At 67.0% G+C, this 56,457-nt stretch carries 54 protein-coding genes and 1 tRNA gene (1 of these 55 only partly in view); 33 read left to right on the top strand and 22 right to left on the bottom strand.

Features of this window, described 5'->3' with window-relative positions:
• Together M3B11_RS05670 and M3B11_RS05665 are read right to left on the bottom strand one after the other, a co-directional pair.
• On the bottom strand, window positions 1–924 hold the beginning of the coding sequence (locus tag M3B11_RS05670) for an acyl-CoA dehydrogenase family protein (protein WP_259875766.1). 1,146 nt of this gene lie to the left of the window's left edge; 924 of the gene's 2,070 nt are visible here — the first part of the coding sequence; it begins with the start codon at window positions 922–924; its stop codon lies beyond the left edge, outside the window.
• A 2-nt stretch (window positions 925–926) separates the two neighbouring features.
• Window positions 927–1,607: a TetR/AcrR family transcriptional regulator gene (locus M3B11_RS05665; RefSeq protein WP_259875765.1), complete on the bottom strand. Its 681-nt coding sequence runs from the start codon at window positions 1,605–1,607 to the stop codon at window positions 927–929.
• Window positions 1,608–1,694: 87 nt separating this feature from the next.
• Between M3B11_RS05665 and M3B11_RS05660 the strand changes: the two genes are divergently transcribed.
• The 5 genes from M3B11_RS05660 (at window position 1,695) to M3B11_RS05640 (ending at window position 6,228) form a co-directional block, all read left to right on the top strand.
• Window positions 1,695–2,975 (top strand): acetyl-CoA C-acetyltransferase, encoded by a 1,281-nt coding sequence (locus tag M3B11_RS05660; RefSeq protein ID WP_259875764.1) that lies wholly within the window; start codon window positions 1,695–1,697, stop codon window positions 2,973–2,975.
• 2 nt (window positions 2,976–2,977) lie between these two features.
• Window positions 2,978–4,348 (top strand): 3-oxoacyl-ACP reductase, encoded by a 1,371-nt coding sequence (locus tag M3B11_RS05655; protein ID WP_259875776.1) that lies wholly within the window; start codon window positions 2,978–2,980, stop codon window positions 4,346–4,348.
• The gene (locus tag M3B11_RS05650; protein WP_259875763.1) at window positions 4,348–5,226 is read left to right on the top strand and encodes a MaoC/PaaZ C-terminal domain-containing protein; all 879 of its coding nucleotides are present in this window, start codon (window positions 4,348–4,350) and stop codon (window positions 5,224–5,226) included. Before M3B11_RS05655 ends, M3B11_RS05650 begins: the two co-directional genes overlap by 1 nt.
• Before the next feature lie 130 nt (window positions 5,227–5,356).
• Window positions 5,357–5,444, top strand: a tRNA-Leu gene (locus M3B11_RS05645).
• Between the two features lie 157 nt (window positions 5,445–5,601).
• The gene (locus M3B11_RS05640) at window positions 5,602–6,228 is read left to right on the top strand and encodes a hypothetical protein (protein ID WP_259875762.1); all 627 of its coding nucleotides are present in this window, start codon (window positions 5,602–5,604) and stop codon (window positions 6,226–6,228) included.
• A gap of 11 nt (window positions 6,229–6,239) precedes the next feature.
• On the opposite strand, the gene M3B11_RS05635 is transcribed toward M3B11_RS05640, so the two are convergent.
• Window positions 6,240–7,427 (bottom strand): glycosyltransferase family 1 protein, encoded by a 1,188-nt coding sequence (locus M3B11_RS05635; RefSeq protein WP_175294738.1) that lies wholly within the window; start codon window positions 7,425–7,427, stop codon window positions 6,240–6,242.
• The gene (locus tag M3B11_RS05630; protein WP_259875761.1) at window positions 7,427–8,716 is read right to left on the bottom strand and encodes an NAD-dependent epimerase/dehydratase family protein; all 1,290 of its coding nucleotides are present in this window, start codon (window positions 8,714–8,716) and stop codon (window positions 7,427–7,429) included. Before M3B11_RS05630 ends, M3B11_RS05635 begins: the two co-directional genes overlap by 1 nt.
• Before the next feature lie 249 nt (window positions 8,717–8,965).
• On the opposite strand from M3B11_RS05630, the gene M3B11_RS05625 reads away from it, so the two are divergent.
• Window positions 8,966–10,276 (top strand): M20/M25/M40 family metallo-hydrolase, encoded by a 1,311-nt coding sequence (locus M3B11_RS05625; RefSeq protein WP_259875760.1) that lies wholly within the window; start codon window positions 8,966–8,968, stop codon window positions 10,274–10,276.
• Window positions 10,277–10,316: 40 nt separating this feature from the next.
• Here M3B11_RS05625 and M3B11_RS05620 read toward each other — a convergent pair whose 3' ends face one another.
• On the bottom strand, window positions 10,317–11,285 hold the full coding sequence (locus M3B11_RS05620; protein ID WP_259875759.1) for a DMT family transporter: 969 nt from the start codon (window positions 11,283–11,285) through the stop codon (window positions 10,317–10,319).
• Window positions 11,282–11,464, bottom strand: a complete 183-nt coding sequence (locus tag M3B11_RS05615) for a DUF5703 family protein (protein WP_311197719.1) — start codon at window positions 11,462–11,464, stop codon at window positions 11,282–11,284. The genes M3B11_RS05620 and M3B11_RS05615 overlap by 4 nt, the downstream gene beginning before the upstream one ends.
• Before the next feature lie 123 nt (window positions 11,465–11,587).
• Between M3B11_RS05615 and M3B11_RS05610 the strand changes: the two genes are divergently transcribed.
• Window positions 11,588–12,268, top strand: coding sequence for a histidine phosphatase family protein (locus M3B11_RS05610; RefSeq protein ID WP_191726244.1), 681 nt, complete (start codon window positions 11,588–11,590; stop codon window positions 12,266–12,268).
• 83 nt (window positions 12,269–12,351) lie between these two features.
• Here M3B11_RS05610 and M3B11_RS05605 read toward each other — a convergent pair whose 3' ends face one another.
• Entirely contained in the window at window positions 12,352–13,179 is an 828-nt protein-coding gene (locus M3B11_RS05605) for an undecaprenyl-diphosphate phosphatase (protein WP_259875758.1), read from the bottom strand.
• Between the two features lie 176 nt (window positions 13,180–13,355).
• Between M3B11_RS05605 and M3B11_RS05600 the strand changes: the two genes are divergently transcribed.
• The gene (locus tag M3B11_RS05600; protein WP_259875757.1) at window positions 13,356–14,261 is read left to right on the top strand and encodes an aldo/keto reductase; all 906 of its coding nucleotides are present in this window, start codon (window positions 13,356–13,358) and stop codon (window positions 14,259–14,261) included.
• A 58-nt stretch (window positions 14,262–14,319) separates the two neighbouring features.
• Here M3B11_RS05600 and M3B11_RS05595 read toward each other — a convergent pair whose 3' ends face one another.
• On the bottom strand, window positions 14,320–14,679 hold the full coding sequence (locus M3B11_RS05595; RefSeq protein ID WP_259875756.1) for a hypothetical protein: 360 nt from the start codon (window positions 14,677–14,679) through the stop codon (window positions 14,320–14,322).
• Between the two features lie 84 nt (window positions 14,680–14,763).
• Here M3B11_RS05595 and M3B11_RS05590 point away from each other — a divergent pair, with 84 nt between their 5' ends.
• The 3 genes from M3B11_RS05590 (at window position 14,764) to mshC (ending at window position 17,576) form a co-directional block, all read left to right on the top strand.
• Window positions 14,764–15,330: a DUF3090 domain-containing protein gene (locus M3B11_RS05590; protein WP_175294730.1), complete on the top strand. Its 567-nt coding sequence runs from the start codon at window positions 14,764–14,766 to the stop codon at window positions 15,328–15,330.
• Between the two features lie 8 nt (window positions 15,331–15,338).
• Entirely contained in the window at window positions 15,339–16,235 is an 897-nt protein-coding gene (locus tag M3B11_RS05585) for an SCO1664 family protein (RefSeq protein ID WP_259875755.1), read from the top strand.
• Window positions 16,236–16,343: 108 nt separating this feature from the next.
• Window positions 16,344–17,576, top strand: coding sequence for a cysteine--1-D-myo-inosityl 2-amino-2-deoxy-alpha-D-glucopyranoside ligase (mshC, locus tag M3B11_RS05580; RefSeq protein WP_259875754.1), 1,233 nt, complete (start codon window positions 16,344–16,346; stop codon window positions 17,574–17,576).
• 60 nt (window positions 17,577–17,636) lie between these two features.
• On the opposite strand, the gene M3B11_RS05575 is transcribed toward mshC, so the two are convergent.
• The gene (locus M3B11_RS05575) at window positions 17,637–18,473 is read right to left on the bottom strand and encodes a PAC2 family protein (protein WP_259875753.1); all 837 of its coding nucleotides are present in this window, start codon (window positions 18,471–18,473) and stop codon (window positions 17,637–17,639) included.
• Window positions 18,474–18,496: 23 nt separating this feature from the next.
• Between M3B11_RS05575 and M3B11_RS05570 the strand changes: the two genes are divergently transcribed.
• On the top strand, window positions 18,497–19,201 hold the full coding sequence (locus M3B11_RS05570) for an HAD family phosphatase (RefSeq protein WP_259875752.1): 705 nt from the start codon (window positions 18,497–18,499) through the stop codon (window positions 19,199–19,201).
• A gap of 24 nt (window positions 19,202–19,225) precedes the next feature.
• Here the strand turns inward: M3B11_RS05570 and M3B11_RS05565 are convergent, their stop codons facing one another.
• The gene (locus tag M3B11_RS05565; protein WP_259875751.1) at window positions 19,226–20,059 is read right to left on the bottom strand and encodes a PD-(D/E)XK nuclease family protein; all 834 of its coding nucleotides are present in this window, start codon (window positions 20,057–20,059) and stop codon (window positions 19,226–19,228) included.
• 113 nt (window positions 20,060–20,172) lie between these two features.
• Here M3B11_RS05565 and M3B11_RS05560 point away from each other — a divergent pair, with 113 nt between their 5' ends.
• The 3 genes from M3B11_RS05560 (at window position 20,173) to arc (ending at window position 24,218) form a co-directional block, all read left to right on the top strand.
• Entirely contained in the window at window positions 20,173–21,351 is a 1,179-nt protein-coding gene (locus M3B11_RS05560) for a site-2 protease family protein (RefSeq protein ID WP_259875750.1), read from the top strand.
• A gap of 84 nt (window positions 21,352–21,435) precedes the next feature.
• Window positions 21,436–22,497 (top strand): tRNA (adenine-N1)-methyltransferase, encoded by a 1,062-nt coding sequence (locus tag M3B11_RS05555; RefSeq protein ID WP_259875749.1) that lies wholly within the window; start codon window positions 21,436–21,438, stop codon window positions 22,495–22,497.
• Window positions 22,494–24,218 (top strand): proteasome ATPase, encoded by a 1,725-nt coding sequence (gene arc, locus M3B11_RS05550; protein WP_259875748.1) that lies wholly within the window; start codon window positions 22,494–22,496, stop codon window positions 24,216–24,218. The genes M3B11_RS05555 and arc overlap by 4 nt, the downstream gene beginning before the upstream one ends.
• 19 nt (window positions 24,219–24,237) lie before the next feature.
• Here the strand turns inward: arc and M3B11_RS05545 are convergent, their stop codons facing one another.
• Window positions 24,238–24,615 (bottom strand): DUF3054 domain-containing protein, encoded by a 378-nt coding sequence (locus M3B11_RS05545; RefSeq protein ID WP_259875747.1) that lies wholly within the window; start codon window positions 24,613–24,615, stop codon window positions 24,238–24,240.
• Window positions 24,616–24,658: 43 nt separating this feature from the next.
• Here M3B11_RS05545 and dop point away from each other — a divergent pair, with 43 nt between their 5' ends.
• From dop to M3B11_RS05510, 7 genes are all read left to right on the top strand, one after another.
• A complete protein-coding gene (dop, locus tag M3B11_RS05540; RefSeq protein WP_259875746.1) occupies window positions 24,659–26,218 on the top strand; it encodes a depupylase/deamidase Dop in 1,560 nt (519 codons plus the stop codon).
• A gap of 1 nt (window position 26,219) precedes the next feature.
• Window positions 26,220–26,414, top strand: a complete 195-nt coding sequence (locus M3B11_RS05535) for a ubiquitin-like protein Pup (protein WP_259875745.1) — start codon at window positions 26,220–26,222, stop codon at window positions 26,412–26,414.
• Window positions 26,411–27,229, top strand: coding sequence for a proteasome subunit beta (gene prcB, locus M3B11_RS05530; RefSeq protein ID WP_259875744.1), 819 nt, complete (start codon window positions 26,411–26,413; stop codon window positions 27,227–27,229). Before M3B11_RS05535 ends, prcB begins: the two co-directional genes overlap by 4 nt.
• Window positions 27,226–28,011, top strand: coding sequence for a proteasome subunit alpha (gene prcA, locus M3B11_RS05525; protein ID WP_259875743.1), 786 nt, complete (start codon window positions 27,226–27,228; stop codon window positions 28,009–28,011). Before prcB ends, prcA begins: the two co-directional genes overlap by 4 nt.
• Window positions 28,008–29,480, top strand: coding sequence for a Pup--protein ligase (gene pafA / locus M3B11_RS05520; RefSeq protein ID WP_259875742.1), 1,473 nt, complete (start codon window positions 28,008–28,010; stop codon window positions 29,478–29,480). The genes prcA and pafA overlap by 4 nt, the downstream gene beginning before the upstream one ends.
• A gap of 113 nt (window positions 29,481–29,593) precedes the next feature.
• The gene (locus M3B11_RS05515; RefSeq protein WP_259875740.1) at window positions 29,594–30,559 is read left to right on the top strand and encodes an FKBP-type peptidyl-prolyl cis-trans isomerase; all 966 of its coding nucleotides are present in this window, start codon (window positions 29,594–29,596) and stop codon (window positions 30,557–30,559) included.
• A 35-nt stretch (window positions 30,560–30,594) separates the two neighbouring features.
• Window positions 30,595–30,969, top strand: coding sequence for an FKBP-type peptidyl-prolyl cis-trans isomerase (locus tag M3B11_RS05510; RefSeq protein WP_259875739.1), 375 nt, complete (start codon window positions 30,595–30,597; stop codon window positions 30,967–30,969).
• 33 nt (window positions 30,970–31,002) lie between these two features.
• Here M3B11_RS05510 and M3B11_RS05505 read toward each other — a convergent pair whose 3' ends face one another.
• Window positions 31,003–32,151 carry a DUF3866 family protein gene (locus tag M3B11_RS05505; protein ID WP_259875738.1) on the bottom strand — a complete coding sequence of 383 codons (1,149 nt, stop codon included), beginning with the start codon at window positions 32,149–32,151 and terminating at the stop codon, window positions 31,003–31,005.
• A 39-nt stretch (window positions 32,152–32,190) separates the two neighbouring features.
• Here M3B11_RS05505 and M3B11_RS05500 point away from each other — a divergent pair, with 39 nt between their 5' ends.
• From M3B11_RS05500 to M3B11_RS05480, 5 genes are all read left to right on the top strand, one after another.
• Window positions 32,191–33,255: a YafY family protein gene (locus M3B11_RS05500; protein WP_259875737.1), complete on the top strand. Its 1,065-nt coding sequence runs from the start codon at window positions 32,191–32,193 to the stop codon at window positions 33,253–33,255.
• Window positions 33,236–34,222, top strand: a complete 987-nt coding sequence (locus M3B11_RS05495; protein WP_259875736.1) for a YafY family protein — start codon at window positions 33,236–33,238, stop codon at window positions 34,220–34,222. The genes M3B11_RS05500 and M3B11_RS05495 overlap by 20 nt, the downstream gene beginning before the upstream one ends.
• A 72-nt stretch (window positions 34,223–34,294) precedes the next feature.
• Window positions 34,295–34,585: a Sec-independent protein translocase subunit TatA gene (gene tatA, locus M3B11_RS05490; protein ID WP_259875735.1), complete on the top strand. Its 291-nt coding sequence runs from the start codon at window positions 34,295–34,297 to the stop codon at window positions 34,583–34,585.
• 8 nt (window positions 34,586–34,593) lie between these two features.
• Entirely contained in the window at window positions 34,594–35,424 is an 831-nt protein-coding gene (gene tatC, locus M3B11_RS05485; RefSeq protein WP_311197718.1) for a twin-arginine translocase subunit TatC, read from the top strand.
• A gap of 79 nt (window positions 35,425–35,503) precedes the next feature.
• Window positions 35,504–38,203 carry an RNA helicase gene (locus M3B11_RS05480; protein WP_259875734.1) on the top strand — a complete coding sequence of 900 codons (2,700 nt, stop codon included), beginning with the start codon at window positions 35,504–35,506 and terminating at the stop codon, window positions 38,201–38,203.
• A 61-nt stretch (window positions 38,204–38,264) separates the two neighbouring features.
• Here the strand turns inward: M3B11_RS05480 and secA2 are convergent, their stop codons facing one another.
• Window positions 38,265–40,529 carry an accessory Sec system translocase SecA2 gene (secA2, locus tag M3B11_RS05475; protein ID WP_259875733.1) on the bottom strand — a complete coding sequence of 755 codons (2,265 nt, stop codon included), beginning with the start codon at window positions 40,527–40,529 and terminating at the stop codon, window positions 38,265–38,267.
• Window positions 40,530–40,626: 97 nt separating this feature from the next.
• Window positions 40,627–42,387, bottom strand: coding sequence for a 5'-3' exonuclease H3TH domain-containing protein (locus M3B11_RS05470; RefSeq protein ID WP_259875732.1), 1,761 nt, complete (start codon window positions 42,385–42,387; stop codon window positions 40,627–40,629).
• 77 nt (window positions 42,388–42,464) lie between these two features.
• Here M3B11_RS05470 and M3B11_RS05465 point away from each other — a divergent pair, with 77 nt between their 5' ends.
• Both M3B11_RS05465 and M3B11_RS05460 read left to right on the top strand, forming a co-directional pair.
• Window positions 42,465–43,445, top strand: a complete 981-nt coding sequence (locus M3B11_RS05465) for a metal-dependent hydrolase (RefSeq protein ID WP_259875731.1) — start codon at window positions 42,465–42,467, stop codon at window positions 43,443–43,445.
• Window positions 43,446–43,522: 77 nt separating this feature from the next.
• Window positions 43,523–44,278: a polyprenol monophosphomannose synthase gene (locus M3B11_RS05460; protein ID WP_259875730.1), complete on the top strand. Its 756-nt coding sequence runs from the start codon at window positions 43,523–43,525 to the stop codon at window positions 44,276–44,278.
• Window positions 44,279–44,385: 107 nt separating this feature from the next.
• Here the strand turns inward: M3B11_RS05460 and M3B11_RS05455 are convergent, their stop codons facing one another.
• On the bottom strand, window positions 44,386–44,727 hold the full coding sequence (locus M3B11_RS05455) for an RNA polymerase-binding protein RbpA (RefSeq protein WP_259875729.1): 342 nt from the start codon (window positions 44,725–44,727) through the stop codon (window positions 44,386–44,388).
• Window positions 44,728–44,802: 75 nt separating this feature from the next.
• On the bottom strand, window positions 44,803–45,531 hold the full coding sequence (locus tag M3B11_RS05450; RefSeq protein ID WP_259875728.1) for a glycerophosphodiester phosphodiesterase family protein: 729 nt from the start codon (window positions 45,529–45,531) through the stop codon (window positions 44,803–44,805).
• 120 nt (window positions 45,532–45,651) lie between these two features.
• On the opposite strand from M3B11_RS05450, the gene M3B11_RS05445 reads away from it, so the two are divergent.
• Both M3B11_RS05445 and M3B11_RS13295 read left to right on the top strand, forming a co-directional pair.
• Complete coding sequence (locus M3B11_RS05445; protein WP_259875727.1) at window positions 45,652–46,206, top strand: hypothetical protein; 555 nt, start codon at window positions 45,652–45,654, stop codon at window positions 46,204–46,206.
• A gap of 351 nt (window positions 46,207–46,557) precedes the next feature.
• On the top strand, window positions 46,558–47,271 hold the full coding sequence (locus tag M3B11_RS13295) for a septal ring lytic transglycosylase RlpA family protein (protein WP_311197717.1): 714 nt from the start codon (window positions 46,558–46,560) through the stop codon (window positions 47,269–47,271).
• A gap of 128 nt (window positions 47,272–47,399) precedes the next feature.
• Here M3B11_RS13295 and M3B11_RS05435 read toward each other — a convergent pair whose 3' ends face one another.
• From M3B11_RS05435 to M3B11_RS05425, 3 genes are all read right to left on the bottom strand, one after another.
• Window positions 47,400–47,915 carry a ferritin gene (locus M3B11_RS05435; RefSeq protein ID WP_259875726.1) on the bottom strand — a complete coding sequence of 172 codons (516 nt, stop codon included), beginning with the start codon at window positions 47,913–47,915 and terminating at the stop codon, window positions 47,400–47,402.
• Between the two features lie 1,183 nt (window positions 47,916–49,098).
• Window positions 49,099–50,574, bottom strand: a complete 1,476-nt coding sequence (locus M3B11_RS05430; RefSeq protein WP_259875725.1) for a polysaccharide deacetylase family protein — start codon at window positions 50,572–50,574, stop codon at window positions 49,099–49,101.
• 111 nt (window positions 50,575–50,685) lie between these two features.
• Window positions 50,686–51,618 carry an AEC family transporter gene (locus tag M3B11_RS05425; protein WP_259875724.1) on the bottom strand — a complete coding sequence of 311 codons (933 nt, stop codon included), beginning with the start codon at window positions 51,616–51,618 and terminating at the stop codon, window positions 50,686–50,688.
• A gap of 119 nt (window positions 51,619–51,737) precedes the next feature.
• Here M3B11_RS05425 and M3B11_RS05420 point away from each other — a divergent pair, with 119 nt between their 5' ends.
• A complete protein-coding gene (locus tag M3B11_RS05420) occupies window positions 51,738–52,175 on the top strand; it encodes an Hsp20/alpha crystallin family protein (RefSeq protein ID WP_259875723.1) in 438 nt (145 codons plus the stop codon).
• Window positions 52,176–52,300: 125 nt separating this feature from the next.
• Here the strand turns inward: M3B11_RS05420 and M3B11_RS05415 are convergent, their stop codons facing one another.
• The 3 genes from M3B11_RS05415 to M3B11_RS05405 form a co-directional block, all read right to left on the bottom strand.
• Window positions 52,301–53,284, bottom strand: a complete 984-nt coding sequence (locus M3B11_RS05415; protein WP_259875722.1) for a zinc-binding dehydrogenase — start codon at window positions 53,282–53,284, stop codon at window positions 52,301–52,303.
• A gap of 85 nt (window positions 53,285–53,369) precedes the next feature.
• Window positions 53,370–54,167: a class I SAM-dependent methyltransferase gene (locus tag M3B11_RS05410; RefSeq protein ID WP_259875721.1), complete on the bottom strand. Its 798-nt coding sequence runs from the start codon at window positions 54,165–54,167 to the stop codon at window positions 53,370–53,372.
• Window positions 54,164–55,162 (bottom strand): endonuclease/exonuclease/phosphatase family protein, encoded by a 999-nt coding sequence (locus M3B11_RS05405; RefSeq protein WP_259875720.1) that lies wholly within the window; start codon window positions 55,160–55,162, stop codon window positions 54,164–54,166. Before M3B11_RS05405 ends, M3B11_RS05410 begins: the two co-directional genes overlap by 4 nt.
• A 52-nt stretch (window positions 55,163–55,214) precedes the next feature.
• Here M3B11_RS05405 and M3B11_RS05400 point away from each other — a divergent pair.
• Window positions 55,215–56,457: aminotransferase class I/II-fold pyridoxal phosphate-dependent enzyme (locus tag M3B11_RS05400; RefSeq protein ID WP_259875719.1), on the top strand; the 1,243-nt coding region annotated here is incomplete at its 3' end.

The following is a 56,457-nucleotide window of genomic DNA, read 5'->3' as shown; positions in this document are numbered from 1 at the left end:
GCGCATGGCGATGTCAAGGGCGAGCTTCGCTGCGGTGACGCCCGAGCCGTCGAGTGACACGCGGCCCTGGACGAGGGTGCCGAGCATCGTGAAGAAGCGCCGGCCAGGCGATTCGATGTCCGAGGAGTAGGTGCCGTCGGCTGCGACGTCGCCGTAGCGGTTGAGCAGGTTGGTGCGCGGCACGCGGACGTTGTCGAAGGACAGGCGGCCGTTGTCGATGCCGAGCAGGCCGCCCTTGCGGCCGTCGTCCTCAGGTGTGATGCCGGGCAGCGGTTCGCCTGCAGCGCCGTCGCGGATCGGGACGAAGAAGCAGTGCACGCCGTGGTTGACGCCGTTGGTGATGAGCTGGGCGAAGACGACGGCGGCCTCACCGTGGACGGCTGCGTTGCCGAGGTACTCCTTCGTCGCCGCCCGGAAGGGGGTGTTGATGACGAAGGTCTCGTCGGACGGATCGTAGGTGGCGGTGGTGCCGATCGAGGCGACGTCGGAACCGTGGCCGATCTCCGTCATCGCGAAGGCGCCGAGGAGCTCGCCGCGGATGGCGGGTTTGAGCCACCTGTCATGCTGTTCGGCATTGCCCAGATGCTGGATCGCCCCGGCGAAGAGGCCGAATTGCACACCTGCTTTGATCTGGATGCTCGGCTCAGCGGTGACAAGCTCCTCGAAAGCGGCGACGTAGCCGGCATGATCGTTCTGGCCGCCTTCGGATTCCGGCAGCGGCAGACCGGAGATCCCGGTGTCGATGAGCGCCTTGACGCCGGCGAGGGTCTCCTCACGCAGCTGGTCGAGGTCGCCGGTCTCACTGAGCACGGCGTGTTCGCTGTCGATGAAGCTGCGGCCGATGTAGCGCTGCTCAGCCCATCGTCCGTCGAGCACGGCACCGATGCGGGCGGGATCGACGGACAGCTGGTGCTTCTTGCTCATGGTCACTCCTTGGTTTCGGAATTCGGTGCGGGTGGAGTCGTGCGGGCGGACGCGCCCGAGGCGTTCTGGGGTTGCTCGGCGATGCCGGTCAGGGCGGTGCTGCGGGAGCTCCACAGCCAGGTCGTGAGCTGGTCGACGAATCCGGCTTGGTCAGTGGGGTGCAGCAACCAGCGTTCGGTGCTCGCACGAACGAACCCGATGGCGCCGTAGGCCCACTGCAGTTCGGCGTCGCCGGAAAGCTGGAGTCTGCGGCACAGCAGCGCGGTGATGCCCTCGAAGAAGGTGTCGTAGTCGTTGTCGGCCTTCGGATCTGCCGCGCTGGTCACTGCTGCGTCGCAGAAGCGGTAGACGTTCGGGGCCCGGGCGGCGAGATCGACGAACGCGGCGATCATCGCCCGCAGAGACTCACGCGGGGTATCCGGGCTGTAGTCAGCCTGGTCGAGGGAGCGGGTGATGGTCTTCATCGCCCACTCGCCCATGGCCCGCTGCAGCCCGCCGCGGTCGCCGAAGTAGCGGTAGAGCACCGTCTTCGTCGTCTGCGCCTTCACGGAGAGCTGCTCCATGGAGATCCCGGGACCGTAGTCGGCGACGGCATGGCGCACGGTGCGCAAGAGCATCTTGCGGCGCTCGCGGCGATGGGCGTCCCAGCGTGCGCGCCGGCCATCTTGAGTGACGGGTTTCATATGACGAACGGTATCAGGTACTGTCGGTCACAGATACTCATGGTGCGCCCGCATCGATCTGACAACCACGACCCCCGGAGGAATCACATGACGCAGCGCCGAGCCGCGGTCCTGGGAGGCAACCGCATCCCGTTCGCACGCAGCAACAAGCAGTACGCCCACGCTTCGAACCAGGACATGCTCACCAGCGCACTCGACGGCCTCGTCGCTCGCTACGGCATGGCCGGCGAACGCCTCGGAGAGATCGCAGGCGGAGCCGTGCTCAAGCACAGCAAGGACATCAACCTCACTCGTGAGGCCGTCCTCGGATCCGCACTCGACCCCCACACCCCCGCTTTCGACATCGGCCAGGCCTGCGCCACCGGCTTGGAGACCGTGGTCTCGATCAGCCACAAGGTCATGCACGGTCAGATCGAATCCGGCATCGCGTGCGGTGTCGACTCGGCATCCGATGCCCCGATCGTCGTGACCGAAGAGCTGCGGTCGATCCTGCTCGATCTCTCGCGCGCGAAGTCCAACGGCCAGCGCATCAAGGCCCTGACGCGGCTGCGTCCGCAGCACCTGGCACCACAGGCGCCGAGCACCGGCGAGGCCCGCACCGGCATGTCGATGGGCGAGCACCAGGCGATCAGCACCGCAGCCTGGGGAATCAGTCGCGAAGACCAGGATGCTCTGGCCGTCGAGTCGCACCGCAACCTCGCCGCTGCGTGGGATCGCGGATTCTTCGACGACCTCGTCACCTCCTACCAGGGCGTGAGTATCGATACGAATCTGCGCCCGGACTCGACGATGGAGAAGCTCGCCGAACTCAAGCCCGTCTTCGGCCGCAACCTGCCGGAGCCTGCGACCATGACGGCAGGCAATTCGACTCCGCTGACCGACGGCGCTTCTGCCGTGCTCATCGGCAGCGACGAGTACGCTGCCGCCCGCGGCCTGGAGCCGCTGGCATACTTCCGTGACGCTGAGGCGGCCGCCGTCGACTTCGTCCACGGGGGAGAGGGCCTGCTCATGGCCCCCACCTATGCCGTTCCGCGGTTGCTGGCGCGCAACGGCCTGACGTTCGCCGACTTCGACTTCTTCGAGATCCACGAGGCCTTTGCCTCGACTGTGCTGTGCCACCTTGCGGCATGGGAATCCGAGGAGTTCTGCCGTGAGCGCCTCGGTCTCGACGGCGCCCTCGGTTCGATCGACCGCACCAAGCTCAATCCCAACGGCTCGTCGCTGGCAGCCGGGCACCCGTTCGCCGCCACCGGCGGGCGCATCATCGCCACCGCAGCCAAGCATCTGAAGGAGACCGGCGGAACGCGCGCGCTCATCTCGATCTGCGCCGCCGGCGGTCAGGGACTCACCGCCATCCTGGAGGCATGACCATGAACGACAAGTACATTTCGCTGGCCAATGGGCCGCTCAGGAAGATCGTCAAGACCCTCGGCTTGCCCGCACCTGTGCCGCTGCGCCGCTTCGACCCGGCCGACAGCGCTCACGGTTACCTCAGCGAGCCGGTCCTCGTGCTCGGTGAGACCGAAGGGGCCGACGCGCTGAGCCAGCTGCTGCTCGACAACGGATTCAGCGTGCACCGCACCCCGAATCCGGGTCTGCGATACCAGGCGATCATCGCCGCCTACGACGGCCTGAACCACCCCGACCAGCTGCAGGACACGACCCTGGCCATCGGTGCGGCACTGCGCCAGCTGACCAGGTGCGGCCGGGTCATCACCGTCGCCGACGCCGGCGTCGTCTTCCCGCACACCACCGATGCCGACCCGGCGCTCAACGCCGTCCGCAACGCCGTCACCGGCATCACCCGTTCGCTCGCACACGAGATGCGCGCCGGCTCGACCGCCAACGGCATCGTCCTCGACGGCGTACCGCCCACAGCACCGTCGGCCGTAGCGGCCCTGTGGTTCCTGCTCTCGGCGAAGTCCGCCTACGTCTCCGGGCAGCTCCTCACCGTTTCCAGCGACCGCGGAACCACCACCTCGGCCGCGGAGTTCGCCGCCACCGGCCAGACCGGACCGCTCAACGGCGCAGTCGCTGTCGTCACCGGTGCCGCCCGCGGCATCGGCGCAGAGATCGCCCGTGTGCTCCACCGGGATGGGGCACAGGTCTACGGCGTCGACGTTCCGCAGGCCGGGCAGGCCCTGGCGCAGACGATGAACAGCATCGGCGGAGTCGCCATCCAGCTCGACATCACCGCTGAGAACGCGGGTCAGCAGATCATGGAGCGCGTCGGCGCCCCGATCGACATCCTCATCCACAATGCCGGCATCACACGTGACAAACTGCTGGCGAACATGGACGAATCCCGCTGGGCCTCCGCGATCGCCGTCAACATCTCCTCCCAGCTGCGCATCAACGAGTCGATCACCGCTGCCAACGGCTGGGGTGAGGCTCCTCGTGTCGTGTCGCTGGCCTCGATCGCCGGCCTGGCAGGCAACCGCGGGCAGACGAACTATTCGGCTTCGAAGGCCGGCGTGGTGGGAATGGTCGCAGCTGGCGCAGAGGACTTCGCTGCGCGCAGCGGCACGATCAACGCCGTGGCTCCGGGCTTCATTGAGACCGATATGACCGCGGCGATGCCGATGGTTCCTCGCGAGCTCGGCCGCCGGCTGTCGAGCCTGCAGCAGGGCGGCACGCCGCGCGACGTCGCCGAGGCCATCGCGTTCTTCGCCCAGCCGGCCGCCGGCGGCATCAACGGCAAGACGCTGCGTGTGTGCGGCCAGAGTCTGCTGGGGGCGTGATGACGAGATTCACTCGAGGCGTACCGCGGCCCATCAACTCCGGCGCAGTGCTCGCCAAAGCCGTCCTGCGCCAGTTCAAGAAGCGCCCGCACAGCTCTGCCCATATGCCGACCCGCTCGGTGGAGTCGACCACCACGCTCGATCCCGTCGAGGTGGCAGCGTTCCACCGCGTCGTCGAGGCACCGGTGACGGACTCCGTGCATCCGGGGTATCTGCACAAACTCGGCTTCCCGCTGGCAATGCAGCTCATGACCGACCCCAGCTTCCCGCTGCCGCTGCTGGGCCTGGTGCACATCGTCAACCGGTTCCGCCTGCACCGGCCGGTCCTCATCGGCGAAACCGTGACGACATCGGTGCGGATCGGGCAGGCCCGCAAGCACCGCAAGGGCACTGAGTTCGACGTACTCGTCACGGGAGTCGTCGACGGTGAGACGGTCTTCGAGGAGACCGCCACCTATCTGGCCGTCGGCAAGCACCTCAGCAGCGCCGAGTCCGAACGCGAGGAGGAGCGCAGCGAGTTCGAGGCCCCGGGAGTCCCGTCAGCCATCTGGAAGCTGCCGCGCTCAACCGGCCCGACGTATGCGAAGGTCTCAGGAGACTACAACCCGATCCACCTCAACCCGCTGGCTGCCAAGGCCTTCGGCTTCCCGGCCTCGATCGCCCACGGCATGTACACCGCCTCTCGTGCGCTGTCCGCGTCCCAGGCCCCGGCCGGCGGCTACGTGTGGGAAGCGCAGTTCGCCAAGCCGGTCATCCTGCCGGCGCGGGTGGGCTTCGGGGTCTTCGACGATCACGAGGGCGCCACTCGCCGCTATGCGGTGTGGAGCGTCAAGAACGGCAAGCCGCACGTGCTCGGAAGCGTCGCTCCGCTGGCGTGAATAGTGTGTCGGAACCCCGCCTGACCTGCGCGGATGCACGCAGCCATGCATGTTTGTGCGGTGTTCGTCACAGAGGGCGAAACCGATTTTGCAATCGGGTTCAGAGCATGTAATGTGTTCTCTGTTGCCCGCGCGGGTGGCGGAATTGGTAGACGCGCTAGCTTGAGGTGCTAGTGCCCACTATATCGGGCGTGGGGGTTCAAGTCCCCCCTCGCGCACAACCGGCTCAGGCCGCTGAAAGCCCCGGAACCATTGAGGTTCCGGGGCTTTCAGCATGTCGGCGACCCCTCCGTCTGCACGGGATTCTGTGACATACTCGCCGGTGAGGATGCAGCCCATCCGAACCGTGTTCCCGGCAAGACAAGGAAGTCATCAGTGCATTCTACGCGAAGTGAGCTCGTCACTGCCGCCGTCCACTATCTGTACGCGCTGTCACAGAACCTGACACCGGCAGCGGAGATCAGCGGTGCAGTCGAATTCGAGACCGCTGCGGAACTCGAGGAAATCCTGCACGAGCAGGGCAGGACACGTGCGGAAGTGATCAACGTCTTCGCATTGATCGCCGCCACCCGAACCGAGCTCACCACCGGATCAGCTGTGCCGTTCTCGAAGGACACCTACGATGCCGCGCGAGCGCGTGCCGTGCGCGGACTGGAGTTCGCCGGCCGGGCCGGTCACCAGATCTGGCCGCCGACGAGCCAGACCGTTCGCAAGCGCCTGGGTACGAACTTCTGGAACGATGCGCTGAGCTCACTGGGCTTCCCCACCTCGGGCGGCGGCCGCAAGAGAGGTGCCTTCCACTACTCTCCTGAGGCATTCCGCAGCGCTGTCATCGATTTCCTCACCGATGCGCGCGCAGATGGGGGAGCTGAGAGCTTCAACCGCTATGAGGCATGGGCCAAGGACGAGCGCGCCGCCGGCCGGACCAGGCCCTCAGGTGCCTCGGTGCGCAATCACTTCGGCAGCTGGAACAACGCCAAGGTCGCAGCCGAGCGGGCCTGATCCCGGCTCGTTCAGGTCGCACGCGGCATCGGCCGCCCGAACGTCTTGATCCGCCAACGCGGTGGCACATAGTCCGACCAGTGCCGTTCGATTGCCAGCTCGTAGCTCTCGACGAGCTTCTCCGTCGCTGCCCGCCAGCTGTGCTGCTCCATCTCGGCCTTGCCTCCGGCGGCCAATGCCGAGCGCAGGCTCTCATCTGCCAGCAGACGATTGACCTGAGCTGACATGTCCTCACTCGAATGGGGTTTGCACAGCAGACCGCCGACACCATCGGGCACGGCGAACGGGATGCCACCAGCCCGGGCAGCGACGACCGGCACTCCCGAGGCCATCGACTCCAGTGCCACCAGCCCCAGCGTCTCAGTCGTCGAGGGGAAGACGAACACATCGGCTGAGGCGTAGGCCTCGGCCAGCTCCTGACCGCTCATGTACCCGGTGAAGACCGTCGGCGTGCCGGCGAACTCGGCCTCCAGCTGGCCCAGGTGCGGGCCGGATCCGACCATTGCCAACCGGGTGCCCTCCGGAGCGCGGTCGATGACGCCGCGCAGCACATCGAGGTCCTTCTCCTTCGACATCCGCCCGACATAGACGAGCAGCCGATCCTCTGGATGCCCGTCGGTGAGTCGCTCACGCATCCGCTGCGAGTAGTTGCCCGGATGGTAGGTCTGCGTGTCGACCGCCCGCGGCCAGAGGTCGAGGTTCTTGATCCCGGCAGCCGCAGCCTGCTCGATCATCGGCTGCGAGGTGCACAGATTGACCTCTGCGAGGTTGTGGATCCACGTGATCCACCGTTCGGTCGTGTCGGTGATCCACTCAAGTCCGAGCCGCTGCGTGTATTCGGGCACGTTGGTATGGAACGACGCGAGCATCGGCAGGTCGCGCCGCTTCGAGGACATCGTGCCGTAGGCGGCCAGCCAGATCGGATTGACGGCATGGACGACATGCGGGTGGAAGCGCTCCATCGTCCTGGCGATGTTCGAAGTCGGCAGGCCGACGCGCAGCTCGGGATACCACGGCTTGAAGGACACCGAGCGCACCGGAACCACCCGGAACCCCGCATAGCGGGCCGGCGGATGGCCCGGCGCGAACACGACGACCTCATGACCCATTTCGGCCAGGTGGTCGAGGGTGCCCATGAGCCGGGTGACGACCCCGTCGATTTTCGGAAGGAAGACTTCCGTGAAGAGGGCGATGCGCATCAGCTGCCGGAGACCGCCGCCGTCTCGTCGTGGTCACCGCTGGCCTGCGCATCTGCCAGGCCCGAGGTGTCGGTCGGGACGGTCGGCACACCCGGCTGCTGGTGCTTGGTCCAGACAGAGGACGCGGGGATCTTCGACAGGTCCGCCCGGTGGGCATAGCGCTTGGCGGTCTCATTGACCTCCATGAGTAGCCCGTCGGACAGCGTCGTCGGCTTGAGTCCGAGTGCCAGGAACGTCGCATTCGAGGCGTGGAGGTCGTTCTCGGCCGACTCGTGCCGCGGATTGGGCACGTTCTCCAGGCGGGCACCGGTGATCGAGCAGATGAGTTCGGCGAGTTCGCGCACCCGGTGGGTCTCGGTCAGCTGGTTGAAGATCTTGACCCGCTCACCGGCCGCAGGCGGATTGTCCACCGCGATCTCGACGCAGCGGACCATGTCCTGGATGTGGATGAACGCGCGCGTCTGACCGCCGGTGCCGTGGACGGTCAGCGGGTAGCCGACCGCCGACTGCATGAGGAACCGGTTGAGCACGGTGCCGTAGTCGCCGTCGTAGTCGAAGCGGTTGACCAGCCGTTCGTCGAGTTTGGTCTCGGCGGTGTTCGTGCCCCAGATGATGCCCTGGTGCAGGTCGGTGATGCGCAGCGCGTCGTTCTTGGCGTAGTAGGCGAACAGGTGCTGGTCGAGCACCTTCGTCATGTGGTAGATCGAACCCGGGTTGGTCGGGTACAGGATCTGCTGTTCGACCTGGTACGGCTCGCATGGCCGTCCCTCGGCGTCCTTGTCGGCAGTGACCTGCACGTCGAGGTAGCCCTCGGGGATCTCCATCCCGGCGGTGCCGTATCCGTAGACGCCCATGGTGCCCAGGTGCACAAGGTGGATGTCCGAACCGTTCTCGACGATTGCGGCGAGCAGGTTGTGGGTGGCGTTGACGTTGTTGTCGACGGTGTAGCGCTTGTGTGCCGGGGACTTCATCGAGTACGGCGCAGCGCGCTGTTCGGCGAAGTGGATGACGGTGTCAGGTGCGTACTCGCCGAGCAGGCGCAGCACCGCCTCGTAGTCCTGAGCCAGGTCGATCTGGGCGAAGCCGATCCGCTTGCCAGTCAGCTCCTCCCAGGCGGCGATGCGGTCTTCGATCGAGGCGATCGGGGTCAGCGACTCTGCACCGAGCTCCTCGTCGATCTCCCGGCGCGAGAGATTGTCGAGGATAACGACGTCGTGGCCTCGCGCTGAGAGATGCAGGGCTGTCGGCCAGCCGCAGAACCCGTCTCCACCGCAGACAACAGTCTTCATCTTGCTCCTCCTCGATCGACGGCGGCGCGTGCGCGCCGGGACACTTAGTCGTAGTCTGTCATATGCGCTCCGCGCCCACGTACGTGCCGGCGCGCCGGAGGGCGCTGGCTGCAAAGGCGTTACGGGGTATTCATCTGCGGTTCGCCGATTTCCGGATGACGAACGGCTGCCGACGTGCATGTGCTTCGGGTGTACGCTCGCCTCAGGCCGGCCCGGCCGCACCGCCGGAAGTGAGAATGGAGAGTGTCGATGAGTCATCAGTTCGCCAGCGCCGAGGCAGAGGTCACCCGCCTGTGCCAGGAGCTCATCCGCATCGATACGCAGAACTGGGGCAACAACAGATGCAATCCCGAGCGCCCGGCCGCCGACCAGATCGCCGCGTGGTTCGCCGAGGTCGGCCTGGAGTCGCAGATCTACGAGTCCGCCCCCGGACGCGCGACGCTCGTGACCCGGGTGCCGGGCACCGATCCCGAGGCGCCGGCGCTCGTGGTGCACGGCCACACCGACGTCGTGCCCGCCGATGCCGCGGAATGGTCTGTCGACCCGTTCGCCGGGGAGATCCGCGATGGTCTCGTCTGGGGCCGTGGGGCCGTCGACATGAAGGACATGGACGCGATGATCGTCGCGGTCGTGCGGACGATGATGCGTGAGAATCTGCGTCCGCGCCGGGATCTCATCATCGTGTTCTTCGCCGATGAGGAGGCTGGCGGACTCTACGGCTCACAGTGGATGGCCAAGAACCATCCTGAGGTGTTCGACGGTGCCACCGAGGCGATCTCCGAGGTCGGCGGCTATTCCGTCGACATCCGCGGCCAGCGCGTGTACCTCGTGCAGACTGCGGAGAAGGGCATCGCGTGGCTCAAGCTCATCGCCCGCGGCACCGCCGGGCACGGTTCCCAGATCAACCGCGACAACCCGGTCACCAAGCTCGCCGAGGCGGTCGCACGGATCGGCGCGTACGAGTGGCCTGAGCAGATGCCGCAGGCCACCCGTGACCTGCTCGTCGGCGTCTCCGAGCTCACCGGGATCCCATTCAGCGCAGAGACCTACGGCGAGCTGCTCGACGAACTCGGATCGGTGGCCAAGTTCGTCGGCGCGACTTTCGCCAACACCTCGAATCCGTCGATGCTCGAAGCCGGGTACAAGCACAACGTCATCCCCTCGACGGCCTCGGCCTACATCGACTGCCGGCACCTGCCCGGTCAGTACGAGGACCTCAGACTCAAACTCAAGGAGCTCGCCGGCGAGGGCGTCGACATCGAAGAGGAGATCGTGGCCACTGCTCTCGAATCACCCTTCGGCGGTCGGCTCGTCGACACGATGGTCGCCTCCCTGCAGGAGGAGGATCCGGACGCCACGGTGCTGCCGTACACGCTTTCGGGCGGCACCGACAACAAGGCGCTCTCGCTGCTGGGGATCACCGGCTACGGCTTCGCACCGCTGCGTCTGACCCCGGATCTGGACTTCCCGGCGATGTTCCACGGTGTCGACGAGCGGGTGCCGGTCTCAGCCCTTGAGTTCGGCGCCCGGGTTCTCGGCCGGTTCCTCATGGAAGCCTGAGCCGGCCGCTCGTGCTCCCACGGCGACAGCCGCACGGATGTCAGTGGTCGTCGAGCCAGCGCTGACGGCGCTGGACCGAGGCGACGACGACGCCGAGGAGCACGAGCCCGATGGCGATGAACGTCTGCGGGCCGACCGGAGCTGCCCCGACAGGGAAGAGCAGATCGATGACGAGTGAGCCGAGCAGGTTGCCGAACAGCGCCAGCAGGCTGATGAGCAGCACTCCCAGACGGCCGACGGCCACGGTGGAGAAGCTGATGTACATGACGCCGAGCACACCGCCGAGGAGCATCCACCACTGGCCGGGCATCTCCGGGAATCCGGCGATCGGCACACCGGACAGGCGCACGATGACAGCCGCTGCGAGAAGGAACAGCGAACCGACGAGGAAGTTCGTGAACGTCGCCGCGTAGGCCGAGCGGGAGGCGGTGTTGAGGTTGCCGTTGAAGGCCTGCTGGAACGCCGTGAGCGCACCGGAGGTCAGCGGCAGCAGCGGCGCCCACAGGGGTACGCCGTGGGACAGCGCACCGGATGAGGACACGACGACGCCGAGCAGGACGATGATGACGCCGGCGACACGGGGGACGCTGGGAGCCCGGCGCCCGCCTGGGCTCAGCCGGGTGTTGTCGACGATGAGCCCGCCGAGCAGCTGACCGCACACGAAGGACATGATGAACGTCGCCACGCCGAACAGCGGGACGGTCAGCGACTGGGCGATGACGACAGAGGCGCCGCCGATGCCGCCGGTGAGCATCCACCACGGGAACTCACCGCGGCGCACCAGCTGCCAGGCGCGTCCGAGTCCGCGGCGGGCGCCGGGTTCGAAGGGGATGGCAAGGCAGAGGACGACGAAGCCGCCGGTGAAGGACAGGAATGCGGCATACAGGCCGTGGCCGAGGGCGGCGGCGAGGTGACCGTTGGCGGTGCCCTGGATGGACATCGCGATGCCGGCGGCGATCATCGCCGCGGCTGACAGCAGCGCCGGCCCGCGTGATGCGGTGGCCCTCATGCGGAGTGCTTGATGCGGATGATGCGGCGACGCAGCCACACCGTCTTCGACCCGCCCATCCCGATCCGGGTGCGTGCCAGCTCCCAGCGGCCGTATTCGGCTTCTTCGGTCAGGAGGCGGGCGGCTTCTGATCGGGTCATCTCCCGATGCAGGCTCACGGTCCGGAATTCGTACTCCACAGGTGTACGACGTCGCTTCACATTCCCTCCTTCGCTTCGATGAGATTATCACCAGGCGGGCCTGTTTCCCGGGCTGCTCGCAGGGCGGACACGCCGCACCCGGCGTGCATTATCCTGAGGCGTATGGTCCATCTGGTTCTCATCCGGCATGGGGAGAGCGATGCCAACGCCGCCGGCCTGCTCGCCGGCCGGACGCCCGGGGTCGCTCTCACTGCGGCTGGCCGCGCCCAGATCCGCAGTCTGGCCGGCGTCCTGCCGTTCGCCTCGATCACCGCGCTGCGGCACTCTCCGCTCATGCGCTGTGTGCAGACGACCGAAGAGCTGCTCGGCATCGTCACCGTCGCTCAGACCCGGGAGGACCCGGACCTGGCAGAAGTCGACTACGGGCAGTGGAGCGGCCAGCCGCTCACCTCGCTCAAGGCACAGCCTGAGTGGACACGCGTCGCCGAGTGCCCCTCGTCGATGGTCTTCCCCGGCGGAGAATCGCTCAAGGCGGCTGCCGCCCGGGGGATCGCTGCAGCCCAGGCGCTGGTCGCCGAGCTGCGCCAGCTCACCGCAGGCAGCGGTCAGGACGAGAACAGCTGTGAGGACGGCGTGGGGATCATCGTCAGCCACGGTGACATCATCAAGGCGATCCTCGCCGATGCCCTCGGCATCCCGCTCGACCGGTTCCAGCGCATCGCGGTGGCTCCCGGATCCTTCAGCGTCATCTCCTACCCGGCCACCGGGCATCCGGTCGTGACCGCCATGTCGGTCACCGCCGGCGGACGCCAGGCCAGCCCCGACCTCGGCGGCGGCCGGTAGCCGACCCCGCACTGGGCCGAACCCGCACTGGGACGAACCCGCGCCGCGATGGGCCGAACCGGCACTGGCGCGCAGCGCTTAGGTCAGATCGCTGAGATGACCCCGGCGCCCAACAGGGCGTAGATGACCAGGCCGATGATGACGCGGTACCAGACGAAGACGGCGAAGGAGCGGGTCGAGATGAACTTGAGGAACCCGACGATGACGATGTAGCCGACGACGAAGCTCACCAGTGTGGCCAGTGCGGTCGGCCCCCAGCCGAGCACCATCGGCTCGCCGATGCTCTTGAACAGGCCGTAGAAGCCCGAGGCCATCACCGCCGGGACAGCGAGCAGGAACGAATAGCGGGCGGCGGCTTCGCGCTTGAAGCCCATCAGCCGGCCGGCGATGATCGTGCCGCCGGAGCGCGACACACCGGGGATGAGCGCCATCGCCTGTGCCAGGCCGTAGAGGATGCCCTGACCCCAGGTCATGTCCTTGAGCTCATAGGTCCGCAAACCGTACTTGTCGGCCAGACCGAGGATGATGCCGAAGACGATGAGCATCGTCGCAGTGATCCACAAGCTGCGCAGCACCGTCTCGATCTGGCTTTCGAACAGCAGCCCGAGCACCGCGATGGGAATCGAGCCGAGGATGATGAGCCAGCCGAGCCGGACCTTCGGGTCGTCCTTGGGCCCGCGGCCCACAAGCGCCCTGCACCAGGCGGCGATGATGCTGGTGATGTCCTTCCAGAAGTACACGAGCACCGCGGTTTCGGTGCCGATCTGCACGATGGCGGTGAAGAACGCCCCCGGATCCTGCCCCGGCAGCAGGAACTCGCCGACGATCCGCAGATGTGCTGAAGAGGAGATCGGCAGGAACTCGGTGAGTCCCTGCACGATTCCGAGGATCGCGGCGATGAGCCAATCCATGCACTTGCTCCTAGCTGTAGGCACCCGCGAATAGCGGTGTGGGCAGACGCCCGCGCCGGGGATATGGCTGCGGGCTGAGGTGCTCGCGGCGGGGGCTTCGCTGAGAGACAGCGACGACGCACCGGCGGCCAGACCCACATCAGGGTAGACCCACTGATCAGGTAACCTCAAGGACTATGCACGTTCACCGCGTCGGAACATCAGGTCTGGAGCTCTCTGAGCTCGGACTCGGCACCTTCGACTGGGGCAGTCGCGTTGAGGCGGACACCGCCCAGCAGCTCCTCGATTCCTACAGCGAGGCCGGAGGCACGACTCTTGAGCTGCCGTCGTTCGCCTCGCCGGCGGCCGATCTGCTCGGCAAGCTGACAGTCAGCCCCGAAGTCACTGTGTGCGCCCGTGTCGGCGTCGCCCAGCGCGGGCACGAACCCGTCCTCAGCCTGTCCCGGCAGCAGGTGCTCCGACAGGCCCGGCAGCTCATGCAGCGGATGCGCCGGGACCACATCGATGTCCTCGTCCTCGACGGCTTCGATGCGGCCACACCGCTGGAGGAGACCGCCTCAGCGCTTGAGACGCTGCTGAGCGCCGGGGAAATCGGCTACGTCGCCTGTGCCTACCATTCCGGCTGGCAGCTGGCCGCCGTCGCCGGAGCCGGGATACCGGTGGTCGCCGCCTTCAACGAGCATTCGCTGCTCGAGCGCTCGGCGGAGTCCGAGGTCGCCCCGGCGGCCGACTACCTGGGCATCGGCATGGTCGCCGGTGCTGCACTCGGCCGCGGCGCGCTCTCGGGTCAGTACCTCAAGGCCGTCCCGGCGGATTCGCGGGCGGCGCTCCACCGGGACGGCTACATGCAGCGCTATCTGACCGACGACGCGCAGCGGATCGTGGCGGGAGTGAGCAAAGCCGCCTCGAGCCTGGAGATCGCCCCGGTGGATGTCGCGCTGGCCTGGATGCGCTCACAGGCACCGGCCTGCAGCCTCATCAGCCCGCGCACCACCGAGCAGCTCACCCAGCTGCTCAACAGCGATGCCGAACTGCAGCCGGAGATCCTCCAGGTCCTCGACCAGATCTCCGAACCCGGCTGACACCTCGGGCGCGGCAGCAGCCGCAGTCAGTCGAGGGTGGGACAGCAGCGCTCAGCGCTCACTGCTTGACGGAGACCTCATCGTCGTAATCATCGTCGTCGAAGTCGTCATCATCATCGTCGTCGTCGTAGTCATCGTCATCATCGTCGAAATCATCATCGAAGTCGTCGTCATCATCGTCGTCATCGTCACCGAGGTCAGCCTTGGCGTCTTCCTGATCGTCGAAGAGCTCAAACGGAGTGACCTCCTCGAACGCACGGTAGAGGGCGTCCTCGTAGATGTCGAAAGCCTCGGCCAGGGCCATGTAGGTGGCTTCGACTCGCGGGTCCTCATCGGAGGAACGGTGGGCCGCTGCAGCGTAGTGCTCGCGGATTGCCGAAAGGAACTCTTCCAGGGCCACATCGGGTTCAAGGCTCATGCCTCCAATGTACCCCCCTTCTGCAGGCCGCGTCACCAGTTCGAGCCGATGACGAGGGGAATCGAATGCCATAGGGTAAGGACTATGGCTGCCCCGATCTTCGAACACTCGTCGCCCGACCGGTTCATCGCCGGGACCGTCGGCCTGCCGGGCGAGCGCACGTTCTTCCTGCAGGCCGCCTCCGAGGGCGTCGTCACCTCGGTGACGCTGGAGAAGGAGCAGGTCGAGATGCTCGGGGAGCGGATGGACGAGCTGCTCGACATGGTCAGGGCCAAGGGCGCCAGCACTGTGCCGATCCCGGTCGGCCCGCTCGAGGAGCTCATCGACAACGCCGGCCTGGCGATGCCCGTCGACGCCGAGTTCATCGTCGGCACCATGAGTCTGGGCTGGGACACCCAGGCCGGTCTGCTCATCGTCGAATGCTTCGAACTCACCCAGCAGGACGCCGAGTCGGGCACCAGCGGCGACCCGGATGACGACACGCAGGAGCGACGCTCACTCAAGGTCACCCTCACCGCTGGCCAGGCCCGCGAGTTCGCCCGCCGCGCCGACCAGGTCGTCAATGCCGGACGCTCGGACTGCCCGTTCTGCGCGCTGCCGCTCGATCCGGCCGGTCACATGTGCCCGCGCGCCAACGGAATCGCCCGCTGATGCCGGATATGACCACCCGCAGCGGACACAGCGACTCCAGCCCCGACTGGCCGGAGATCTCCGTGCGCATCGACACACCGACGCACCTGTCAGCGGCAGACGACACCGCCAGCATCGTCGACGTGCTCACCGCCGGTGAGGTCCACCAGCTCGGGCGCATCCCGCACGCCTCGAATGACACGCGGCTCATCACGGTGACAGCAGGTGAGACTGTGCTGCGCGCGGTCTACAAGCCCGCCGCGGGGGAGCGGCCGCTGCATGACTTCCCCCACCAGTCGCTGGCCGGCCGGGAGGTCGCCTGTTTCGAACTCGGGCAGGCCATCGGGCTGCTGGTGGCCCCGCCGACGGTCATGCGCACTGACATGCCGGCCGGACCGGGCTCAGTGCAGGCGTATGTCGAGACGCTCAGCCACGGCGATGCGCTCGTCGACATCTTCGAACCCGACGAGGTGCCTGAGGGCTGGGCTGCGATCTTCGCCGCCGTGTCTGAAGACGGTGAGGACCTCATCGTCGCTCACGCGCTCGCACCGGCACTGCGGCAGATCGCACTGTTCGACCTCATCGTCAACAACGCCGACCGCAAAGCCTCACACATCCTCAGCGGGCACTACCGCTTCGACGGCACCGCACCCGGCGTGTTCGGCATCGACCACGGACTGACCTTCCACGCCGAACCGAAGCTGCGCACCGTGCTGTGGGGCTTTTGCGGCGAACCCTTCACACCTGCTGAGAACAGGCTTTTGGCCGAGGTCGCCGAGAGCACCGAACTGCGGCACCGCCTCGGGACCTGGCTCACCGATGCCGAGGCAGACGCCACCGCGGCACGCGCAGCGGCCCTGAGCGAGCTCGGGGCATTCCCGCTGCCGCCGGCGACCCGGACGCCGATTCCGTGGCCGCCGCTGTGACCGCGGCAGGCTGAGGTTTCCGATCCGGTGGGTGGACACATGCCGTTCCGGCGCGCCGGGAGATCTGCCGTGTTGAGGTCGCTGATTGCTCACTCGTATGCTGGGGGCGTGAAACCATGGCAATCTCCTGATGTTCCCAGGCTCTCCAGCTCCGGCCGCGGCCCCGATGTCTACTGCACTGCAGAGCAGGGTCCCGTACAGGCGCCGGGCAAGGAGAAGGTCGCGCGACTCTACGTCTGCGGGATCACCCCCTATGACTCAACCCACCTCGGTCACGCTGCCACCTATGTGGCCTTCGACGTGCTGCAGCGGGTGTGGCGCGATGCCGGTGTGGAGGTGTCCTACGTCCAGAACATCACCGACATCGACGACCCGCTCCTCGAACGGGCCGAGGCCACCGGCGTCGACTGGCGGGATCTGGCCGACGGTGAGATCGAACGATTCCGCAGCGACATGGAGGTGCTGCGGGTCATCGCCCCCGACCACTTCATCGGTGCCGTCGAGAGCATCGACCTCGTCGTCGACGCGGTCACGGAGCTGCTGCACAACGGCTATGCCTACCGGCTCGACAACGGCGATGTGTATTACCGCGTCAACGCCGCGATCAAGCCGGCGTTCGGCTCGGAGTCCCATTACGACCGCGACACCATGATGCGCCTGTTCGGCGAACGCGGCGGCGACCCCGACACACCGGGCAAGGAAGACCCGCTCGACGCGCTGCTGTGGCGTGCCGAACGCGAAGGCGAGCCGTCCTGGGACGGCGGCGAGCTCGGCCCAGGTCGCCCCGGCTGGCACATCGAATGCGCGGCCATCGCCAACGAGTACCTCGGCTTCCCGCTCACCATCCAGGGCGGCGGCTCAGACCTGATCTTCCCGCACCACGAGCTGTGCGCAGCCCACGCGACCGCACTGACCGGCGAGCCGTTCGCCCAGGTGTTCATGCATACCGGCATGGTCGGCTACGAGGGCGAGAAGATGAGCAAGTCCCGCGGGAATCTCGTCTTCGTCTCCGCGCTGCGCGAATCCGGTGTCGACCCGATGGCGGTGCGGCTGACCCTGCTGGCGCACCACTACCGCTGCGACTGGAGCTATTCCGATGAGGTGCTCGAGCAGGCCCAGCAGCGGCTGACCACCTGGCGCAGGGCCGCCGACCTCGGATCGACGGTCAGCGCCGCTGACGTCATCGACGATCTGCGCCACGACCTCAGCGACGACCTCGACACGCCCTCAGCGCTGTCGACGCTCGACCGCTGGGCTGCCGCGACGAGCAGCGAGGGATCGCGCGCCGACACCGAGGAGATCGTCGAGGCGATCGACGCCCTCCTCGGCATCAGGCTCTGACAACTCCGGCCGCACACTGACGGCCGGCCGCGCACCTCGTGGTGCGGGGCCGGCGGCGTCTCAGCCTCCGTCGCGGCGCCGGTGCTGCAGGTAGCGCTCGAACTCACGGGCGATCGCCTCGCCCTTGGCTTCGGGCAGCTCGGAGGTCTCCGCGACCGATTCGAGATGCTCGACGTGATCCTGCAGGTCGGGGTTTGCTTCGACGAACTCCTCGACGCCGAACTCCCAGGCACGGGCATCCTCGACGAGGTCGTGCTGAGGCACGACCAACCCGGTCAGGTCCTCGAAGGCGCCGAGGAGCGACAGGATCGCCTTCGGCGAGGTGGTGCCGGCGACATACCCGGGCACGGACACCGTCAGGGTGACCGCCGGGATGCGCTGCGCGGCGAGCAGGACGGCGAAGACCTCCAGCAGACCGGCAGTACCCTCACCGCAGGCCGATTCGACGCCGTCATAGGCGGATACCACATCGGACTGCTCGCTTGTGACCGCCGCCGGCAGCGGACGGCGATGGGACACCGATGCGGCAGCCCCGCTGATGAGCACCACACGATCGTCGGAATGAGCACCGTCCAGCAGCACCTCGAAGGCATCAGCCCAGTGGGAGGTCGGCTCCGGACCGATCGCGACGATCACGCTGATCGGCGTGCCCGGCACCGTCCCGAGATAGGTCTCGATGCACGGCCACTCGATTTCGGCGGTCAGACCGGAGCGGCGCAGCTGCGGACGCACCAGCGTGTAGTCGTAGTAGCCATCGGTCAGCAGTTCCTCAGCCGGGCGCAGATCCCACGCCTCGACCAGGTGATGCGCGGCGTCGACGGCGCTCTGACCTGCGTCATCCATACCTTCGACGGCGATGATCCGCAGCCAGCGATCGGAGGGAGGCAGAAAGTCCATGGGCACAGACTACGCTAGGAGTCATGCGATTCTACTCGGCAGTCCTGTGGGACATGGACGGCACTCTCGTCGACACCGAACCGTACTGGATCACGGCCGAAACAGAGCTCATGCGCGCTCACGGTCTCGACTGGGACGAGGAGAAGGGCATGCTCATGGTCGGCAACGAGCTGCTGACCTCGGCCCACATCCTCATCGCCCACGGCCTGACGCTGCCCGCTGAGGAGATCGTCGAACTGCTCCTCGATCGGGTCATCGAACTCATCGGCGAGCATGTGCCGTTCCGGCCCGGGGCACGTGAGCTGTTGGCAGACCTGCAGGCCGAAAGCGTGCCGTGTGCGCTGGTGACGATGTCGTATCGCCGGCTCGCCGAGGCGGTCGTCGCCGCCTGCCCGAACGGAGCGTTCGCAGCGCTTGTCACCGGCGACGAGGTGCCGGCCGGCAAGCCGGATCCAGCGCCCTATCTCATCGGCGCCGGGCAGATCGGCGTACCGCCCGGAGCATGTGTGGCATTCGAGGACTCTGTGCCAGGACTCACCAGCGCCGAATCCGCAGGAACGATTGCGTTCGGGGTGCCGCATCTGGTGCCGATCCCCGAACGACCGGGCCGACGGCTCGTGCCGACCCTGGAGGGGATGAGCGCCCAGTCCCTCGACGGCCTGATCGGCTCGGCCGTCCCGCACGGGCCCGGCGTCGCCGACGCTCAGCAGTCCAGCGACGACGGGTGAGCGAACAGACCCCTGCAGGCTGGCTCAGTCGGTGCTGCCTGAGAGCAGATCGACACCGGCGATCTCGGTGATCGGCGGGGGCTCCGGGGGCGTATTGCCCCATGCCGGGCACATCGGCTTGAACGAACACCAAGTGCACAGCGGGGAGCGGCGCGGACGCCAGCGCCCGGACTGGGCGGCATCGGTGATCTCGTTCCAGATGCCGCGGACTTCGAATTCGGTGCGCTCGATATCACCCATCGTCGGCTGCATGTCGATCGAGCTGCGCGAGCCGAGGTAGAGCAGCTTGAGGGTGTGCACGAGCCGGCCCTCAGCCAGGTAGTGCATGAGGGCATAGAAGCGCATCTGGAAATCTGCCTCGCGGCCGTACTGCGGTTTGGGCTGTTTGCCGGTCTTGTAATCGACCAGCCGCACCGCGCCACCCGGGGAGGCGTCGACGCGGTCGATGAACCCGCGCAGCACCGGCCCGCCCGCGAGCGGCACCTGCACGTACTCCTCCCGCCGGTCCGGTTCGAGCATCTGCGGAATCTCGAGCGCGAAGTACGAACGGCACAGCTCGGCTGACTCGTTGAGCAGGCGGCGGCGATCCTCCTCAGCGGGGAAGAGCTCAGCGACACGCCCGTCCTCGTCGGTCAGCCGCGTCAGCTCGATGGGCAGCAGCTCGATCGTCTTCTCCCACGTCCGCTCGGGGGCGACCGCGTCGAAGAGGCGCTCGAGCACGGCATGGACGAGCGTGCCGCGGAACGCGGCCGGCGACAGCGGCTCAGGGATCTTGTCGACGGTGCGGAAGCGGAACTTCAGCGGGCACTGGACGAAGTCATTGGCCCGGGACGGAGAGAGCGCGACGAGTTTGGCCATAACCGAAACCCTACCGGCCCAACACTGACCGTTCGCTCCTCGGCATGGACGGGCAGACTCTCCTCGGCATGGGCGCGCAGAGACAGCAGGGCATCCCCTTTAGGATGGTGGACATGACTGAGGCGAGCGCGAAGGCAAACCCCCCGGCCAAACGGACCGGGGCGTCGAACGGGCTCATCATCGGTTGGGTCTTCGGTGCTCCCGTCGTCCTCGCCTGGTCCTGGTTCATCGCCGCGGTCATCATCACAGTGCTCTTCGCCCCATGGGTGTCCAACGTTCGGCCCGACCTCGGGATTCTCTCCTGGATCGTCGCTTTCGCCTACGCGGTGTTCCTCTTCGTCTCCGTCTTCCTCCACGAACTCGCCCACGCGATCGCAGGGGCTGCCGTCGGGCAGAAGGTCGCTGCGATCGAGCTCAACATCTGGGGCGGCTTCACCCGGTTCGAACCCAAGATCGAGGAGGACCCGAAGCGAGCGGCATCGACGAGCTTCATCATCTCCGTCGTCGGTCCGGTCATCAACCTCGCCCTCGCCGGTCTCGGCTGGTTGGCCATGGGGGCCTTTGAACAGTCCTCGGTGCCATGGCTGCTGCTCATCGCCGTCACGTTCGCCAACGCCGCATTGGGCATCATCAACCTGCTGCCGGGCATCCCGCTCGACGGCGGCTGGGCGATCCAGGCCCTCATCTGGCGCGGCACCAGCAGCCAGTACCTCGGGACCGTCATCGCCGCCTGGATCGGACGGATCATCGCCGCCGGTTTCGTCTTCTGGGCTGTGGTCACCCCGCTGCTGCGCGGCGAGCGTCCCGACCTCATCACCGTGCTGTGGATGTCGGCGATCGCCTTCATGCTGTGGTTCTCCGCCAGCGATGCCGTCACCCATGCCAAGCGCGCCCGCCGCATGGAGACCTACGATCTGCACGCAGTCATCCAGCCGGCGATCGCGGCCACCCACGATTCGACCATCGAGCAGACCCTCGGCTTCGCCGACTCCCTCGGCAAGGGACCCTCAGTCATCATCGTCGTGCTCAACGAGCGCGGTCTGCCGTATGCGTTCCTCGACCGGCATGCCGCCTCCCAGGTGCCGATCGGTGCGCAGCGGTCTGAGACGATCGCCGACTATGCCCGGCCCTTCGGCGGCTGGATCGGGGTGCCCGAGGACATCACGGCCCCGCATCTGCTCGAGTCGCTGACCCATCGGCCGAAGGCCGCCTACTGCATCGTGATGCGCGGCTCCACACTCACCGGTGTCATCGACCTGCAGGAGTTCTTCGACGAACTCCTCGCCGACTGAACCGCCGGTGACCGCTTGCGGCCTGCGTTCACGCAGTGAGAGGCCTGACCAGCCGGTCAGGCCAGGGTCTAGAGTGGGGAGCATATGAATGCACAGCAGGCTTCCGGCGCGCCCGTGCGGCGCGGCCCCTTCCGGATCGGCGACAAGGTCCAGCTGACCGACCCGAAGGGTCGACTGCAGACGATCGTGCTGACTCCAGACGGCACCTTCCACGCCCACACCGGCACGCTCGATCACGCCCAGCTCATCGGCCAGCCCGAAGGCGTCATCGTGCGCAACTCCAGCGGCACCGCCTATCAGGCGCTGCGTCCGCTGCTGGAGGATTTCGTGCTGTCGATGCCGCGGGGAGCCGCGGTCATCTACCCGAAGGACGCCGCGCTCATCACCACGCTGGGCGATATCTTCCCCGGTGCAGTCGTCGTCGAAGCCGGCGTCGGCTCCGGCGCACTGACCCTGTCGCTGCTGCGCGCGGTCGGCGATCAGGGCCGCGTCCACTCCTTTGAGATGCGCCCGGACTTCGCCGAGATCGCCGCCGGCAACATCGCCGACTTCTTCGGCGGGCAGCACCCGGCGTGGTCGTGCACCACCGGCGATCTCGCAGAGGAGCTGCCGAAGGCCTTCGCACCCGGTGAGGTCGACCGGGTCGTCCTCGACATGCTCGCCCCATGGGAATGCCTGCCGGCTGTCACCGACGCCCTCATTCCCGGGGGAGTGCTGATCGTCTACGTGGCCACCGCCACCCAGCTCTCGCGCACCGCCGAGGCGATCCGCGCGACGCGCATGTACACCGAACCGCACGCCATGGAATCGATGATCCGCGACTGGCATCTCGAGGGACTGGCGGTGCGCCCGGTCCACCGGATGATCGGCCACACCGGGTTCCTGCTCTTCGCCCGCCGGCTCGCGCCTGGTGTCGACCCGCTCGAGCGCAAGAAGCGCCCGCAGGGCTCCGAACCCAGTGCCGAGGACCGCGCCCACTGGGAGGGAGGCGAGTTCACCGACGAGACCATCGGCCACCGCTATGCGACCGGCAAGAAGATGCGCCGCCTCAAACGCGAGGTCGGCTCCCGGCGGAAAGCCGAGGAGGCCGCCGAAGAGACGGCCGCAGCCGCCAGCGACGACCCCATCGCGAAGGAGGACCAGTGAGCCCCACCACCCCGGATCCCACCGCGGATCTTGCCAAGCTGCGCAAAGACTCAGCCCAGCTGCGCCAGCAGCTGTTCAACGCCTCGAAGCGCAATGAGGCCCTGTCGAAGACGCTGCGCCAGGCGCGTGACGAGCTCGCCCGGATCCGCACCGAAGCCGAGCGGATGTCCGATCCGCCGAACTCCTTCGGCACCGTCCTTGAAGTCGTCACCGACGCTGAAGGCGTGCCCGAACTCGACGTCCACGTCTCCGGGCGCCGGATGCGCGTGGCGATCTCGACAGAGCTCGACACCGCCGAGCTGCGCCCGGGCATCCAGGTGCGCCTGTCTGAAGGCCTCGTCGCCCTCGAAGCCTGCGACTACAACCGGGTCGGAGACGTCGTCACCGTGCGCGAGGTGATGAGCGATGACCGGATCCTCATCGGCACCCCCGGAGACGACGAGCAGGTCTACATCCTCTCTGCCGTCCTGCAGGAGGAGGGCGTGCGTCCCGGTGACGCGGTGCTCGTCGACACCCGCACCCGGTTCGCCTACGAGAAGATCGCCAAACCCGAGGTGTCCTCGCTGCTGCTCGAGGCCGTCCCGGACATCTCGTACAACGACATCGGCGGTCTGGCAACCCAGATCGAGATGATCCAGGATGCCGTCGAGATGCCCTTCGAGCACCCGGAGCTCTACACCGAGCACGGCCTCAAGCCGCCCAAGGGCATTCTGCTCTACGGCCCGCCCGGCTGCGGCAAGACGCTCATCGCCAAGGCCGTCGCCCACTCCCTGGCTCAGCGCCGCGCAGATGCGACGAAGCGTTCGTACTTCCTCAACATCAAGGGACCCGAGCTGCTCGACAAGTACGTCGGCGAGACCGAACGCCAGTTGCGGATCATCTTCGCCCGGGCACGGGAGAAGGCGACAGCCGGCTCACCAGTCGTGGTGTTCTTCGATGAGATGGAGTCGCTGTTCCGTACCCGCGGCACCGGCAAGTCCTCCGATGTCGAGACGACGATCGTCCCGCAGCTGCTGGCCGAGATCGATGGTGTCGAGCAGTTGGAGAACGTCATCGTCATCGGTGCCTCGAACCGCGAGGATCTCATCGACCCGGCGATCCTGCGCCCGGGTCGCCTCGACGTCAAGATCCGCATCCAGCGCCCGGACCGCTCCGGGGCAGCCGAGATCTTCTCGAAGTACCTCGTGCCCGAACTGCCGTTGCACGAGACGGTGCTCGACGCCGTCGAGGGTTCACGTGTGCAGGCCGTCGAGGCGCTCATCTGGCGGTGTGTGGAGCGGATGTACTCCCACAGCGAGGACAACGAGTTCGTTGAGGTCACTTACGCCGATGGCAGCGCCGAGGTGCTGTACTACTCGGACTTCGCCTCCGGAGCGATGATCTCCAACATCGTCGACCGGGCGAAGAAGCATGCGATCAAGGCGCTGCTGTCCGAGGGGCAGCGCGGCATCAGCTGGGCCCATCTCGAGCAGGCGATCGTCGAGGAGTTCTCCGAACACGAGGACCTGCCCAACACTTCGAACCCGGATGAATGGTCGCGGATCTCCGGCCGCAAGGGCGAACGCGTCACCCACCTGCGGATGCTCGGCCAGCAGCGCTCACAGGCCGCCGAGGCCGAGGTGCGCGCCGAACGCGACCGGCAGCTCGACGCCGAGGTGCGCGCCGCCTCGGGCACGGTGGTCGAACCGGAGACCGCGACCCCGGACTCGGACCTGCTGTGAGCCGGGGCTGCCCGTCAGCTCAGCGCGCCGAGCGTCCGGCTACGGCGGTGGCGATGACCCGCCAGCCGACGAGGGTGACGAGGTTGAGGCTGGCGGCCACGACGATGAACGGGCCCTCGGTGCCCTCGCCGGTCAGCGCCCGGATCACGAGGCCGAGCAGCACGGTCGTCGCCCACAGGCCGGTGCCGGTGCGCAGCGGCGCGAGCGGGGCGGCCCAGACGGCGTTGAGCAGCCAGGCGATGACGAGCCCGGCGAGGAACGGCCAGGCGGTGCTGAGGATCTGCTCGGGCACCAGCGACTGGTGGTGCGTGTAATGGCCGACGATCGTGAACAGCGCGACCAGGCACGCGTCGACGACGATGGCGATGAACAGGTGAGATGATTTCTTTGCAGCCACGCAGCGATTCTACGTCCGCGCCGGTGGCAGACAGGAGGAGGACATGCTGAGTGTCACACGGGTCATGGGGGCGGAGACCGAGTTCGGGATCTCCCAGCCCGGCCGACCACGCGCCAACCCGATGCGCGATTCCGCCCGCGTCATCGACGCCTACGCAGGTCCACGGGGCCTGAAGTCCGCGCAGAGCTTCTGGGACTTCGACACCGAATCCCCGCTGGCCGATGCCCGCGGCTTCATCATGAACGAAGCCCAGGCCCACATCTCACAGCTGACCCACCTGCCCCAGGCGCAGCCGGACGCCCAGTACCTGGCCAACGTGGTGCTGGAGAACGGCGCCCGCTACTACGTCGACCACGCCCACCCCGAGTACTCCTCACCGGAGACGCTGACCCCGCGCGATGTCGTGCTGTGGGACCGGGCCGGGGATGTCGTGGCGCTGCGCTCGGTCGAGGCGCTGGCCGGCGGCGAGGAGCCGGTCAACCTGTACAAGAACAACACCGACTCCAAGGGTGCCAGCTACGGCGCGCACGAGAACTACCTCGTCGACCGCAGCGTCGACTTCGACGAATTGGCCGCCTGCCTCATCCCGTTCTTCGCTACCCGGCAGATCCTGTGCGGTGCCGGCCGGGTCGGGATCGGCGCCTCAGGGGAGGAGCCGGGCTACCAGATCTCCTCCCGGGCGGACTTCTTCGAAACCGAGATCGGGTTGGAGACGACCCTGCGCCGCCCGATCGTCAACACCCGCGACGAACCGCATGCCGATCCACTGCTCTACCGGCGACTGCACGTCATCATCGGCGATGCGACGATGGCCGAGCCGGCCACTCTCGTGCGCTTCGGAGCGACCTCGCTCGTCCTCGGGCTCATCGAAGCCGGGCAGTGCCCGCGCATCGAGCTCGCCGACCCGGTCGCAGCTCTCCAGCAGGTCTCCCACGACCTCAGCCTCTCGGCACCGCTCGAGCTGGCCGACGGATCGCACATGACCGCCGTCGAGATCCAGCGGATGTACTGGCAGGCCGCCGCCGAGGCGGTGGGCGCCTCAGCAGATGAGGACACTGCCGAGGTGATCGAGATGTGGGATCGGTTCCTCACCGACCTGGCCGAGGACCCGATGCGCCTGGCCGGCGAGATCGACTGGATCGCCAAGCTGCAGCTGCTGACCGGCTATCAGCAGCGCGAATCCCTGCCGTGGAACCATCCGAAGCTCGCCCTCATCGACGTGCAGTACCACGATGTGCGCCCCTCCAAAGGGCTGTTCTACAAGCTCGAGGCCGCCGGGCGGATCCGCCGATTCACCACCGATGCGCAGGTCTCCCATGCGGTGGAGAACCCGCCGGAGGACACGCGGGCCTACCTGCGCGGCCGCGTGGTGGAGAAGTTCACCGATGCGCTCGTCTCCGCCAGCTGGGACTCATTGGTCTTCACCACCGGCGGCGAGCGGCACGTGCGGGTGCCGATGAAGTACCCGCTCAAGGGCACGAAGTCACTGGTCGGCGAGATCGTCGAATCAGCCGGCAGCGTCGGTGAGCTGTTGAAATCATTGGGCATCACTACACTTGAGGACAGCAGTCCAGCAGTCCACAGGGACAGGAATGAGGTGTGAGATGAGCGGCCAGGAGCAGATCCGCCACCATCGCAAGGACGGAGCCGAACCGCCGGAGGAGACACCGGTCGCCCCGCAGGCGCAGACCCAGATCAGCACGGAGGCCGTCGACTCGATCCTCGATGACATCGACTCGGTACTCGAGACGAACGCCGAGGAGTTCGTCCGCAACTTCGTGCAGAAGGGCGGCCAGTGAACACCGGCTTCGATCCCGCTTTCCTCTCAGCGACGACGAACTCGTTCACCGACTTCGCCCGCAGCGTCGCCCCCGATGTCCTGCCACATGTCTCATCCGAGCAGCTCGCGGCCGCTCCTGGTCACCGGGCCGGTGTGCCGGATGGCACGACGATCATCGCGTTCAAGACCGCCCACGGCGTGCTCATGGCCGGTGACCGGCGGGCGACAGTCGGCAACCTCATCGCCAGCCATATCATCGAGAAGGTCCACGCCGCCGATTCCGCCTCGGTCATCGGCATCGCCGGCACCGCCGGCCTGGCACTCGAGCTCATCAGGCTCTTCCAGCTCGAACTCGAGCACTACGAGAAGATCGAGGGCACCCCGCTGTCCCTGGAGGGCAAGGCCAACCGCTTGGCCTCGATGCTGCGCGCCGGACTCGGCCTTGCGATGCAGGGCCTGGCGGTCGTGCCGCTGTTCGCCGGCGTCGAACCCGGCCGGGACTCCGGGCGAATCTTCAGCTTCGACGTCACCGGAGGGAAATACGAGGAAGTGAACTTCCACTCGATCGGCTCCGGTTCGGGATTCGCCCGCGGTGCGCTCAAGAAGCTGTGGTCGCCGGGCCTGTCCGAGGCCGGGGGAGTGCGGGTCGCTGTCGAGGCGCTCATCGATGCCGCCGATGACGACTCGGCCACCGGCGGACCGGACTTCGTCCGCCAGGTCGCCCCGGTCGTGCGCGTCGTCGACGCCGACGGCGTGCGCCGGATCCCTGAATCCGAGGTGCTGCAGTACGCCACTGCGGTCGTCGCCTCCCGTGCAGAAGGAGACCGCCCATGAGCGCACCGTTCTATGTCTCTCCCGAGCAGCTGATGAAGGACCGGGCGGAGTTCGCCCGCAAGGGCATCGCCCGCGGCCGCTCGGTCGTCGTGCTGCGCTACGACGACGGAATCCTACTGCTGGCCGAGAACCCGTCGGCGACCCTGCACAAGATCGCCGAGATCTACGACCGGATCGCCTTCGCCGCTGTCGGCAAGTACAACGAGTTCGAAACCCTCCGGCAGGCCGGCGTGCGCTACGCCGATCTGCGCGGCTTCTCCTACGACCGTGCCGATGTCACCGCCCGCGGGCTGACGAACGCCTACGCCCAGACGCTGGCGAGTGTCTTCACCACCGAGTCGAAGCCCTTCGAAGTCGAGCTCGTTGTCGCCGAGATCGGTGAGCATCCCTCCAGCGACCGGCTCTTCCGGCTGTCCTATGACGGATCGGTCGCCGATGAGAACGAGCATGTGGCCATCGGCGGGCAGGCCGAAGAGATCGGCAAGCGCCTATCCGGGCTGCGCACGGCCGGCAAACCGCTGGCTGAGGTGCTCGCGATCGGCCACACGGTGCTGGGCACCGGACGCGACGAGGACGTCGACCTCGACGATCTCGAAGCCGCCGTGCTCGAACGCTCCGCATCCTCGCACCGCACCTTCCGCCGCCTGCAGCCTGATGATCTGCGCGCCCTGCTGGCAGCCCCGACCACCGACGAGGCGACCAGCGGCGAGGGGACCGGCGGTGACGAGGCGACCACCGCCTCGGGCGCGGACACCGAAGCCCGGGGGGACGAGGGCCAGTGAAGCGGATCTTCGGACTCGAAACCGAGTACGGGCTGGCATACACGCAGGGAGAATCACGGCGGGTGGGGCCCGAGGAGATCGCCCGGTATCTGTTCCGCCCGGTCGTCGAATGGGGCCGGTCATCGAACGTGTTCCTGCCCAACGGAGCCAGGCTGTATCTCGATGTCGGCTCGCATCCGGAGTACGCAACAGCCGAATGCGACCGGCTTCCCGATCTGCTCGCCCAGGATGCCGCCGGCGACCAGATCATGGTCGAGCTGCTGGGGCAGGCGCAGCAGGCGTTGACCGCCGACGGCATCGACGGCCGCGCCCATCTGGTCAAGAACAACGTCGATTCCGCCGGCAACTCCTACGGCAGCCACGAGAACTTCCTCATCCGCCGGTCGATGGACTTCTCCCATCTCACCACTGTGCTGCTGCCCTTCCTCGTCACCCGCCAGCTGCTCGTCGGTGCGGGGGCGATCATCCCGGCAAAGGTGACGACCGAGCTCAAGCCGGCTGATTCGAACCGCGCGAACCCGCACGCCCCGGCCCGCACCCCGCAGCTGGACCCCGGACAGCTGCAGTTCGGGCTCTCCGCCCGCTCCGATGTCATGTGGGAGGGCGTGTCGTCGGCGACGACCCGATCGCGGCCGATCATCAACACCCGTGACGAACCGCATGCCGATGCCGAGAAGTACCGGCGGCTGCATGTCATCGTCGGGGACTCCTCGATGTCGCAGACGACGACCGAGCTCAAGGTCGGCTCGGCTGCCCTCGTCCTCGATCTCATCGAAACAGGCGTGCCGATCGAGGACCTGAGCCTGCGCAACCCGATCCGCGACATCCGCCGTGTCGCTCGGGATCTCACCGGCCGCACCGAACTCGAACTGTCCTCCGGGCAGACGATGACGACCTTGGAGCTGCTCGGCATCTACCTGCGCCGAGCGCAGAAGCTGGTGACCAAAGGCGACCACAGCCTCGGCGATGATGCGACCGCCGCACGGGTCATCGACCGCTGGCAGCGGATGCTCACCGCCGTGGACACCGGTGACTTCGCGCTCGTGGCAGGTGAGATCGACTGGGTGATCAAACGCCAGCTCTTCGACCGCTACATCGCCCGCGGGGACATCGAACTGTCTGATCCGCGCATCGCCCGGCTCGATTTCGCCTACCACGACCTGACCCCGCAGACCTCGATCTTCAAGCAGTTCGAGGCCAAGGGCGCAGCCGCACGCGCCGTAGCTCCAGAATCCGTCGAGCAGGCACGCCACCACCCGCCGGCGACCACCCGGGCGCACCTGCGCGGCCAGTTCGTCGCCGGCGCCCAAGGCGCAGGCAAGGACTACACCGTCGACTGGGTGCATCTGCGGCTCAATGACCAGCTGCAGCGGGCGGTCGTGCTCAAGGACCCGTTCTCCGCCGAGCACGAACAGGCCGAGAAGCTCATCGCCGGGCTCGACGGTGAGCCTGCCGCGTTCGACGTCTGATCGCGTCTGCCGGTCAGCAGAGAGCGTCAAGGCCGCGTGCGTGCGACACACAGATCTATGCCAGTAAGATTCTGTACGTTTGTGGAGATCACTCCGACCTGAGAGGAATGCCCGTGCGAAGAACCCTCATCGGCGCGCTTGCCGTATCAGCGCTGCTGCTCACCGGCTGCGGTGCCGACGACAGCGCCGAAGGCAACCCGGCTGAGAGCCCGGCCGTCGACGCTTCGAATGCGAAGTCCACCTCGCTTGACGAGGTCGAGGTCACCGGCGAACCCGACCAGAAGCCGGAGGTCGCATTCGAGGCCCCGCTGGTCATCGAGCAGCCGGAGAGCACCGTCGTCTCCGAAGGCGACGGGCCCAAGGTCGAAGAGGGCCAGCAGGTGACAGCGAACATGACGCTCGTGTCGGGGAACTCCGGTGAGATCGTCGAATCCGGCTACGACACCGAGCAGCCCTCCGGCTTCCCCGTCGACAAGGCGCAGATCAACGAGGCGCTCTACGACGCCGTCATCGACGTGCCGGTCGGTTCGCGGGTGCTCATGAGCCTCAACGGCGCAGCGAAGTCCGGCGATGATCCGGAGACGCTCGTCTACGTCATCGACATCGTCAATGCGGAGAAGCTGCCCGAGCCGCTGGAGAGGGCCGAGGGCACTGAGAAGGAGCTGCCAGCCGGGTTGCCGACGGTCACCCGCGACGACACCGGCAAGCCCAGCGTCGAAGCCCCTGAGGGCGAGGCGCCCGAGGAGCTCGTCGTCGAGCCGACGATCGAGGGCGACGGGCCGGTGGTCGAAGAGGGCCAGACCGTCCAGGCCCACTACTCCGGCTGGCTGTACGACGATGTGACGAAGACCTTCGACTCCAGCTGGGACCGCGGCGAGCCCTTCTCGTTCACCGTCGGTGCCGGTGAGGTCATCAAGGGCTGGGACGAGGCGGTGGCCGGTCAGAAGGTCGGCTCGCAGCTGCTCGTCATCGCGCCCCCGGACAAGGGCTACGGTGAGCAGGGCTCGCCGCCGAACATCCCCGGCAACGCGACGCTCATCTTCGTCGTCGACATCCTGTCCGCCACCGGCGGCAAGTGATCACTGCCCACCTGCAAGCTACGAGAAGAGGAATCATGGCCAAGACGAAACCCGAAGTCGACTTCCCCGGCGAGAACCCACCGAATCAGCTCGAGATCATCGACGACATCGTCGGTGACGGCCCAGAGGCGAAGGCCGGCGACACCGTGTCCGTGCACTACGTCGGTGTCGCCCACTCCACCGGTGAGCAGTTCGACGCCTCCTGGGACCGCGGTCAGCCGCTGCAGTTCAAGCTCGGCGTCGGCATGGTCATCCAGGGCTGGGACGAAGGAGTGCAGGGCATGAAGGTCGGCGGACGCCGCACCCTGCGCATTCCGCCGCACATGGCCTACGGTCCCTCGGGAGTGCCCGGGGCGATCGCTCCGAACGAAAGCCTCATCTTCGTGTGCGATCTCGAAGGCGTCAGCTGAGCCGCTGAACCCGCAAGGGCGGCTGTCCTGGCCTCAGGCCAGCCGCCCAGCAGCACAGGTGCCCGCCGCAGCAGCGGCGATGAAGGACAGCGGGTCCTCAGACAAACCCCGTCCCATCGTCGACAGCCGCACGGGCACCTGCTGCAATTCAGCCAGCAGACCACGGGGGTCGACCCAGTCGACCTCCTGACGGGACAGCTCCGGCAGCTGGGAATCCACCGTATCGATGACCGCACGCGGATCGGCACCCTCGGCGCCGATCGCCGCTGCCACCTCGGCATCGGTCAGCTGGGTGAGGTCCGGCAGCGGGACGAGACAGCCGGGATTGGCCGCCCGCCCGACAGCAGTGAGCGTGTGGTGGGAGATGCCGAAGTGGCGGCCCCGGGCATCGGCATTCGACATCCGCGCCGCCGCGATCGGCAGCCCGCCGAGGAACGCTGCGGCATTCAGGTGATCGGCCACCATCATGCCTGTGAACCCGTACGGGGTGCCGGTGCCGAGGTTGCCCGGACCCTGGGAGACGATGACGACATCGGCGCCTGCCACCTCGGCGGCGGCCAGCAGCGCTGAGTGGATCGTCACTGCCTCATAGTCACCGCCATAGGCCTGCCCGACGCTGATCGTGGCAGCCAGCCAGCCGCACTCGCGCAGCTCGGCGACCGAACGGGAGAACGGCAACGGCAGCGCCGCCCCATCGGTCATGACGTAGACGACCCGCAGCTCGGGATTCGCCGCCCGGATCCCGGCCAGGATCGCCGGCAGGGCGGAGTGCAGATCGGCGACGACGACCGGCAGGCCGGACAGCGAGGAGGTGTCGCGGATCGTGGCGTGATGCTCGGATTCCTGGTCGTCAACGCCCAACACCATCGTCTGCAGCGGGGCGTAGCGGTCCTTGACCATGTGCCCTGGCTGCGGCGGGGGATCGTCCGGCAGCTTCTGCGGCAGCGCGACGATGAGCCCGAAGCCGCCGGTGCCCAGCCTGCGGGCCAGCGCCGAGACGTTGACGAGCACGCGGTCACCAGCCGCTGGAGTGCCGACCATGTCGGTGTAGGCGATCGCGGTGATGAACCGGTCATCATCCCCACGGCCGGGCAGCGCGGCAGTGAGCTCGACACGGGTCTGGTGGACGCCTGGCCAGGTCGTGGTGACCTCGCAGACGGTTCCTTCACGCCAATGGATCATGTGCTTAACCGTACCGGGCAAACGTAGTAGCTTAGAAGCGTGAACCAGATACGCCAGGCCACCGAGCGGCTGCTCAACCTGCTCATCGCCCTGCGTGCCGCCTCCGGCTGGGTCGATCGCGACACGCTCAGGCGCAGGATCAGCGGCTATCACGACCTGAGTGACGAGGCCTTCGACCGGATGTTCTCCCGCGACAAGGACGCGCTGCGCGAGCTGGGGATTGAGATCTCGACGACCAACTGGACGGACATCGGCTCGACCGACACCGTCTACGGTTACCGGATCACCAATGAGGACTACGAGCTGCCGGCCATCGAATTCACCCCCGCCGAAGCCGCGGCCCTGTCCGTCGCCGCCGACTGGTGGCGCTCCTCACCGGCCGCCGGGCAAGCCGAACGCGCCCGCTACAAGCTCACCGGCCTCGGCACCGAGCTCAGCCAGCCGGCCACCGGCCCCGAGGCGGCGGTCACTCCGTCCCCGGAGTTCTGGCCCGGCGACGTCGCCACCGCCATCAGCGTCACGAGCGAACGCCTGCCGGTGCGTTTCTCCTACCGCAAGACCAGCGGCGAGACCGCCACTCGCACCCTGGAGCCCTATGCGCTGCTGACCCGCGGCAACCGCGTCTACCTCATGGGCCGCGATGTTGACCGGAAGGCAGTGCGCACCTTCCGGCTCTCACGCATCATGGGCCGGATCCGCAAGGCCCCCAGGCGCACTGCTGGGGACTACGAGATCCCAGCCGGCTTCGACGCCGCCGCCCACTTCGATCCCGGCCCGGAGGCCGGCATCCGCAAACAGGCGGTCATCGCGATCGCCCCGGGTCGGGCCGAGCCGCTACGCCGCGAGGGCACCCACACCGGCACGACCGCTCGCGGCTGGGACACCTTCAGCTTGGAATACGAAGATGAGGAGCTGTGCGCGACGACACTGGCCGAGTTCGGCCCCAGTGTGCGGGTCATGAGCCCGCGTGAGCTCGCCGCAGCCCACCGCGTGCATGTGCAGGCGACGATCTCGGCACTCACCGGGCTGCTATCCGGTGAGGCGGGCGCGGGTTCAGCCGCCAGAGCAGGGGAGGAGGATGACGATGGCGCAGACGACACCTGAGCGGCTCAGCCGGCTGCTCGGCCTGGTCCCGTACCTGACGGCGAATCCGGGGGCTGAGCTTCACGAGGTGGCCGAGGCATTCGGCTGCACCCGTGAGGAGCTCATCGACGATCTGGAGCTGCTCTTCGTCTCCGGTCGCCCCGGCCACATGCCCGATGACCTCATCGAGGCAAGCTGGGAGGACGACCGCATCTACGTCTCCAACGCCGAGGAGGTGTCCGTGCCGGTGCGCCTGTCGCGCGCCGAGGCCGGCACCCTGACCTTGGCGCTCGAGACGATCCTCGCCCTCGACCCGCCCGACGCCGAGGCGGTGCGCAGCGCCACCGACAAGATCGCCGCCGCGGCCAGCCTGGAGGAGACCGGGCAGCGCTTCGACATTGTGCTCCCACAAGTCGACCCGCAGGTCAGACGTGTCATCGAGGAAGCCTTGGCCAGCGGTGATGACCTGCAGCTGTCCTACTACGTGCCCAGTCGCGATGAGCTCACCGAACGGGTCGTCGACCCGCTGACGCTGAGGCTCTCCGGCCGCTGGTACCTCGAAGCCCACTGTCACACCGCCGGCGGGCTGCGCAGCTTCGCCCTCGACAACATCCGCCGCATCCGCCCGGTGCCAGCCCGGGAACACGCAGGCGCGGCTGGTCCAGCCGACGCCACCGCCCCCGAGGCGGAGGGTACCGAGCGCGCACAGCCGGCCGGCGCCTCGGGTACGGTGACGATGACGCTGACGAGCACCGGCGCCCGGCTCGTGGAGGACCTGCCGGTCCAGACACGGTATGACACCCACGGTCCCGGGACGGTGACGATCACCCTGCCTGTGTACGACCAGGCGTGGCTGGTGCGCTGGCTGCTCGCCCACGGCAGGCATGTTATCGCCCTCGACCCGGTCGATGCCGCCCATGAGGCGCTGCGCCAGTCGAAAGCCGCCCGCGAGGAGATCAGCTCACCGCCGCACCGCGCTGCCGGGTAGCGCACAGTCCGACGGTGTGAAGCACACGGCCGGAAGGACTACAATCGAGGCAGTCATTGCAAAGGAGACTCCATGCGCCCGAGCCCTGTTCACTTTCTCATCCTCGTGCTTGTCATCATCGTCATCTTCGGCGCAGCCAAGCTGCCGATGGTGGCCAAGAACCTCGGCAAGTCGATGAAGGTGTTCAAATCCGAGGTCAAGGACCTCCGCGACGATGAGAGCGCCGACGACGAGGCCAAGGAGATCACCGACGCGCAGCGCCGCGCCGGCACCGGTGGCTCCCACCGGGCTGAGAGGACCGCAGAGGAGCGCATCGGCGAACCCCGCACCGAAGGTGAGCCGCGGCACGACGACCGCCTCTGAGGCCGTCGGTGGCGAAACTTCCCAGACGTCTGCCCCGACGTCAGAACCCCGAGAAGCGGATGTCCCTGGCCGGGCATCTCCTCGAGCTCCGCAACCGGGTCATCATCTGCCTCATCGGGCTGCTGCTCGGCGGGATCGTGGGGTGGATACTCTACGACCCGGTGCTGGAGATCCTGCAGACCCCGATCCGGCAGGTCGCCGAACAGGACGGCCGTGACGCGACCCTGAACTTCGCCGGCGTCGCCTCCCCGTTCGACCTCAAGATCAAGGTCTCGCTGTTCCTCGGCATCATCCTCACCACCCCGCTGTGGCTCTACCAGCTGTGGGCCTTCATCATGCCGGGGCTGACGAAGAAGGAGAAGCTCTACGCCCTCGGGTTCCTCGCCGCTGCCGTCCCGCTGTTCTTCACCGGCGCAGCACTGGCATTCTTCGCGCTGCCCAATGCGGTGCGCGCACTCATGACGTTCACGCCGATGGGAGCGTCGAACTTCGTGCCGGCGCAGGACTACTTCTCCTTCGTCATGCTCATCATCGTCGTCTTCGGCATCGCCTTCGTGCTGCCGGTGCTCATGGTCGGGCTCAACCTCGTCGGCATCCTCTCAGCAGACACGATCCGCCGGTCCTGGCGCTGGATCGTTGTGCTCGTCTTCGCCTTCGCTGCGATCGCGACCCCGTCACCGGATGCGCTGTCGATGTTCTTCCTCGTCATCCCGATGATGCTGATGTTCTTCCTCGCCTGGGTCGTCTGCCTGCTCAACGACCGCAAGCGCAAGAAGCGGATGATCGCCGAGGGCACCTGGGTCGATCCGGCAGAGCTCGACGAGGTCCGAGACCGCTGAGCTGACTGCCCAACGCCCGCTCGATCGCAGGCGCGCCCGCACCCGACGGGCCGCTTCCAAGACGGTAGACTGGTGCGATATGGAGCTCTCACCTGCCGAAGCCTATGCCGCTCACCAGCGACGCGTGAAAGAGGCGAGCTCACCGCTTGGCCGCTATGCCGCTGAACTCGACTATGAGCTCGATGACTTCCAGAAGACCGCCTGCCTGTCACTGCAGGCCGGCAAGTCTGTGCTCGTGGCGGCCCCGACGGGAGCCGGCAAGACCGTCGTCGCCCAGTTCGCTGTGCGGCTGGCCTTCGAACGCGGCGTGCGCGCCTTCTACACCACCCCGATCAAGGCGCTGAGCAACCAGAAGTTCCAAGAGCTGTGCGAGGAGTACGGCGAGGACAGCGTCGGGCTGCTCACCGGTGATACGACGATCCGCCGCGACGCTCAAGTCATCGTCATGACGACCGAGGTGCTGCGCAACATGATCTACTCCGGCACCGACCTCTCGAAGCTCGGCTTCGTCGTCCTCGACGAGGTCCACTACCTCGGTGACAGGTTCCGCGGGCCGGTGTGGGAAGAGGTCATCATCCACCTGCCGATGCACGTGGCGCTTGTGAGCCTGTCGGCGACCGTGTCCAACGCCGAGGAGTTCGGCGACTGGCTGGCCGAGGTGCGCGGCGACACCGACGTCATCGTCTCTGAGCACCGGCCGGTGCCGCTGTACAACCACGTCGCCGTCGGCACGCACCTCTATCCGCTCTTCGCCCCGGGCAGGAAGAACGCCCACAAGCTCAACCGCGATCTGACCTACGCGACGCAGAAGTTCACCCGCCGGCCCACCAGCCGCCGCGACCGCCGCAACCCCCGGCAGATGCGCTTCCGCCGGCCCTCGCGCACCTCCCTCATCAGCGAGCTGCTCCATGAGCGGCTGCTGCCGGCGATCTACTTCATCTTCTCCCGCAGCGCCTGCGATGACGCCGTCGAACAGTGCCTGGCCGCGGGCCTCGATCTCACCACCTCGACGCAGAAGCGCCACATCCGCGCCCGGCTCGAAGACCTGCAGGACGAACTGGCCCAAGAGGATCTCGGTGTGCTCGGCTTCCACAGCTTCGCCACCGGTATGGTCCAGGGGTTCGCCGCCCACCATGCCGGGCTCATCCCGCAGTTCAAGGAGCTCGTCGAGGAGCTGTTCGCCACCGGGCACCTGCACGTCGTCTTCGCCACCGAAACGCTGGCTCTGGGCATCAACATGCCCGCCCGCACTGTGGTGCTGGAGAAGCTGACGAAGTTCAACGGTGAGTCCCATGTCCAGATCACGCCGGGGGAGTACACACAGCTGACCGGCCGAGCCGGGCGGCGCGGCATCGATGTCGAAGGCCATGCCGTGGTGGTGTGGCATCCGACGATCGAGCCCGAGGAGATCCAGGCGCTGGCTTCGAAGCGCACCTATGCGCTGCGCAGCCAGTTCACCCCGACCTACAACATGGCCGCCAACCTGCTGGCCCGCATGACCAGGGATGATGCCGCGAAGGTGCTGGAGACCTCGTTCGCGCAGTTCCAAGCCGACCGCGGAGTGGTGGGTCTGGCCAAGAAGCTGCGGCGCAATGAAGAGGCCATGGCCGGTTACGAGCGTTCAATCGAATGCGAGGCCGGGGACTTCATGTCCTACGCGCAGCTGCGCCGGACGCTGTCGACGATGGAGAAGAAGGCCAGCCGGTACCGTTCGAAGGTCAAGCAGCGCGACGTCGTCGAATCCCTGGCCGGGCTGCAGCCTGGGGATGTCATTGTGCTGCCGTCTCACAAGTTCTCCGAACCGGCTGTTGTCATCCAGGAGATGCAGAGCCAGGACGGCACCAGCCGGCTGCCGACCATCCTCACCAGCTTCGGCAAGGTCTGGCATCTGCGCCCGCACGAGGTGACCGAGCCGGCCCAGCTGCTGGGCCACATCCGCATGCCGCGGAAATTCAACCACCGGCAGGTCGCTGCCCGCCGGCAGGTCATCGAGACGATGGAGGCCGCTTTCGACCGCGGTCAGCTCACCTCCCCGAAGGGCAAGCACAAGGCCAAGCACCGTCCGCAGCGCAGCGGCGAGGCCGAGATCGACGAGGTCCGTCAGCAGCTGCGCGCCCATCCGTGCCATTCCTGCCCGGAGCGGGAGAACCACTCCCGGTGGGCCGAACGGCTGTTCAAGCTGCAGCAGGAGACCGCCCAGCTGCGCAAGCAGATCTCCGGGCGCACCTCATCGATCGCCCACGTCTTCGACCGGGTCTGCTCGGTGCTCACCGCGCTGCGCTTCCTGCCTGACGATTCACGGATCCTGCGCCGCATCTACGGTGAACGCGACCTGCTCGCAGCGATGAGCGTGCGTGCAGGTCTGTGGGATGAGCTGACCGAATCCGAGGCGGCGGGGCTGGCCTCAGCGCTGTGCTACCAGTCCCGGCGCGAAGGCGGCTGGGGGATGCCCCCGATGCCGACATCCGCCCTGCAGGACGCGGCAGGCGAGCTGCGCGGTCTGTGGGCCGAGCTGTTCCGGCTCGAGACGGACTTCCGGCTGCCGCCGACTCCCGAACCCGACTTCGGTCTCGTGCAGGCGATCTTCCGCTGGACCGAGGGCAGGAACCTCAGCGGCGCGCTGGCTGGCAGCGATGTCGCCGCCGGTGACTTCGTGCGCTGGGCCAAGCAGACCCTCGACATGCTCGGCCAGATCGCCGACGTCTGCCCGCCGGCGGTCGAACCGACCGTGCGCAGGGCTGCCGATGCGATCCGCCGCGGTGTCGTTGCCGACTCCTGATACGCCCCCGGCTCACCGACGGGTGAGGCGGCGGCTTACCGACGGGTGAGGCGCGAGCGGTTCAGCGTCCCCGTGCCCGCTTGACGACGGTTTCGATGTCCGAGCCGAACGTCGACTCGGTGGTGAGATATGTCCACGTTGAGGATGGGCGCTTCATGCCGTGGGAGGGCAGGTCGATGCCGTCTCCGGTGATCTCAGCATCCTCCAGCGCCGCGGTCGCGGCGTCGAGGACGTCGGGCCAGAAGGTGTCGAAAGCCTGGATCGATTCGGTGTTGAATGCCTCGTGCGGGCGCTCCTTGGCCAGGGTGCGCAGGTGGATGCCCTCGCGCAGGTTGTTGAGATAGGCCAGGTGCTCGACCCACCGCTGGTCGAGCTGGAAGAGCAGCACATCGCGCAGCGCGTCGTCGACGACTGCACTGCCGAGCTTCTCATCCCAGGCTTCGGTCTGCTCCGGCAGCCGCTCACGCAGCTCATCCGCACCCGAATGCTCTTTGCGAATCCGGTCGCGCTTGCCCAGGACGATCTCACGCTGCTGCTTCATCAGGTGGTTGAACCGCCATGTATCGCGGTGCACGGCGGTGTTGTGGCCCTCCGACATGCGCTGGGCGTGTTCGACGAGCTGAGCTGCCCGCCGGTTGGCGATGTGGCCGGTCTCATCGCCTTCTTCGACGAAGCGCTTGGCTTCGGGCACCCGGCTCATGAGCTCGTCCTCAAGGCTGGTGAAGAACACCGAGGAACCCGGGTCGCCCTGCCGGCCGGCACGCCCGCGGAGCTGATCGTCGAGGCGTGACGACGGGTAGCGTCCGGCGCCGATGACGAGCAGACCACCGGCTTCGACGGCCTTCTCGTCGACCAGCCGAATATCGGTGCCGCGCCCGGCCATCTGTGTGGACACGGTCACCGCGCCGCTGCGGCCGGCCTCGGCGATGATCTCGGCTTCCCGGGAGTCGTCCTTGGCGTTGAGCACCTGGCAGGAGATCCCGCGTTCGCGCAGCCGCGCGGCGAGGCTTTCGGATTCGGCAACCGAGCGGGTGCCGATGAGCACCGGCCGGCCGTTGGCGTGCTGTTCGTCGACCTCCTCGACGATCGCGCGTTCCTTGGACTCCTGGAAGGTGTAGAGCCGGTCGGGTTCGTCGTCACGGATGACCTTCTCATGCGGTTCGACCGGGACGATCTCCAGATCGTAGAACTCGCGCAGGTCATCGCCGACGGCCAGTGCCGTGCCGGTCATCCCGCAGACGGTTTCGTAGCCGCGGATGAACTCCTCGACGGTCATCTGGTCGAGGATCTCACCGGATTCGGTGGTTTTGAGCTTCTCCTTGGCCTCGACGGCCGCCTGCAGGCCATCGGGCCAGCGCTGCAGATCGGCGACACGTCCGCGGGAACCGGAGATGAGCTTCACCTGACCGTCGACGATGAGGTAGTCGACATCGCGCTTGACGAGCGCCTCAGCGTAGAGGGCGAGGTTGATGGCTGCCAGCGTCTGAGCGTCCTCGCCGAACAGGTCGGCGTCGAGGAGCTCTTCGATGTGGTCGACGCCGGCGTCGGAAAGGGAAACCGCCTGCTTGTCGTCGCTGACATCGTAGTGGAGGCCGGGTTCGAGGTTCGTCACGAGGGCGGCGATCTTCTCATCGGCGTCCTGCACCTCGGTTGAGCCGGCGAGCACGAGGGGCACGCGGGCCTCGTCGATGAGCACCGAATCGGCTTCGTCGACGATGACGACGTCGCGGCTGGGCACGCGGATCTCATCGTCGTCGACGATGAACCGGTCGCGCAGGACGTCGAATCCGATCTCCGTGACCGCCCCGTAGACGACTTCAGCGCCGTAGGACTGGCGGCGGGTGCCGTCGCTGTCGGCTTCTGAGATGCTGGCCGATTCGACGCCGAGGAGGTCGAACAGCGGCTTCATCCAGTTGCGGTCGCGGACGGCGAGGTAGTCGTTGACGGACACGACGTGCACGGTGCGGCCCTGCAGCGCGTAGCCGGCAGCGGCCATCGCGCCGACAAGCGTCTTTCCCTCGCCGGTGAGCATCTGCACGATCGAGCCGTCGAGCAGGCCGATGAGTCCCTGGATCTGGGAGTTGTAGGGCCGCTCGTCGAGTGCCCGGTCGGCGGCTTCGCGCACGAGGGCTGCGTACTGGCGCAGCTGCTCCTGCCGCGATCCGGAGGTGAAGATGTCGGCGGCCTTCACCGCGATGGCCTCATCGCTGAGTTCCGCGTACTCCTCGGCCAGGGTGTCGATCTGCGGCCAGGCCTTCTCGAGCCAGCCGATGCTCTTCTCTGCTTGGGCACCGGGTCGGTTGAGCAGGCGGGAGAGGAATCCCATGTGTCACGTCCTCGGAATCGTCTCGGGGAGGGGCGCCTGTGTCGGCGCCGGGGGTTCGTGCTGTGGAAAGTCTACGTGCTCAGTTCCCGAACACGGCTCAGCTGCGCAGCTGCGGTGTTTCGAACGGCCATTCGCAGCTGACGGTGATGCTCTGATCGCCGCGTTTGCGGCGCAGGTAGCTTTCGAAGCTTGCCGACTGGTCCCGCTTCCAGGCGATCTGGGAGGCGTGGATCTCCGCGGCACTCAGTGTGCCGATCGTCTCCGGGTGGGCTGCGGCGATCCGCAGCGCGATCTCGACGGCGGCCAGAGCGTCGGCGGTCGCGTCGTGGGCGTTGTCGAGCTCGACGTTCCAGTGCTCGGCCAGGGCGGTGAGGACGCGGGAGCCGCGCCGGTAGGGGTCGACCTGTTTGTCGATGACGAAGGTGTCGATGACCGGCGGGCACACCTGGGAGGCACGCTGTCGGCTGCCCAGCCGGATCGTCTCGGATTCGAGGACAGTGAGGTCGTAGACGATGTTGTGCCCGACGAGGATCCCGCCGTCATCGTCGATGCGTGCAAACCATTCGAGCAGCTCAGCCAGCACCTCTGGCAGCGGCCGGCCGTAGGCGCGAACATGCTCGGTGGAGATGCCGTGCACCTCGGCGGCCGCGGCGGGGATCTCGACCCCGGCATCTGCCAGCCATTCGAGCCGACTGGTCTCGACGCCATCGCGGAACTCACACAGTGCGGCAGTGACGATGCGGGCGGTGTGCGGGTTGGTGCCGGTGGTCTCCAAGTCGAAGCCCCATACCGGTGAGCGGGTCCAGCCGGTGGTCAGCTTCGGGGGCTGCGGTGCGGGGAACAGGGCTGCCTGATCAGCGGCGGCGGCTGGGTCGTCTGCGTGCACCGCCGCCGGTTCGGCGGCTGCCGGGGTGGCGGGTGCCGCGCTGGGTGCAGCGAATGGGACGAGGACAGCGATGAGACGTTCGGCGCTGCGTTCGAAGCCGTGGTCGCCGGCCAGTTCCCGCAGGGTCGCGGCATCCCGCTTCTCCTCTGCGGTCTCGACTGCAGCGAGGAAGGCGGAAACGTCGAGGTCATCAGCACACGTCATCACCTGGTGTCCGCGGCGCACCGCCTCGGCGGAGGCGACGATGTTCTCCTGGCGCTTGGAGCTCAGGCCGTGGGCCTTCTGCCCTGCCTGCGCTGCGGCGATGACGGCATCGAGGCTGCCGTAGCCGCCGATGAGCTTGGCGGCGGTCTTCTCTCCGATTCCCGGCACGCCGGGCAGACCGTCGGACGGGTCGCCGCGCAATGCGGCCAGCGCCCGGTAGGACGGACCATCGGGCACGCCGTAGAGCTCCGGCAGGTCGGCCGCCTGCACGGTCTCCCACACCCCGCCCTTCTTCGGCCGGCACACGGTCACCCGTCCGTCGGCATCGAGCAGGGCGAGCAGATCGCGGTCGGGGGAGACGATGACAACCGGTTCTGCGGTCGCAGCGATGAGGGAGGCGATGACGTCGTCGGCCTCAGTGCCGGCCACCTCGGCGACGGGAATGCCAGCGGCGATGAGGCTCGAGCGTAGAAGCGGCAGCTGGGCCTCCAGATCCGGCGGCGTCTCCGTGCCGGCTTCCGCATCGACGATGCGCTGAGCTTTGTACTCCGGGACGACTGCGGTCCGGAAGGCCGGCCGCCAGTCGGCGTCCATGGTGGCGACGATCCGGGTCGAGGACCAGGTCTCGGCCAGCTGGGCGATCGTGTCGAGGACACCGCGCACGGCGTTGACCGGGAACCCCTCCGGCGAGCGGATCGTGTCCGGCAGCGCGTAGAACGCCCGATAGTACAGGGCCGGTGTGTCCAGGATGATGAGTGGAGCCTTCACACGCCTCACTCTATCCCGGCAGCCATCCTGCGGCAGGCGGCACTGGCACAGGGCGGGTGTCGTGACACAATAGCGGCGTGACTGACTCGACGATCCTGTACAACGCTGATGTCTACTCCAGCGCCGATCCCTTCGCCACCGCCATCATGTTCACCGGTGACACCGTCGCCTGGGTCGGCTCGGATGAGGCCGCCTGCGCCTTCGACGGCACGCACCACGATCTCGCCGGCGCCTTCGTCACCCCGGGTCTCGTCGCCGCGGCCGTCGACCTGCGCCCGCAGGCGGTGCGGCCGGCTCCGACCGGTGATGAGCTCCTGTCCCGAGGCGTGACCGCCGCTCATCTCATCGGCACCAGCGAGCAGCTGGCACGGTTCACTGATGCCGCTCCCGAGGAGCTGGTCACCACCTGCTATCGGCTCGGCGGCGCGGGGGAGACCCGTGGTGCGCTCGATGCCGGTGCGCTTGATGCCGGGGCGCTGCCGGACGGGGCGCAGTTCGTTCTCGTCGACAGCGCAGCAGATCTCAGCGCTGTCCTCGGTCTGCTCGAGAATGCAGGAGTGCGGGCCCACCTGCAGCGTCACGCCTGGCGGCTGCTCATCAACGTGGCAGTCTCGCCAGAGGCGATCGATGCGCTGGCCCAGTCCGGGCTCGGCATCACCGTCGATCCACTGGCACACCGGCAGCCGCTGGCCCAGCTGCTGTCGGCCGGTGCGCAGGTGAGCTTCGCACTCACAGCAGAGAACCCGTGGCAGACCCTGCGGGCGGCCGTGTACGACTCCGCTGACGGTGTCTCGGCCCGGGCGGCTTTCAACGCCGTCACCCGCTTCGGCTACCGGGCAGTCGGCAGCTTCGACGGGGGAGTGCTGGCACCTGGGGCTGCGGCCACCGCATGCGTGTGGTCAGTTGAGAGCCTGCTGGTGCAGGCAGCCGATTCGCGAGTGGCCGCCTGGAGTACGGATCCACGCTCAGGCACACCGGGTCTGCCCGATCTCAGCCCTGATGCGGCACTGCCGCAGCTGCTGCGCGTCTGGTCCCATGGCACGGCGGTGACGTCCTGATCGCCGGTCCGCATCACTCACCGGCGTGTTGCCCTCATGAGCTGCGCGCGATGGTCCTCTAGGGTGTAATCGTGCATATGTCTACACTGATCGTCATCCCGACGTACAACGAGCTCGATTCGCTGCCGATGACCCTCGCTGCGATCCACACCTACGCTCCGCACGTCGATGTCCTCATCGCCGATGACAACTCGCCTGACGGCACTGGCCGGTGGGCTGATGAGCGCGCTGCTGAGGACGCGCGCGTCAACGTGCTGCACCGTGAGCAGAAAGCCGGGCTGGGACCGGCCTACGTGGCCGGCTTCCAGTGGGCGCTCGAACGCGAGTATGAGGTCATCTGCGAGATGGACGCCGACGGGTCCCACCGCGGGAAGGACCTGCCGCTGCTGCTTGACGCGGTGGCTGATGGGGCGGATCTTGCAATCGGTTCACGTTGGGTCCCCGGCGGTGCTGTGGTCAACTGGCCGCGCAACCGGCATGTGCTCTCCCGGGGCGCGAACATCTACGTCGATGCGCTCATGGGCATGGGCGTCAAGGACGCGACGGCAGGCTTCCGTGCATACCGGCGTGAGACCCTGGCACAGCTCGATCTCGCCGAGATCGCCTCACAGGGCTACTGCTTCCAGATCGATATGACCAAGCGCGTGCACGAGGCCGGTCTGTCCATCGTCGAGGTGCCGATCGTGTTCGTCGAACGAGAGCTCGGTGAGTCGAAGATGCACGGCAGCATCATCCGAGAGGCAGTCGGCCGAGTCGCCCAGTGGGGTGCGCAGCGCCGTCTCAGCCAGGCTCGCCGACTCGTCGGCAGAGTCACCGCCGGGCGCGCTGCCTGAGACGCACACAGGAACTGGCTGAGACACACACGGCAAGAGGGCGGATCCGACTATCGGATCCGCCCTCCGTGCGTTCAGTGACTGCGGCATGGCTGCCACAGGGGTCTTCAGACCTGTGGTGGGATCTCCCCGCGGCGAATCGCCAGGCGCTCATCGAGGAGCACCTGCAGCTCTTCGAAGGAGCGGCGCTCCAGCAACATGTCCCAGTGGGTGCGCACCGGCTTCTCCGGCTCGTCATCGGGTTCTTCGCCTCCGACGCGGGTGCCGATGCCGTGGGTTCCCGAATCCCAGGTGGCCGGGACCTCGGCTTCGACGGAGAAGGGGACGGTGAACGTGTGGCCGTCTTCGCAGACGTACTCGACCATCTGGCGCGGGGCCGGTTCGACACCGACTTCCGACTCGAGGCTCCGGGAGCCCAGCTGGGTACCCCGCAGACTGCGTTCACTCATCTGTTGCACACCTTCCGATGATGGTTTTCAAGCTCTTGGGAACCAGAACAGTCTAGCGACTCGTTTCATTCCCGCCTAAACCGCCTCTGCCATCGCTGTCTGGGCGGTCAGCGGCTCATCGGTGACGAGCCCGTCGACCCCCAGGCGAGCCAAGCGCTGCATCTCTGCAGGTTCGTTGATCGTCCACGCGTCAACGCGGAGTCCGAGACTATGCGCAGCGCCGATGAACCCCGTGGTGATGACGGGGAAGCCGCACCGGCTGGCCGGTACCTGCACAGCATCGACCGACGGGTCGAGACGCCACCCGCCTGCGCCGAGCAGCCGCAGCCGCACCACTTCGGCAGTGCCCAGCGAGGTGGCGATGCCCGGCAGCGCCTGGCGCAGCATGTGCAGGCGGCGGGTGGAGAAGGAGGCCAAGCGCAGACGATCGGTGTCGGACTGGTCCCGCAGCAGACGGATGACTGCCGCTGCCGAGCGGTCGGCTTTGACGTCGATGTTGAAGTGGGCGGTCGGGAATGCCGCGAGCAGGTCAGCCAGCCGGGGGAGTGTTCCACCGGCGATGAGCTCGATGGACTCCAGTTCGGCAGCCGGAAGCTCAGCGAGCTGCTCGGGGCGACCGGCGATCCGCTGGAGATCATCGTCGTGGGCGGCGAAGAGCACTCCGTCTGCCGACAGATGCACATCGGTCTCGAGCATCGTGACTCCGTGCGCGATGGCGTGTTCGAAGGCAGCCATCGTGTTCTCTGCTGTGCCGGGCCACAGGCCTCCGCGGTGGGCGATGATGTCCGGGCGCGTAGCGGTCATATCAGCCAGCCTATGGCACGGCAGCTGCGATATGTCGGCGACATCGATGATGCCTCAACCGAAGACTCAGCCAAGGCTGTCATACTGGTCTCAGCGCGCAATCTACGAGGACGGATGATTATGAAACGCAGTGAGAACGAACCCATCGAACCGACTGCCGTACACGATTCCACCGACACGTCGACGACCGACCGGATGCGCAAGCTCGCCGGCCGGACTTTCGCCTACGGCCGCAGCTTCGCCGATGTGCTCGGTCGGACCGCGCGCGAGGGCACGAGCCAGCTGCGCGACGAAGCACGCCTGCTCAAGGACAATCCGCGCGGTCGCACCCGCGCCTACCAGGACCGAGCCCGGTGGGCTGTCGACAAGGGCCGGGCACAGGCGAAGACCACCCTGTCGAAGTCCGATAAGGCCGTGGACTGGACCGAGGAGAAGCTCACGAAGCTGCTTTCAGGTGCCCAGGAGCAGTTCTCCGGGCGCATGGACCAGACTTTCACCACCGTCCAGCGCGGTGTGACCACTGGTGCCCATAAGGCCCGTGAGTTCATCCGCCGCAACGACGCCGGCACCACAGTCGACACTGTCCCGGAGCCGGCCGCGGGTTCCGTCGACGCTGCCGTCGTGCCTCCGCGTACCGCTGACCGCTCTGCCGAGACCGGCGATCGTCAGCCCTGAGCATCGTCAGCCCTGAGCATCGTCAGCCCTGAGCATCGTCAGCCCTGAGCATGAGGCTGCCCCGCACTGAATGCCCTGCACCGGTCTTCGGGGCGGGGCGTTCATCAGTGTTTCCTCAGAATGGGCCAGATCGGTAGCGCTTCACCGTTCCGTTACATAGGCTGTGAGTGTTGTCGCAGTCACATTCGCGAGAAGGGCCTGATGGTGGGCAAGCACTCCGCGCCGAACACACAGCTCTCAGCAAGGATCGCTGACTTCTTCCGGTCTTTGGGACCCAGGCGGCACGGCCGCCACAGCGACATCGATGAAGAGCCGGCATCAGCGGCAAGCATTCTGCGATCCACCAAACGCATGCCGAACTGGGCGGCACTGGCCGTCCCGACAGCAGCAGTTGCAAGCCTGGCCGTCTCAGGCCTCATGCTCGCCCCAGCCGACAGCGGCACTCCTGAACGCGTCGTCTTCAGCAGCGAAGAGCAGCCGCGCACCGGTCCCGCATCGGCGCAGGCTGTATCAGCCGATAATGCGCATGCAGAGAAGCTCCGCAAGGACTGGAACGATGCCGTCAGCCGGTCGAAGGAGAAGGTCGGCGTCCAGGAGATCGCCGCATCGCCGAAGCCCACACCGCCTTCGCCGCCATCGGCCACGCCGGAGCTCCCGACGCCAGCCGGTGCTGATGCCTCCACAGGCGCCTCCAGTGCCAGCGCGGATGCGCCCGCGGATTCGGCGGAGGACTCCAGCCCGAAGCGTGATGAGAGCGAGCCGAAGCCGAACACCGAGGCCTCCGGCCAGGGCGGCACCTGCAAAGCCTCGTACTACAACACCGGCCACACCACCGCCAATGGCGAATCGTATGACCCGATGGGCATCACCGCGGCCCACAAGGAGCTGCCTTTCAACAGCAAGGTGAAAGTCACGAACAAGGCCAACGGCAAGTCCGTTGTCGTGCGCATCAATGATCGCGGGCCATTCGTCGGCAGCCGCTGTCTGGATCTCAGCGAAGGTGCGATGAAGGCCGTCGGCGGCATCAGTTCCGGTGTCATCACGGTCGATTGGGAGGTTCTCTGACCCCTCAGTGCCTGTGACGCAGAATGCGCCCCCTGCCCATGCAGGCAGGGGGCGCATTCTGCGTCAGAGCGATCTCAGTTGGGCTGCCGGCCATCAGTGCCGGCGGCTCATCGGGCTTCGCCGGCGTATCAGCCTTCGGCGGCAACGACGTCCGGGGTGCGGGCGCCGAGTTTGGCATCCATGCGCAGGATTCCGTTGCCGTCTTCGCCGACGCGCTCGAGCTGGCCGACGATCTCACCGACGGTGGCCTCCTCCTCGAGCTGCTCGTCGATGAACCAGTTGAGCAGCGGGATGATGTCGATGTCATCTTCCTTCTGCGCGGTCCGGTACAGGTTGCGGATCGACTCGGAGACCTTGCGCTCGTGATCGAGTGCGGCCTGGAAGAGCCCAACGGGGGACTTGTCTGCGAAGCTCGGGGCGGTGATAGTGCCGATCTGCGGGGAGGTGCCGCGGTCGAGCGCGTGCTGGATGAACTTAGCGGCGTGGACCTGCTCCTCCTCGGCCTGGGCCCGCATCCATGAGCTCATGCCGGTAAGATCCTGGTCTTCGAGTTCGATGGACAGCTGCAGGTAGACGATAGAGGCTTCGAGTTCCATGGTGACCTGGTCACTGACTGCGGCGACCATGTTCTGGGTGAGTTCCATAACTGCTCCTTTTCGATCGTGTGAGTGATCGGACCAGTAGTGAGGTGCAGGAGATTCGCCTTCGGTCCGGATGAGGCGACAATCGCGTTGACAGCGATTCGTCCTGCGGGCATGTGCGCAGTTTCGAGCTTATAGCAGCCCTTCAGCCGGTTCCAGTAAGGCAAAGAACGCCTAACGCGGAAACATTCCAGAATAGAAATGCGGGCTGCCGACGGCGCGGGGGAGCAGGGGCCACTCCCGAGGCGGTTGCCCGGCGAGCCTTTACGGATTGCTGCGCCGCGCACCGGGCACCGGGCACCGGCCAACCCTGCACGGCGTTCTGCACGGTCATCGCGTCGCGAGCACGCACATCGAGACCGTGAGCAAGCTGGCGAGAAGCCCGTCTTGTAGTTGACATAATAGTGGCCATGACGCTCGGCGCTGACAGCGCAGGTCCACAGAGCGGCGCGCGACCACGGCAGCGAGGACAAGGGTACCGTGAGAGCATCACCGCACGTCAGGTGCGAGTGACTGAGCGCGTCAGGCTGCGCATGAGGCAACCGGATCACCCCGGATCAGCCCGGCATCAGCAAGGCGACTGCACGCAGTGCCCGCGAAGGCCGGCGGCTGGCGACGGAAGAAGCTCGCACCTGAATGCGAATGCGCAGTCTGGCGGAGTTGCGTCGGATGCAGCGGTATGTCCAGCCTCACAGATTCATTCCGATCGCCAGACCGCTGTTCGCCCGGACCCGCGGCCGCCGCACCTGCCGATAATATACATTATGTAAACTACATGTTATGGCGTCTTACCCCGCCTCCCGGCACAGCCGCCCTGTCGCTCTCCCTCACCGATGCGCAGGCGTGTTCGTGAATGCGAAACGGCGCACCGCCGCTGTGGCAGTGCACCGTTTCGTCATCGTCCCGCTCAGCGAGGCTGGCAGACGAGTGCGTTCCTCAGTCGTCCTGGCTGGTTACGGTCGTACGACCGCGTCCGGCCGGCATGAAAAGCGTTGCTATCATCGGCGCGAACATGACTGCACCGACGATGCACATGGAGATGATGATGTCTTCCACGTGATGCACCTCCTGAAACGGGTTGTTGAGCGGGCCATTGCGTGTCTCGAAACAAGGATACCCAATGCTGAGACACAGCTGGTAGCCGACCTGCCGGTTCCTCGCAGCCGCCGGGCGACGTGATCTGCTCTCACCCAGCCCAGCGCGGAATGTGGCGGCTGCCCTCCATCCGCTCATCGCTGTAGTAGCTCTGGCCTGGCTTGAGTTCCCGGCCGAAGAGCTCGCTGACGGTCACCAAGGTGAAGCCCTGCTCCTTGAGCTCGGCGATGATCTCCGGGCTGGCGTCGACGCTGGGCTTGTGGATGTCGTGCATGAGGATGATGTCGCCGGGCCGCACATTGGTGGTTGCGGCCCTGACGGTCTTCTCCGGTGCCTTCTTATTCTGCCAGTCATTGGTGTCCAGGCTCCAGATGATCGACGGCAGACCGCCGTCGGGAACGCCGGTGGCATAGGCACCGTAGGGCGGGCGGAAGACGGTGGGCTTCTCCCCTGTCACCTTCTCGATCGCCCCGTTGACGCGGGCATGTTCCTTTTCAGCAGCCGGGCGCGAGATCTTCGTCAGCTGGGGATGGTTCCATGTGTGGCTGCCGATCTCATGGCCGGCCTCGGCCATCCGCTTGAGCGTCGCCTCATTGCCGGCGATCGAGGTGCCCTTGACGAAGAACGTGGCCGGCACGCCTTCAGCCTCCAGGCCGTCGAGCAGCTGCGGGGTCGCCTCTCCTGGCCCGTCGTCATAGGTCAGGGCCACGCACTTGGTCTCAGCGCAGTCGACATCGCTGCGGTCGCGCGTGACGTGCTCAGGAATCGTCTCACCGGCTTTCAGCTGCGGGCCGGGTGCCGCATCGTCCAGCCAGTCGCGTCCGGCGGCAGTCAGCCAGCCGCGAGCCTGCTCACCGGTGAAGCTGATGGCTACCGGTTCGTCGCCGCGGGCGTTGAGGATGCCGCTGCCCAGGTGGGCCACCAGTCCCCCGCGACCGTCGGCGGTGGTGCCGGCGGTGATGGCATCGATCTGCACACTGCTCAGGTGCGCAGCGTCGTGGGCACTGGTCCGGTAGCCCTTCCGCTTCAGTGCCTCCAGCACATGGGCGGCGAGTTCTCGCTTCCCGGTGTCGGTGAACAGAACAGTCGGCGGGATCTCGATCCCGGCATCGCGGTCGAGCACCTTCGTGTAATAGGCCTCCGGCCCGGCACCGGGCAGGCTGCTGCGGTCATGGAGCAGGAACGAGAGGTGGCCGCGGCTATTCTGGGTCACCTGCCAGTCGAGTTCGTACTCCCCTGGCAGGTCCTTCTTCCCATTCTGGTGCCTCGCATCGGACTGCGGGATCCGCTGCTGGCGCAGGTCGCTGACGAAGTCGCTGATCGTGCGATTGAACGCCTCGGCGCCCCGGACTTCGGGAAAGCGCAGCGTGTAGAGCGGGCTGTCTGATTCGTGCCGCTGGCTGAGCACATCGGCAGGTTCGGCTGCAGCCGCGAACGGTGTGCGGCCATCAGCGAGTGCGGTGACCTGTGCTGTCGCCTCGCGGGTGGCGCCGTTCGAGGCGCAGCTGCTGAGCAGCAGGGCGGCGATTGCCGCTGAGGCGACAGCGGCGCGGGGACGACGCGGCATGAGGAGACGATCCTGGGTGCAGACGGGGATGCGAGGACGGTGCTGATCTTAGTCCGTGCCCCTGTGGAGATGCACGCGGAATCCGGTGAATGTGAGGAATCCGAAAGTCTCTCAAAGCAGCAGCTGCGCACCAGCCGTCAAAACGATCGGCAGCGTCAGCATCGAGATGACCGTCTGAGCTGCGATGAGGGCAGCCATGAGGGTGGCGTTGCCGCCGAGTTGTCGCGCCATGACGTAAGCGCTGGAGGCTGTGGCGATCGACTGGAAGATGAGACCGACCACCGCTGCCTCTCCCCTGAGACCGAATGCCAGCAGCGAGACGACCGTGACCGCCGGGACGATGAGCAGCTTGAGCACCGTCGCCGAGAAGAAGGCGACTGCATGTTCGCGCACTGAGAACCGTCTGATGCCGGCCCCCACGCACAGCAGACCGATCGGCAGCGCGGCCGCGGCGAGTGGATCGATCATCCCGGCCACCGCCTCGGGCGTGGTCACCGGCAGCACGTTCCACGCCGCACCGGCAGCACAGCCGAGCACGAGCGGATTCAGGATGACCGATCGGCCGAGTGCCAGCCAGGAGCGCTTGTCGACGAGGAAGAGCTCGAAGGCGATCGAGGAGAGCACGTTGACGAGCGGGACGAGCACGGCACCGACGATGGCAGCAAGGGCTGCGCCCTCGGGGCCGAAGAGAGTCGCCGACAGCGACAGCCCGATGTAGGTGTTGAAGCGGATCGCGCCCTGGACGACCGAGGTGAAGGACGAGCGGTCGGAGGCGAGCACCCGGTTGAGCGCGAAGAGGATGATCGTGATGCCGATGGTCGGCAGGACGAGGGCTGCTGCCAGGCGGCCGATGTCGACGTGGGAGATGTCGACGGCGGAGATGTTGCGGAAGAGCAGCACCGGCAGGAGAACGAAATAGGCGAGCTTCTCAGCACCGGACCAGAAGTCAGGATCGCTCAGCAGCCGCAGCCGGCGCAGCACCCAGCCGAACGCGATGAGGCCGGCGACGGGAATGAGCGCGCCGACGACGCTGACGAAGTCCATGAGCCCACTCTATGGAGACTGAGGTGATTCCCAGGAAACTGGTCACGAGACGGGAATGAAACCAAACTTGAGCGCGTTAGACTCAACGTAAGCGACCAGCTGACCGAAAGGAGCCTGCTATGGCTGCAAAGTTCGATCCGATCCGCGACCTCGACCGGTTCTTCTCCGACATCACCCGCACCCCCAACAGCACCGCCCTGCCGATGGACCTGTACCGCGACGGTGACGCCTTCGTCGCCCGCATCGATATGCCCGGCGTCGACCCGTCGAGCATCGATGTCGACGTGCAGGATCGCACGCTGACGGTGCGCGCCGAGCGGACCGCCTCGACGGAGAGCTCCGAGGTGCAGTGGCTCAGCCGTGAGCGCCCGACGGGCACGTTCGCCCGCCAGCTGACGCTGGGCAACCGCATCGCCCTCGACCAGATCACCGCTGCGTACGAGGACGGCGTGCTGCTGCTGACCATCCCGGTGGCAGAAGAGGCCAAGCCGCGCAAGATCTCGGTCAACCACACCCAGCGCGGAGAGGTCATCTCCGGCGACGACACTCAGGTCTGAACGGCTGAGCGCTCCGGCGCCCAGCTCATTACGCCGGCGGGCCGCACACCTGAGCAGGTGTGCGGCCCGTTTCGTGTCTCAGCAGCCGGTGCAAAGAGGAACCGGAGCAGTGCCTGTGCAGTGGATCAGTCGGTGCTCAGCACGATCTTGCCGAAGCGCAGGTTCGAGTCGAGCTGCGCATGGGCTTCTGCCGCCTCGTCAAGCGGGTAGACGGAGTCGATGACCGGGTCGATCGAACCGTCTTCGACCATGTCGAGCAGGCCGGCGAAGTCCCGCGGGGAACCCATGGCGGTGCCGAGCACCCGCTTGTGGGCCAGGTAGAGCGTGCGGATGTCGAAGTCCTCGACGACTCCCTGGTTCTCGGTCCCGCCGAGGGCGACGACGGCGCCGCCGGGCTTGAGCATCATGACCGATTCCTGCAGCGTCGAGCCCACGGAGTCGAAAACCAGATCGGCCTCGCCGGTCTCGTCGCGCAGGGTCAGCTCCCAGTCGTCGACTGTGTAGTCCACTCCGGCCACAGCGCCGAGTTCCTTGGCCAGGTTGATCTTGTCGTGATTCGACGAGGTCACCGCCACACGCGCACCGGCCTTGACCGCCAGTTGCAGGGCCAGCAGCGAGAGTCCGGAGCCGGCTCCGAGGATGACGACCGTCTGGCCCTTCTTCAGCTGCCCGACGGTGAACAGGGCGCGGTAAGCGGTCACTCCCGACAGCGCCAGCGCACCGGCTTCGGCCCAGGCCATCCGCTTGGGCTTGGGGAACAGGTTCTCCTCCGGCACTGCGATGAGCTCGGCATAGGTGCCGTTGCTCGGACCGCCGAGGACGCTGAAGTCCGGGCCAGCGCAGGCGTCAGATTCTCCCCAGTTGAGTGAGGGGAAGACGATGACCTCCTCACCGGTGTCTCGGCGGATGCCGGCGGCATCGGAGCCGAGGATGAGCGGCAGGGGTGGACGGTACTGCGGGCCGGCCCCTTCGCGGATGAGAGCGTCGCGGCGGTTGATGCCGGCCATCTTGACCTCGACGAGGACCTTCCCGTCTGCCTGCGGTTCGGGCAGTTCGGAGCACTGCAGCACCTCCGGTCCGCCGTGCTCAGTGAGCTGGATTCCACGCATGACGTCTCCTTCCTGACTGTGTCTCCATCCTCTCATGGCGGCACTCCCCCGGACGCGGGTGGGCGTGCCTGCGACCAGAGATGTCTTACTGATCGGTCGGCAGGTGTGAGATGCTCACGAGGCACAGGTAGGGCAGCTCGAATGCTCCGGTGGTGTCGAATCCGACCTCGTGGGCGAGGTAGTCGCGGATATTGGCCTCGACCCGGGTACGGGTGCGTTCGTTCGAGCGCAGCCAATAGGACCGGGTGGCCGCGAGTTTCACGACGGTGTCAACGGTGACCATGGTGGTGAACAGGTGCTCCTGGGTGGGTTCAGTGGTGAACCCGGGCCCGAGGTGGGGCTGCCAGCCGGGCCGGTAGACGTCGCCTGCATGCATGATCCGGGCCAGGCGCAGCACCCACGGCAGGCGCACGTCGAGCTGGTTATTCAGGATCGCCAGCCGGCCGCCGGAGCGCAGCACGCGGGCGATCTCCGCACCGGCCGCCTGCGGATCGAACCAGTGCCAGGCCTGGGCGGCGGTGACGAGATCGACGGAGCCATCAGGCAGCGGGATCGCCTCGGCGGCGCCGACGCGCACCTGGGCGGGATTGCGGTCCAGCAGCTGTTCATCGGGATCGACGGCAATAAGTTCGCCGACCCGGTCATCGCGCGTCAGATCGCGGCTCAGCAGACCGGTGCCGGCTCCGAGGTCGCAGACATCGAGCGGCCGATCGGCAGCACCGGTAAGCACGGCATCGGTGGCGGCAGCCGGGTATCCAGGCCGGACGGCGTCGTAGAGTTCGGCGGTCGTGCCGAACCGGCGCCCGTGCGCCGTCCGTGCCTGCCGCGGGATCTTGGGACCTGCTCCGCGTCGCAGTGCGCTCTCGGCGGGCTGGGGCGTCACGTCGGCGTCTCCGGCGGCAGGTGGTAGTCGATGACGATGCCCCGGTGATCGGAGCCGGAGATCTCAAGGATCTGCCCGCCGATCGGATGCAGAGCCGCCCGATCGTAGACCTGGTGGTCGATCTGGGCGCCGAGCAGGCCCGGCCAGCTCGCGGGCCACGTGCCGGCTCCGGACACCCGCAGGCTGCGAACAGCATCGGCGCAGCCGTCCTGCAGTGCGAACGGGGCGTGGTCGAGTGTGGAGTTGAAGTCGCCTGCGACGAGGACGCTGGTGCCGGGCTGGCACAGATCGGTGGCGGCAGACACGGTGCGCTGCCATTCGTGCTGGAGCAGGCTGCGCTGGATCGGTGCGTGTGTGTGCACGGCATACATGTCTCCGAGCGTTGTGCGCATTCCCACGAAGGCGCGCGATGCCTCGGGGTCGTCAAGCTCCTCCGGCTGCAGGGAGTTGTGCACGGCCAGCACGGTGCCAGCCTCGCCTTCGAAGACCGCCCGGTCGGCGATGCGGTAGTCCTCGGCAATACCGCGCTGCTTCAGAGCCTCGACGAGAGTCTGCCGGTCGGTCTCCTGCAGGGCGATGACCCCTGCTCCCCTGGCATCGGGACCGAGCACGTCATCTAGGCTGCCGGCGCCGAAGAACAGGTTCGCTGAGATGACCCGCAGGTCACCCGGCGCTGCGGGCAGCTGGCTCGGCGGGGTGCCGCCGCGCAGCCCGAGCACGCCGAGGCTGACGGCGACGAAGACGAGCGATGCGGTGATGAAGCCGGCGCAGAAGCGCACACCGCGGCCGATGACGAAGCTCAAGGACAGCAGCGCCAGGAAGACGATGAGCGCGGCGGTGGCCAGCGCCCGGAAGGACTGCAGGTGGGCGATGCCGCTGACAGCGCCGAGGCCGAAGCGCTGGGGGAACCACATGAGCACACCGAGCACAATGGCTGTGATGATGCCCAACAGCACGGCGATCAGAGGTGACTGGGCGCGTGGGGATCGTGGCACGTCAGTAGTATAGGAGACACCGATCTCGTCGCGCTGTGAGAGGATCTCCCCCATGTCCCTGACTGACCTGTCCCGTTCCGATCTTGAGGCTGCGTTGGAGCAGGCTCACGCCGACTACGAGGCGTTCGCCGGGCGCGGACTCGCCCTCGACATCACGCGCGGGAAGCCGTCGGCCGAGCAGCTCGATCTGGCCGCGGACCTGCTGACGAACGTGACCGCCGATGACTGCCTCTCCCCCAGCGGCGTCGATGTGCGCAACTACGGCGGGCTGGAAGGGCTCATCGAGCTGCGGGAGATCTTCGGTCAGTTGCTCAAGGTCCCAGCATCTCAGCTGCTCGCCCAGGGCAACTCGTCGCTGACGCTCATGCATCAGGCGCTGAGCTTCGCCTGCCTGTTCGGCACCTCGGCAGGCACCACCCCGTGGGCCCAGCAGCCGCGCCGCATCCTGTGCCCGGTGCCCGGTTACGATCGTCACTTCGACCTGGCGGAGGCGCTCGGCTTCGAACTCGTCTCCGTGGAGATGGACGACGAGGGCCCGGTCCTCGAGCAGGTCGAGGAGCTTGTGGCCACCGACCCGACGATCAAGGGCATGTGGCTGGTGCCGATGTACTCGAATCCGACCGGCATCACCATCAGCGATGAGCGCGCACGCAGTCTCGCGGCGATGAAGACAGCGGCAGAGGACTTCAAGCTGCTGTGGGACAACGCCTACGCCCTGCACCACCTGCGCGAGCCGCGCGCCGAGGTGCTCGACATCCTGTCGATGGCCGCTGAGGCCGGCAACCCGGACCGGGTGTGGATCTTCGCCTCGACATCGAAGATCACCCATGCTGGTGCCGGGGTGGCGTTCTTCGGCGCCTCGGATGCCGATATCGCCTGGTTCACCGGTCATCTCGCGGCCGCCTCGATCGGGCCCGACAAGGCCAACCAGCTGCGCCATCTGCGCTTCTTCGGTGATGCTGACGGTGTCGTCGACCATATGGTCAAGCATGCCGAGATCCTGCGCCCGAAGTTCGAGGCGGTCTCCCGGATCCTCGGCATGCGTCTGGGCGACGATGACATCGCGGCGTGGACGGACCCCAACGGCGGGTATTTCATCACCGTCTCGGTGATGCCCGGTACTGCCGACCGGGTCGTCAAGCTCGCCGCCGAGGCCGGGGTCAAGCTCACCCCTGCTGGTTCGACGCACCCGTACAAGCTTGATCCGGACAACGCCGTCATCCGGGTGGCTCCGTCGATGCCGACACTCGAGGATGTCGAGACGGCCGTCGAAGGCTTCGCCGTCTGCGTGCGGC

Origin of the sequence: Brevibacterium sp. p3-SID960 (assembly GCF_025144725.1) — a bacterium.
GTDB lineage: Bacteria > Actinomycetota > Actinomycetes > Actinomycetales > Brevibacteriaceae > Brevibacterium.
The sequence above is the reverse complement of the archived record's forward strand: the minus strand, read 5'-3'. Positions and strand labels throughout refer to the sequence as shown.

Bases quoted from the DNA above. Each gene is read 5' to 3' on its own strand.
- M3B11_RS05660 (WP_259875764.1), top strand. From the start codon at position 1,695: ATGACGCAGCGCCGAGCCGCGGTCCTGGGAGGCAACCGCATCCCGTTC.
- M3B11_RS05625 (WP_259875760.1), top strand. From the start codon at position 8,966: ATGAGTCATCAGTTCGCCAGCGCCGAGGCAGAGGTCACCCGCCTGTGC.
- M3B11_RS05635 (WP_175294738.1), bottom strand. From the start codon at position 7,427: ATGCGCATCGCCCTCTTCACGGAAGTCTTCCTTCCGAAAATCGACGGG.
- M3B11_RS05495 (WP_259875736.1), top strand. From the start codon at position 33,236: ATGGCGCAGACGACACCTGAGCGGCTCAGCCGGCTGCTCGGCCTGGTC.
- M3B11_RS05430 (WP_259875725.1), bottom strand. From the start codon at position 50,574: ATGCCGCGTCGTCCCCGCGCCGCTGTCGCCTCAGCGGCAATCGCCGCC.
- M3B11_RS05445 (WP_259875727.1), top strand. From the start codon at position 45,652: ATGAAACGCAGTGAGAACGAACCCATCGAACCGACTGCCGTACACGAT.
- M3B11_RS05555 (WP_259875749.1), top strand. From the start codon at position 21,436: ATGAATGCACAGCAGGCTTCCGGCGCGCCCGTGCGGCGCGGCCCCTTC.
- M3B11_RS05480 (WP_259875734.1), top strand. From the start codon at position 35,504: ATGGAGCTCTCACCTGCCGAAGCCTATGCCGCTCACCAGCGACGCGTG.
- prcA (WP_259875743.1), top strand. From the start codon at position 27,226: ATGAGCGCACCGTTCTATGTCTCTCCCGAGCAGCTGATGAAGGACCGG.
- M3B11_RS05535 (WP_259875745.1), top strand. From the start codon at position 26,220: ATGAGCGGCCAGGAGCAGATCCGCCACCATCGCAAGGACGGAGCCGAA.
- M3B11_RS05425 (WP_259875724.1), bottom strand. From the start codon at position 51,618: ATGGACTTCGTCAGCGTCGTCGGCGCGCTCATTCCCGTCGCCGGCCTC.
- M3B11_RS05630 (WP_259875761.1), bottom strand. From the start codon at position 8,716: ATGAAGACTGTTGTCTGCGGTGGAGACGGGTTCTGCGGCTGGCCGACA.
- M3B11_RS05570 (WP_259875752.1), top strand. From the start codon at position 18,497: ATGCGATTCTACTCGGCAGTCCTGTGGGACATGGACGGCACTCTCGTC.
- M3B11_RS05620 (WP_259875759.1), bottom strand. From the start codon at position 11,285: ATGAGGGCCACCGCATCACGCGGGCCGGCGCTGCTGTCAGCCGCGGCG.
- M3B11_RS05420 (WP_259875723.1), top strand. From the start codon at position 51,738: ATGGCTGCAAAGTTCGATCCGATCCGCGACCTCGACCGGTTCTTCTCC.
- M3B11_RS05590 (WP_175294730.1), top strand. From the start codon at position 14,764: ATGGCTGCCCCGATCTTCGAACACTCGTCGCCCGACCGGTTCATCGCC.
- M3B11_RS05505 (WP_259875738.1), bottom strand. From the start codon at position 32,151: ATGATCCATTGGCGTGAAGGAACCGTCTGCGAGGTCACCACGACCTGG.
- tatA (WP_259875735.1), top strand. From the start codon at position 34,295: ATGCGCCCGAGCCCTGTTCACTTTCTCATCCTCGTGCTTGTCATCATC.
- M3B11_RS05600 (WP_259875757.1), top strand. From the start codon at position 13,356: ATGCACGTTCACCGCGTCGGAACATCAGGTCTGGAGCTCTCTGAGCTC.
- M3B11_RS05610 (WP_191726244.1), top strand. From the start codon at position 11,588: ATGGTCCATCTGGTTCTCATCCGGCATGGGGAGAGCGATGCCAACGCC.
- M3B11_RS05665 (WP_259875765.1), bottom strand. From the start codon at position 1,607: ATGAAACCCGTCACTCAAGATGGCCGGCGCGCACGCTGGGACGCCCAT.
- M3B11_RS05595 (WP_259875756.1), bottom strand. From the start codon at position 14,679: ATGAGCCTTGAACCCGATGTGGCCCTGGAAGAGTTCCTTTCGGCAATC.
- M3B11_RS05565 (WP_259875751.1), bottom strand. From the start codon at position 20,059: ATGGCCAAACTCGTCGCGCTCTCTCCGTCCCGGGCCAATGACTTCGTC.
- M3B11_RS05455 (WP_259875729.1), bottom strand. From the start codon at position 44,727: ATGAGTGAACGCAGTCTGCGGGGTACCCAGCTGGGCTCCCGGAGCCTC.
- secA2 (WP_259875733.1), bottom strand. From the start codon at position 40,529: ATGGGATTCCTCTCCCGCCTGCTCAACCGACCCGGTGCCCAAGCAGAG.
- M3B11_RS05585 (WP_259875755.1), top strand. From the start codon at position 15,339: ATGACCACCCGCAGCGGACACAGCGACTCCAGCCCCGACTGGCCGGAG.
- M3B11_RS05605 (WP_259875758.1), bottom strand. From the start codon at position 13,179: ATGGATTGGCTCATCGCCGCGATCCTCGGAATCGTGCAGGGACTCACC.
- M3B11_RS05655 (WP_259875776.1), top strand. From the start codon at position 2,978: ATGAACGACAAGTACATTTCGCTGGCCAATGGGCCGCTCAGGAAGATC.
- M3B11_RS05450 (WP_259875728.1), bottom strand. From the start codon at position 45,531: ATGACCGCTACGCGCCCGGACATCATCGCCCACCGCGGAGGCCTGTGG.
- M3B11_RS05560 (WP_259875750.1), top strand. From the start codon at position 20,173: ATGACTGAGGCGAGCGCGAAGGCAAACCCCCCGGCCAAACGGACCGGG.
- M3B11_RS05575 (WP_259875753.1), bottom strand. From the start codon at position 18,473: ATGGACTTTCTGCCTCCCTCCGATCGCTGGCTGCGGATCATCGCCGTC.
- M3B11_RS13295 (WP_311197717.1), top strand. From the start codon at position 46,558: ATGCCGAACTGGGCGGCACTGGCCGTCCCGACAGCAGCAGTTGCAAGC.
- M3B11_RS05435 (WP_259875726.1), bottom strand. From the start codon at position 47,915: ATGGAACTCACCCAGAACATGGTCGCCGCAGTCAGTGACCAGGTCACC.
- M3B11_RS05415 (WP_259875722.1), bottom strand. From the start codon at position 53,284: ATGCGTGGAATCCAGCTCACTGAGCACGGCGGACCGGAGGTGCTGCAG.
- M3B11_RS05460 (WP_259875730.1), top strand. From the start codon at position 43,523: ATGTCTACACTGATCGTCATCCCGACGTACAACGAGCTCGATTCGCTG.
- M3B11_RS05510 (WP_259875739.1), top strand. From the start codon at position 30,595: ATGGCCAAGACGAAACCCGAAGTCGACTTCCCCGGCGAGAACCCACCG.
- M3B11_RS05650 (WP_259875763.1), top strand. From the start codon at position 4,348: ATGACGAGATTCACTCGAGGCGTACCGCGGCCCATCAACTCCGGCGCA.
- dop (WP_259875746.1), top strand. From the start codon at position 24,659: ATGCTGAGTGTCACACGGGTCATGGGGGCGGAGACCGAGTTCGGGATC.